Origin of the sequence: Tomitella biformata AHU 1821, from assembly GCF_000524475.1 — a bacterium.
Taxonomy (GTDB): domain Bacteria; phylum Actinomycetota; class Actinomycetes; order Mycobacteriales; family Mycobacteriaceae; genus Tomitella; species Tomitella biformata.
Map to the genome: position 1 here is coordinate 56,398 of NZ_BAVQ01000080.1, position 57,018 is coordinate 113,415.

The window sequence follows — 57,018 nt, forward strand, 5'->3', positions numbered from 1 at the left end:
GGCGAGTCGGAACTCGATCTGGCCCAGCGCGTCCTCGGCGGACAGGCCGGCTGCGACAAGATCGCGCACGTACTGCACACCGGCGGCGATCGCGGCGCCGAGCTCCTCGGCGTCGGCTGCGCCGCGCTCGTGGAAGGCGGTGCCATCGACTGTGATCGCGCGTACGGACTCAGTGCGCTGTGCTGCGGCCAAGGCCAGAGCGGCCAGCGCGGCGGCGTCCACGGCTGGGGTCTGGCCGCGGAAGGACTCGGTCAACGGCGCGGCGCCGAGGCCAATGCGGACTGCCGCGCGGTCGGCGACCACGGTGGCCTCGAGGATCGCGTACAGCGACTCGGCTGCCGCGGCGACCTCGGTGCCGGCGTCTAGCGTCACCGGCGCCAGATCGAGGAGGACCTCGCGGAGCACTGCCGGAAGATCTGCGGGGGTCAAAGCGCCGGGGCTCACGGTGCCGGGGGTGATCGCGAGCCACAGGGCGCTCACGCCGCTCGCGAGGGCATCGAGGATGGCCTCGTTGACCACGGCCGGGCTCGCGTCGCGCTGGCCGAACCTGGCCGTGACATGCCAGCCGACCGTCACGTCGCGGTTGCCATCGCGACCGCGGACGAAGGGGAAGCGGCCGGGCAGCGCGGACTCGGCCTGCTCATCGGCCGGGGTGTACAACGGCGCGATGGTGGCGCCGTCATAGGTGGTCTGTGCCAGGAGGGCGGCTGCGTCTGCGGGGATCTCGGAGATATCCACGCGGCGGCCCTTGGCGAGCACGCCTGCCACAGCCTTCTGCCAGGCCGCGTATTCCGCGTCCCAGGCCACATTCGGTGTCGGGTTGCTCGCGGCAACGCCGGTTGTCGACTCGGTCATTTGGCTGATGTTAGTCGGAAGGGCGACCTTCGCTTTCCCCTGGGTAACCGGCCACGACGCTACTCAAAAGGCTACTGGTCAGTAACCATCGTCTCGGCAGGCCGCTCGAGCGCGACCACCCACCCGGGCCGCCGCGTACTCTGTTGGTCCGTGACTGATCGCCGAGGTGCCCGAGCCGACTCGCGGCGAACCTACCGCCGCATGGTGCTGGCTTTCCGGGGCGGCTCCAGCACGCTACGTCGAGGCAAGCTGATCTCCGCACTGATCCTGCTTGGAGTGATCGCCGCCGCGGTGATCGTCTCGCCCGAGCTGAATCTGAGCCGGCTCTCGGACTGGTCCACGTCCATGGGATGGATGTTCCCTGTGGTGTTCGTGCTGTTGCACGCGGCCGTGACCGTGACACCGATCCCCCGCACTCTGTTCACCGTGGCCGCCGGCGTCCTCTTCGGCCCGGTGCTGGGCATCACCCTCGCGACAGTGGCCACCATGATCAGCGCGCTCGTGGCGTTCGTCGTGGTGCGCTCCATCGGCCGCGAGGTGGTCGAGCGCCAGCTGACCCATCCGATGGTCCGCGGGGTCGAGGCGCGCTTGGCCCGGCGCGGATGGCTGGCCGTGGGATCGCTGCGCATGATCGGTTTCGTGCCCTTCTTCGTGGTCAACTACTGCAGCGCGGTGTCCGCTGTGCGGCTGCTGCCCTATCTGGCGGCGACGCTTATCGGGATCCTGCCCGGCACAGTGAGCGTCGTGCTGCTCGGCGACGTGCTCAACACCGGGTACAACCCGGCGCTACTGGCCATCTCCGCCGCGGGCATCTGTGTGGGGCTGCTGGGCCTGGTGCTCGACGCGAAGCTGGGCGTCGATATCGACCTGCGCGAGCCTGAGAACACCGAAACCGCTTCGTCAAGCTCTTAGCCTTTACTTCAAACTGTCCAGCCTCTATCCTTGACTCAAGGTAGAAGACCTGCCGTCCCCGAGGCTTCGGAGCGCATGTGTACGTACTCACCGTCGACCAACGACGCAGCCGGCGTGATGTGGACCGCGTCGAGCAACTTCTCGCAGACCTCAACAAGGCGCCGCTGCTGCGGCCGTTCGAGCGGACCGCCGGCGACGAGGTCCAAGCGGTCACCGACAACGCCCGACTCGTCGTCACTATCGCCCTCGATCTCATCCGGCGCAAGCACTGGAGCGTCGGCATTGGTGTCGGCGCGGTGGAGGCCCCCCTGCCCGCCAGCACCCGGGCCGGCCGCGGCCCCGCCTTCGAGTCCGCGCGCCTGGCAGTGAACGCCGCCAAGACCGCACAGGTGCCAGTGGCCATCGTCGGCGAGTCCGGGGCTGGCGCCGCGGCGGAGTCCGCTCAGACCGCGCTGGTGCTCACCGGCCTGATCGTGGCCCGCAGATCGCCCCAGGGCCAGGTCGCCACTGGCCTGATGGACCGCGGCATGAGCCAAGCGGAGGTGGCCGACCTGCTCGGGATCACCAAGCAGGCCGTCTCCCAACGTCTCACCACGGCGGCCTGGCAGCCCGAGGTGGCCGGCCGAAGCCTCTGTGAGCGCCTGCTGAGAGAGGCCGACAAATGAGCGTCACCGCAATCGTCATCCTCGCACTGCTCGCCCTGGCCCAGCCGGTCCTGCGCGGCTGGGGACGCCATGCCCTGCTCGGCGCGAGCGTCCAGACCGTCGCCCTCGGCCTGGCCGCAATCCTCGCCGCCGCGGCCGACCCCGTCGCCGGCTTCTGGCGCAACGCCGCACTCGTGGTCGCGGTGGCGGCCGTCGCGCTCTCCGCAGACCCGGTGGTGCGGGCGGCATTCACCCTGGCCCGCCGCAGCACTGCGGCCACCGAGCCTCCCGCCGACCACGCCCCGGACGACGACGATGGCCAGCCCGGGCCCCTGCGGGGCGGACTGGCCATCGGAATCCTGGAACGCTCCGCAATCGCGGCCGCGGTACTCACGCACTGGCCGGAGGGCATCGCCGTCGTGCTCGCGGTCAAGGGCCTGGCACGCTATCCGGAACTGCGGCGCGCCGACGCATCCGAGCAGTTCATCATCGGCACCTTCACCAGCGTCCTGTGGGCGCTCGCGATCTGCGGCGTCGCGACGCTGCTGATCACGTAGCGGAGCCCTGCATACGGCGCTCGCCCCCGTTTATTGACCTCGCTGACGTTGCAACGGGAGTCAGGTCAAGCAACGGGGGCGAGGGCGCAGAGAAGCTAGCCGAGATCTGGCCGTGGTGTGCGCGGCACGAGGCCCGGGGTGGTCTCGACCGGCTTGCGCGCGACCGCCTCGGCGTCGGCGACAGCCTTAGCCACCGCGGGGTCCGATTTGGTCTCAAACCACTCCGCGACCTCCTCGGTGTCATCCGCTGGCAGGTGGTCGTCGGCCTCGGAGCTGGGCACATAGCGCAGCGCGCCGTCGCCGTCGGGCACCCCGAGCATCTTGCCGAAGCCCTGCAGTGCGGCGCCGAAGTCGCTGGGGATCACCCAAGTCTTGTTGGCGTCGCCCTTGGCCATCTCGGGCAGCACCTCCAGGTACTGGTATGCGAGCAGCTCCGGCGTGGGCCGGCCCTTCTTGATCGCGGCGAACCGCTTCTCGATGGCCTTCGCCTCGCCCTGCGCCCGCAGGTACATCGCGGCGCGCTCGCCCTGCGCGTGCAGGATCTGTGACTGCCGATTCGCCTCTGCCTCGAGGATCGCGGCCTGCTTGGAGCCCTCGGCTGCGAGGATCTGGGACTGCTTGCCGCCCTCGGCCATCTTGATCGCCGATTCGCGCTGGCCCTCGGCCGTGAGAATCGTGGCCCGCTTCTCACGGTCCGCCTTCATCTGCTTCTCCATCGACTCCTGGATGGAGGGCGGCGGGTCGATGCTCTTAAGCTCGACGCGTGCCACGCGCAGGCCCCAGCGGCCGGTCGCCTCGTCGAGGACGCCGCGCAGCTGGTCGTTGATCGAGTCGCGCGAGGTCAGCGTCTCCTCAAGGGACATGCCGCCGACGACGTTGCGCAGCGTGGTGATCGTCAACTGCTCGACGCCGGTGATGTAGTCGTTGATCTCGTAGACCACGGCCTGAGGGTTCGTCACCTGGAAGTACACGACGGTGTCGATGGCCAGGGTCAGGTTGTCCTCGGTGATGACGGCCTGAGGAGGGAAGGACACCACGCGCTCGCGCAGGTCCACCCGCGCCCGCACCCGGTCCACGAAGGGCACCAGGAAGGTCAGTTGGCCGGAGAGGGTCTTGTAGTACCGCCCCAGCCGCTCGATCACGGCCGCGTCCGCCTGCGGCACCAGCGTGACCGACTTAGCCACGACGATCACCACGAGCACAACGACGATGATCAGCACAATCAATGCCGGTCCCATCACAGCTCCTTATAGACGACGGCTGTTGCGCCGTCGATCTCGTAAACACGCACGGTTTCCCCCTCGATATATGTGTCGGACTTGTTCATGGCGCGCGCGGTCCACACCTCGCCGCTGAGCTTGATCCGGCCCAGGCCGCCGCTAATCTCCTGGAGTACTGTCGCGGTTTTCCCCTCGAGCGCCGGTGTGTTCGTCATGAGCTCCGGCGGGCGGCTGAACCGGCGCAACAGCGCCGGGCGGAGGCCGAGGATCAGCGTGAGGGACAGCAGCGCGAAGAAGATCGCGTCGATCCAGATCGGGAAGTCGGCCAGCGCGAAGCCGGCCGTGCCCAGTGCCCCGCCAGCGAGCATGAGTAGGAAGAAGTCTCCAGTGAGTGCCTCGGCACCTGCGAGCAAGACCGCACCCGCAAACCACAATAATGCTGCCACGACTCCATCTAACCAGAGGGTGGGCGCGCCCGCCGGGGCGAAAAGGCGCGGTCAGCCGGGGTCGGTGACGAAGTCGATTAAACGTTCAACCGCGCCGATCAGCGGCGTCTCCAGGTCGCGGTATGTTTCCACGGCCGAGTTGATCCGCCGCCAGCCCTCCTGCGGCGTGCCCCAGCCGAGCGCGTCGCAGATCCCGGTCTTCCAATCGATGCCGCGCGGAATCACCGGCCAGGCGTCGATGCCCATGACCTCGGGCCGAACCGCTTGCCACACATCGATATACGGGTGGCCGGTCACCAGCACGCTCTCCCCTAGGCCCACCGTCATGCGGGACTCCTTCGACCCCTCCACGAGGTGGTCGACCAGCACGCCCACGCGTCGGCCGGGTCCGGGCTGGAAGCGTTCGAGGTTCTCGTCCAGGTTGTCGAGGCCTTCGATGAATTCCACGACGATGCCCTCGACCCGGAGATCATGCCCCCACACCCGCTCCACGAGGGCCGCGTCGTGCACGCCCTCCACCCAAATGCGGCTGGCGCGGGCGGTGCGGGCGCGCAGGCCCTCGACTCGGACCGAACCCGACGCGGACGCAACCGGTTTCGCCGCTTTAGGCGTCGGCTTTATCAGGGTGACCGTCTCGCCGTCGATGAGGAAGGCGGCATGGCGCATCGCGAACAGCCTGGTCTGCCGCCGACCATTTTCTAGCCGGACGAACTCCCCGTCGTACGTCCGCTCGAAGCCGACCACCGCGCCGCAGAACCCGCTGTCGGCGTCCTCGACCACGAGGTCGCGCTCGGCCTCGACCTCGGGAATGACGCGGGGCTTCTTCCTGACATGGCCCGCGAAGATATCGCCGCCGTACATATCGCTCACGAGTGCTTAGGGTAGGTGGACCCCGCAGCAGCTTCCAACCGGCGCGCCGGGGTTTCCGCATTGGGCCTATCCTGGTCCGGTCATGATCAAAGGATTCGGCAACTCCGCACAGGGCTGTCCCAGCCTCAGCCTCGCCCTCTGGGCCGATGCGTGGCTGAGCGACGGCGCGTCCCCCGACGCCGTCATCGATGGCCTCTCCGGCTGGGCTGACCTGCATCTGGTCACCGCGGAGAGCGCTGAGGTGGCCGACGCCGCGGGACTCGATTGGCCTGGTGCGCAGGAACCGGGCGCCGTGGCACTGCTCGGCCTCTTCCGACGTCTCGCCGGGCCCGGGCAGATCCGTCTGTTGCTCCCCTCCGCCGGTGACACTCGCGGCCTCACACCCGGCACGGCCCACACGCGCGACGCCATCTCCGCCGGCGAGACTCTGCTGCTGAGCCCGGCCCAGCCGTTGGGCGCCTTTCGGGGGCTTGGACTGATCCCCGTGCGTGAGGGCCGCGATGTGATTCGCTGGGCCGTTTACGGTCTGTCCGCGGAGGATTCCGCGACGCTGCCTGGGCCCCACGCACTAGGCGAGGCGCGCCACCAGCTGCGGGAGGCCGTGCGCGACGCCGCCGAGATGTTCACCCGGATCCAGACGGTGGGCGCCTCCCCCGCCGCCGCCCGCGCCCGCATCACCGAGCTGACCGAGCAGGCGCACGATCATTCGCTGCCGCCGACCGTCTCGGCCCGCGTCGCCGACGTGCTGGACTCCGCGGCCATGGTGGCCGCGATCCTCACCGTCGCCGCGGAGTCCGCCGGCGGGAACGCCGCGACCACCTCTGCGGCGGCGCTGGCCGAGGAGACGCTGCGCCGGCTGTGGGGCGTGGTGCGCGAGGCCCGGTTAGCCGCCGTGCACGAGGCCGCGCGGGATCTGGCCGGTGGGACTCCTACTGCGGCGCCGCTGCCGTCGAGCGTGCAGGCGCGCCGCGGGGGCCAGGGGTCCTGAGCTGGGCCGTATCCGTCTACAACGCCTGTCCGGTGTCCCCCACATAACCGAAGTTAATCCGATTCGGGTCAGCGGGCTGGCGGGGAGGACGGGGCGGAGGATTCTGCCGCGCGAACCAGCCATCGGCCGGTATTTCCAAGTCTGGAATCGAATAGTCGTCCATGTCCACGAGCAAGGGCTTCCGTTCCTCCCCGGGCCACAGCGCGATGACGTCGGCCACGGCGTCGTGGATTGCCGTGGTGTCGACATCGAACCGGGTCTCCTCGATTCCGAAGTGCGGCCAGGCCACGTAGACCCCCATTGCGCCTCGTGCTGGGAGCGGGCTCAGGGAAAACCTCGCCGAGTTATTGCCATCGCTGCTTCCACCTCCTTCCAGCTGAAGTCCTGACCGAGTCCGTGGGAGGTTGGTGGCGATTGTGCCGGCGGAATCCTCGATCCCGAAGAGCAGTGGCGGGGTGGCGTGAGAAACTGGCCTGCCGAACCCCCCCATATCGAGGTGCTTGTCGCCATCGCGCTGACAGGCGTCGAGGGAGAAGGTCATACCGCCGGTGAAAACCCGGACATTCGTCATCCACAGTGCGACTGCGTCTGTGTGGGCCAGTACCAGGCGGAACGGCACTGACGCGCCAATCTCATTCGACGGATTGAACATCAATAATGCTCCCTCATGATCCTGATCGGATAAAATTATCGACCTTGTCACCAAAATAGCAACGCAGGCCACACTTTTCAGCGCGGCCCTATCTAAGCATCATCTAACGGTCGACCCGACGGAGCGCGATGGCATTGTCGGTCACGGTGGCCATCTGCCCGTTCGGTCCTGATGCGGCGCGCTGCCTTGCGCGCCGATCATCGCGGCCACCGTGCGCGACGGTGCCGGACTCCCGAATCTTGCCCGTAACTCGGCGCCACAGTTTGTTGAAAATGGTTTTATGATGATGCCTGGGCTAAAGTCGGAAATCCTGAGAAATCGTTATGCCCGCATGAATTTGACCGCACCGAAGGAATTGATAAATGGGTGGCAAGAAAGAGCCCTATCGGAAGAATGCACTTCAGTCGCATGGTGCGGGAATTATGTTGCCAATCTTCATCATCGCCGGTCTCACCGGATGTGGCGCAACCAACGAGAAGGACGGCAGCGCAAGTGCGGCTGTCACAACTTCGGTAGAGCGGGAATCAGCCACGTCAGCAACTCCGCGAACATCCTCTGCGATGCAGTCCACCGAGACGACGCAGCCGACGACCTCCACGCAGCCCACGGTCACGGTTACGACGAGACCCGACACCGCGCCGCTCGTGGAGACCGCCCAGCCCACCACTGCAGCGCCAGCGCCCGCTCTCCCCCGGGCGCAATCAAATGCGGTCCAGTCAGCCAAGGACTACCTCAACTACACAGCCTTCTCCCGCTCGGGACTTATCGAGCAGCTGGAATTCGAGGGGTATTCAACCGCAGACGCGACCTTCGCAGTAGACCAGGTATCGCCCGATTGGAATGAGCAGGCGGCGCTGGCCGCGGAAAACTACCTCGATTACACGTCGTTCTCACGGCAGGGGCTCATCGAGCAGCTCGAGTACGAGGGGTTCGATCGGGCACAGGCAACGTATGGAGTCAATCAAACAGGGCTCTGACTGGTGATGGCTAGCCAGCGAGATACCGCACGACCGCCATTACCCGGCGGTGATCGTTGGAGTCCATCTGGATGCCAAGCGCGTCGTAGATGTGCGACGTGTGTTGGACCACCGCCTTCTCCGAGATCACCAGGCGCGCGGCGATCCAGGCGTTGCTCCGGCCCTCGGCGACCAGCGCCAGCACCTCCCGCTGCCGCGGCGTCAGGCGCGCGACGTCGCCGACCACCGTGCGCAGGTCCGCCAGGAAGCCGTCCAGGTCGGCCCGAAGTACTATGCGGCCCTTGCATTCAGCGAGTTCGTTGGCGGCCAGATCCTGCCCACCACGGTCACCGGCGACGCGCACCTCTCCGCATTCGCGGTGCGGCTGCCCGACGGCACCGTGAAGGTCCTCGTAGACAACCTCGACCCGGCCTTCCGCGGCGACGCCTCGGTGGTCATCGATGGTGACAGGCACGATGGCGCCACGCAGTCCGCTCGTGTGCAGCGGCTTGATGGCGGGGCGCTAGACGCCAACAGCGACACCACCTTCGGCGGCGCGACGGTCTCCAGCGAAGGCACCTTCACGCCCAAGGCGCCGCTGCGGCTCAAGGCTGGGCCGAACGGCTACGCGCTGCCGATCGACTCCCCCAGCGCCGCGGTCCTGACTGTCGGCTAGCTCCCTGGTACAGATACCCGGAGCAGACCTCGTAGCCGAGAGCCATACCCGGTCTCCCGGCGAGGATGTTCGTGACCGTCGCCGAGTCCGGCACGCTGTCGGAAGTGTCGTTACCCGCGGTGAACCGGAAGCCGATAGACCCGCCGGAGCTGTCCGTGACCAGGATGACCTTCACCGAGTTGAGCCCCTCGTAGGATTCCGCCAGCGTCGCACCCCGATAGACATCTCGGACACGGGCCGCGGTGTCTCCAGTCCGGATCCCCTCCGCCGTGTGCGCCTCCCCGCCAGAGCCGCCTCCGCCATGCCAGCTTGGATCTGCGCGGTGCCGCCGAATGTCAGCGCGCCGGGGTCCACGCTGGCGGCGGGGCTGACCAGAGTGGGACTTGCCGGACAGGGACTGCTTGTTGGCGCGGTATTGCGGGGCAGGCACTGGCAGAGCACTATCCGGGTGATGGCACCGTCGTCTCCGAGGCGATCCGTAGTCATCTTGTACGCGGTCGTAGCATTCTTGTTCGCGACCGGCGGGCCATAGAGGCCTGTGGCGGCGCGCAGTGGGGAGCCGACCACCTCCCCGCCTGATCAAGCAGCGGATCGCCGACGTGCGCACGTTCACGAGCGACATCCGACGCGTTGCCGAGCGCGGCACCGCGCTCGATCCCGAGGTGGTTTCGGTGCTGGTCACACGGGTGAGTCGAGGTACCTCGGCAGTATGGATGCCGACGATCACCGTCGCGTGCTCGCCGTCGTCCGCCACCTGCAAGCGCCAGTTCCGCACGCACACTGAGGCCCCGCACGCCTCGGTGGAGGGGTGCGGGGCCTCAGCGTCGCAACTACTTACATGCCGTACATCGTCTCGATCAAGAGCCGAGCGAGATCCGCCGCGGGCGGCCGGCCATCTGCGCCCGGCGCGAGGTTCGTCCACACGACCACGGTGATGTCGGTCTCGGGGTCGTACCCCATGAAGGAGTTGTAGCCCGGCAGCGAGCCAATGTGCCCAAAGAAAGAACCCATCTCCGCGATTGCCCACCCGTAAGCACCACCGTCGTTCGGCTGGAAGCTCTCCATCCGTTTCTGCTGCATTTCATTGCTCAGCAGTCCTCCGCCGCCGAGGGCTTCAACCCAGGTCGCCAGGTCTGATGCGGTGGAGATGCCCATGCCGGCCGCCGACGTCCACGATGCGTTGTCGTTGGTATGGTCGGTCGGCAGCAGCTCACCCGCCGCCGCCGCAGCGAGGTCGTCCTCGGAGAGTGACGGCTGCGTCATCGTGTCCACGTTGTTCGAGAACATGTATCCGTGCGAATACGGCTTCGGGATCGAGGTGTCGGTCACAGCCGGGTACGACGTCTCGGTGAGCCCGAGTGGTGCGAATAGCCTCTGTTCGAAGATCTCGTTCAGTGGCTTGCCATCGAGATCCTCGGCGATGAGTCCAAGCAGCACCGTATTGGTGTTCGAGTACTCGTAACCCGCTCCTGGCGCGAAATACGGCGGCTCGGCGAGACCCATGCGCACGAGCTCCTCCGGATCCCAGACACGCTCCGGCGTCACATCCAGCGCGGTGTTCAACTCGAGAGTCGTCGTGTAATTGAACAGCCCGCTGCGCATATTCAGCAACTGTTCGATCGTGATGTTGTCGCCGTTTGGCACATCCGGGCGATACATCGACACCGGATCTTCGAGGGCGATCGCACCCTCCTCGACGAGCTGCAGGATGACGGTTCCCGTCCATGTCTTCGTGTTGGAGCCGATCCGAATGTGATCCTCCATCGTGACGGGCGTTGACCCAGCCCATTCGGTGACCCCGTATGCGCTCTCGACATCACCGTCGGGCGTGCGGATGAGCATGACGGCACCCGGAACGAGCATCTCAGCGGCGGATTTCTCGAATGCTGCGGTGAGTTCATCCGCATTGAACGTGAAGGCGGAGTCTGTGGAGGGTGCCTCAGTTGGGCTGGCCGTGCCCGGCGAGGCACTACCGCCGGCGCAACCCGCGAGCACGAGCGCCGCGGCGACGAAGACTGCCGCGGCGCTTCGTGCCGGGAAACCGTCTCGGAGGACTACGCGTCGTATGTTCTTCATGCCGTCCACATCACTCGAATAGCGTCGTCGGCCCACGCCTTGGCGATGACCTTTGCGTATGAGTCTTCTTCAGACATGAGAACCTCGTGTTCTGTCGAGTAGTTCGAGCGAGGCGGCTCCACACTCGATGACTTCAACAATCCCAGTTCTGCGCCGGGGCAACCATGGACCTAAATCCCCTCTCTCGAGGAACCCGGTCGCCTGCTTGCACTTGCCAAACCGACAGGGTGGCAGCGTCGCACCTTCGGCGCCGGCGGACCATGGACGCAGAATCCGCGACATCCCGCACGGATCCTGGCGAAAGGATTGAACGGAGCGCGACGATGAGGCATAACGGTGCAGGACAGTGACGAAACGGCTTCGGCACACCGGATCTAGGTCTATGGACGTGGCGGCGCGGGGTCGGCATCATCGGAATTGAAACAACCGGCCCACCCAATTGCGGATGGTAGGAGAAGGACATGACGAACACATGCGGTCGTTCACGCCGAGCTCCTACGCTCGCAACGGCAGTGGCGCTTGTCGCGGCGAGCGGTCTGCTGCTCGGCGGATGCTCCTCGCCCTCCTCCGATAGTGGCGCGATCGACGCTGGTAACACCGTGGCGCCGATCACAATCGAAGTCTCTCGCCCTGCTGCTCCTGAGGGCGAACTCCCTGAGGCGCTCCAAACCGAGCTCCAAGCCGCACTCGAGACGGTCATGGCCACCTACGACGTGCCCGGAGCAGCCGCTGGCGTTTGGGTGCCCGGCGAAGGTTCGTGGACAACGGCCGCCGGCCTCGCCGACATCGACGGAGGTATCCCCGCAACGACCGACATGGTGTGGCCCATTCGCAGCATCACGAAGTCATACACGGTCAGCCTGATCCTTCAGCTCGCCGACGAGGGCGAACTGAGACTCGACGACACCATCGATAAGTACGTTGACGGCGTCACCAATGGCGACCAGATTACCTTGCTCGAACTGGCGAACATGTCTAGCGGCAATGCCGACTACGTCAATGAGGCTTTCCTCGCCGAGTGGCAGGCCGACCCCACGAAGATCTTCACACTTGACGAACTGAACAGTGGGGCTCTCGACCAACCGGCTGAGTTTGCACCCGGCACGCAGTACGTCTACACCAACTCCAACATCAACCTGCTCGGTGCCGTGATCGAGAAGGTGACCGGTGAACCGTATGCCGATGTGCTGCAGGAGCGCATCCTCGATCCTCTCGAACAAACCGGCACGAGCTACATGCTCGATGCCTCCAAATGGACCGAACCTCACCCAGTGGGGTATGTCATCGAAAATGGTGTTGCCGAGGCGCGGGAGGAGAACTCCTCGATCCTCGGCCCGGCCGGGTCGATGTTCTCAACACTCGACGACGGCCGCGTGTGGGCAGAGACTCTTGGGTCTGGTGCGCTGCTGAAGCCAGAGACACAGAAACTGCGCGAGATCGGCCACAAGATCGCCAAACCGCCCTACGACCTCTACGCGGTGGGGATGGGAACGACCAACGGATGGTGGGGTCACAACGGGGAAGGCGTGGGATTCACCGCCGCGACCTTCTATGACAGTGAAACAGGGGCGAGCATCGTGGTGTACATGAACGAGTCGGACACCGCAGACCAATCGCACCCTGCCGACGAGGCCTTCCGAGCCCTCGCCGCCGTACTCGAGAACGGAGCGGGCAAGTGAACGATCACATCACCGCAGTGCGTCCAACCCGAAGCGGGCTAGTCTGCGGCGCCGGAATTGTTGCCATAGTCGCGGCTGTTTCTCTCACCGCCGGATGCGGCGGCGCCGCCCCCGGTGCCACGCCCATTCCGGGCACCGCCATCGCCTCCGTTCCCGGGCTTCCGGATGCGGCGCTCGACGTGATGAACCAACCGCAGTTCGCGAGTGGTCGCTGGTCGATCTCAGTCGAAGATCTCGACACTGGGGAGACCCTGATCGACCTCGACGGCGACAAACTCGCCGAGCCTGGCTCTTTCGTGAAGACCTACAGTGCGGGCGCCGCCTGGGTGAAATGGGGGCCGGATCACACGATCATCACCCCGGTGAAACAATCGGGCACCGTCGCCGGCAGCACTCTCACGGGCGATCTCATTCTCGTGGGCCAGGGGGACCTCACGATGGGCGGGCGCACGAAGGCCGATGGCACCGTCGACTTCACCAACCTCGACCACAATGACGCCAACCCGCTGCCCGGCGCGACGCTCACCCCTGAGGACCCGCTCACCGGCCTCAACGATCTCGCCGAGCAGGTGAAGGCCTCGGGAATCACCGCGGTGAACGGCGACGTCATCGTCGATAACCGCCTCTTCACCGGTTCGCTCGAAGGCAAACCCGTCACGCCGATCATCATCAACCAGAACCTGCTCGACATCCAGATCACTCCGGGCGCCGAGGGCCAGCCGGCGACGACGGCGCTCACACCCGCGGTCGCCCCCTGGAAGCTGGTCAGCGACGTGCGGACCGTGGCTGCCGGCGAGGACGCAGTACTCAAGGACCCCACAGTCTCGCCCGACGACCCGAACACGATCCGGATCTCCGGCACCATTGCCGCCGACAGTAATCCCGCACTCAAGGTCTATGAGCTCGAAGACCCCGCGACTTTCGCCCGCGCCGCCTTCATCGAGGCGCTGCAGCGCGCCGGCGTGTCGGTTTCGGCGAATCCGACGGCCACGAATCCCGAGCAATCCCTGCCCGACCAAGCCACTGTCACCGCGCTGGCCTCCGCAGCGGAGCTCGTGTCCCTGCCGCTCGGTGAAGAGGTGAAGTACGTGATGAAGATCAGCTACAACCGCGGCGCCCAGGCGCTTGTCTGCCGTCTCGCCGCCGATGCCGGAGAGACCGCATGCAACGCGGGCATGGCGGTGATGCAATCCATCTGGGCTGATGCGGGGTTGGACACCCTGGGCGCCTCGCTTGTGGATGGGTCCGGGCTCGACGGCAACTTCATCACCCCGCGGAACGCCGTCGACATCCAGGCGATCATGGCCGCGCGTCCGGATGCGGAGCGGTGGCAAGGCACCCTGCCGATCCTCGGCGTCGACGGCTCGCTAGCCGACGTGCAGGCTGGCAGCGAAGCGGCGGGCAAGGTATTCGCGAAGACCGGCACCCTGATCGGCGGCGATGCTCTCAACAACCGCCTCCGCCTGGTCACAAAGACGCTCGGTGGAGTGATGGACACCGAGAAGGGTCGTCATCTCGCGTTCACCATCATGGTGAACCAGGGCTTCTACGACGAGATCGCGGGGGTCTTCGAGGCGAACAACGACGTCGGCAAAGTAGCCGCGCTGATCCAGCAGGCCTACTAGTCCAAGGGTCCACACACTAGACATGCCCCGGTCATTGGCCGGGGCATGTCTGCATATAGGCACGGACCGCGCGCAGCGGCACGGCCTGGAGTCCCCTCTCCCGGGTCCAACCCCACATCCCAGACGAACCTCAACGCGCGAGATACCGCAGGACGGCCAACACCCGGCGATGGTCGTTGGTGTCGACCTGGATGTCGAGCGCGTCGTAGATGTGCGAGGTGTGCTGGACCACGGCCTTCTCCGAGATGACCAGGCGCTCGGCGATCCACGCGTTGCTGCGGCCCTCCGCGATCAGGGGGAGCACCTCTCGCTGCCGGGGCGTGAGCCGGGCGAACTCGCCGTCGACCAGGCTCGCCCGATTGACCATCACCTCGATCACCTCGGGGTCGATGGCGGTGCCGCCGGCCACCACGGCGCGCAAGTCGGCGAGGAATCCGTCGAGATCGGAGATGCGCTGTTTGAGCAGGTAACCGACCCGTGACGGGGCCCCCGCCAACAGTTCGGCGGCGTATCGGCGCTGCACGTACTGGGACAGCACCACCACCGCGGTCTCGGGCAGCTCGGCGCGGATGCGCAGCGCGGCGGCAAGTCCGTCGTCCGCGTTGCGCGGCGGCATCCGGATATCGGTCACCACCAGGTCGGGGCGATGCCGCGCGACGGCGTCGAGCAACGCGTCCGCGTCTCCCACCGCCTCGACCACCCGGAAGCCGCCCTGCTCGAGCACCGTCGCCAGGCCCTGCCTCAGCAGCACCTCGTCATCTCCGATCACCGCCGTGCCGGTCATCGGACGCATGGCAGCTCCGCCCGCAGATGCGTGCCATAGGTGGAGTCGCTGTCGATCCGCAGCACGCCGCCGAGCGCGTCGATCCGGTCGGAAAGGCCCCGCAGCCCCCTGCCGGCATGCAGGGCGGCGCCCCCGACGCCGTCGTCGTGCACCTCGACGGACAGGCGCGCGCCGTCGCCGTCGATGCGCACCGACACGCCCTGGGCGCTCGCATGCTTGAGTGCGTTGGCGAGCCCCTCCGCGATGAGGAAGTACGCGGCGGACTCCACCCCCGCCGGCAGGTCGCCGTCGGCCAGGTCGGCGTGCAGCGTGGTTGGCAGGGGCATCCGGTCCACCAGGTCTTCCGTCGCGGCGCACAGTCCGCGCTCGATCAGCGCCGCTGGCATGAGCCGGTGGACGAACGTCCGCAGCTCCGTGGCCGCGTCGTCGATGCCCTCCCGCACGGCGACCGCCTGCATCCGCGCCCCCTCGAGGCTCTCCGTCCCCGCGATCTGCTGCGCATCCATGGCCAGCAGCACCAGCCGCACCTGGATGCCGTCGTGCAGGTCGCGGGCGATCCGGCGCCGCTCACGATCCGCCGCGGCCACGATGCGCCCGCGGGAGGAGAGCAGCTCGCCCCGCTGAGCCATCAGCTGGGCGAGCAGCCGCTCCCGCTCGAGGGCGAGTGCGATCACCCGGCCGGCCTCGCGCACCGACTCCGGGTCGTCGATGAGGTCGCCGTCGTAGACGATCGCGCCAATCCGCTCGCCGGCGAGTTCCACGTCGACGCTGGCACGGCCCGCGCGCGCCGGGATCTCGGCGGGGCTGCCCCAGGTGTCCACCCAGCCGACCCGATCGGGCATCCACAGCAGCAACTCGATCGATCCATCGCCCAGCGCCCGGCCGAGCATCCGGGGCAGGTCCTCGCGTGCGGTCTCGTCGCGGCCCAGCCACACCGCGAGCTCCTCGAGCCGTCCCGTGCGGGCGAACCCGCCGCGGAGCATAGCCAGCAGAAAGGCGATCGGGACGCCCGCCATCAGCAGATACTGGATCACCGCGGCCGCGGTCGCCCCGAACAGCGGGTCCATGACAACGCCACGCACGGGGACGGCAAGCAGCGTCACCATGCCGTAGATGAACAGCGGGGCCAGCACACGACGCTGCGCGGGTTCCGCGCGTGCCAGCCGTCGCATCAGGATTATCGCGGCCGCCACAACGACCACCACGCCCGCCGTCCGCTGTCCCCACACGCCCGCGGCAAGCAGGTCGGGGCGGTCGGCGATAGTCAGTGTGGGCACCGCGGGATCGAACAGATACAGGGGCGCCTGCAAGAGGATCGAGACTCCATAGCCCGCCGCCACCACCGCGGCGGCCGCCCCGTGGACCCGGCCCGATGGGAAGGCCAGCAGCAGATGCACGGCGACCGCCAGGACCACGGTCGCGGACACCGTCCCCACCTCCACCAGCCCCGGCACGCCGGTGTTCCCGAGGCTCCCGGCGAACACCGCCAGCGCGCCCAGCACCAGGATCATGCCCATGTTGTTGGCGGGCCGTCGATGCCAGGCCAGCAGCCCAGAGACCGCGTACACGGAGTACACCAGCGTCACCAACACCAGAGTCCACCACATTGGCCCCGAGCCCGGCAGCGACAGGACCAGCTCCACAACGCCCAGCGCCGCCAACGCGCCGCCAAGCATCAGGAGGGCCCGGTCCAGCGACCGCGGCAGAGCAGACTTCGGCACTCTCACCTGCTCAGACTAAGCCGACTAGGGTCCCTCACTAACCCATTACACGAATACTGCCGATCGATCCACCTCGCTTGTTGGTGAACCACAATGCGGATGCGTCGGGTCCGGGCTTGATGTCGAACGGGCCCGCCACCCCCGGGGCGGTGAATCCGAGCCAGTCCCCCACCGAGGGGTCGAACCGCACGATCGCGTTGGCCGCGGTGTCGGCCAGCCACACCGCGTCGTCGCCGGCGACCCACACCCCGTCGGGGGTCCGCAGCCTCTCGTCCGTGCGCCAGGAGACCTCGCCGGCGCCATCCATCGTCATGAGCCCCGGCGGCTCCCGGGTGGTCAGCCACAGCGCGCCCGCGCGATCCATCGCCCACGCGCGCGGCACGCCGTATTCGGGCCACGGCCCGAACCGCGCGACGGCGCGGGCGGGATCCCCTGACGAGGGATCTAGTCGACCGACAGTGCCGCTGCCCGCGTTGACCCACCACACCAGGCCCCGGGCGTCGACGAATAGCGCCGACGGATCGGCGATCAGCTCCGAGCGGATCAGCCTGAGCGACGCCGTGGGGCTGTGGGCGCGCGGGTCGAGCGAGCCGACGGCCTGGGACCCGCGCGCGGTGAACCACAGAAGCCCGGTTGCCGCGGCCTTGATCGCGACCGGGCCGCGTAGATCGGGGTGGGTGTGGAGGGTTATGGTGCCCGCTGGGTCGGCCGCGTCCGGGTCGATGGCAGCGAGGGCGTCGGAGCCGAGGCAGGTGAACCAGAGGCGGCCGTCGGCCCCGGGGAAGATGTTGGCGGGCAGTCGCACTCGGCCGTGCGGATCGGCGAACGTCTCCACGCGCCAATCCGCAGCCCGCACCCGGCCGACGCGCCCGTTCGCGATGCTCGTGAACCACACATCTCCCCCCGCGGCGATGATTCCGCAGGGTGAGTCGACTTCGCCGGCCCGTGGGTAGAACACGTCGATGGCACCGACGGCCTCACCCATCTCGCGCTCCCTTCCCCGACGCTGTCGGCAGCGTCTCGTCGCACCTATCCTCTGGGTCGCAGGCGGGTCCAGACGATAGACCTAAGTCGCCGAACCGTCGTATTGGCGACCTAGGTCTATCGCGGCCGCCCACCCTTCTCGCGGAACCTGGATGTATGACCAACCGAAGTCTGACGGGTGCCCTGACGATCACGGCGGCGGTGACGCTTCTTCTCGCCGCCGGCTGCTCGAGTTCGAGCTCCCCCGAAGCCAGCACCTCGAGCGCCGACGCATCGAGCGCCAACGCATCCTCGGCAGCCGAACAGAGCTCCAACACGGCCAACGTCTCGGTCGCCTACACCGCCCTGACGGTAACCAACCTCGGGAATCCGACGTTTCCGTTTCGCGGCTCCGACGGCCAGGACCACGTCGCCTACGCGCTGCAACTGACCAACGCAGGGCTGGCCCCGGCCACCCTCGAGCGCGTCGACGTGGTCGACGCCGCCGATCCCACTCGCACGCTCGCGTCGTTCTCCGGCCCCGATCTGGTCGACCCGTCATGTGGGTACGGCGCGTGCAACCGGCTGCGCACCCTGCCCTCGAGCCCGGCGCCGAATGCCGATATCGAATCCGGGCAATCGCGTGCCCTGCTCGTCGACTTCACCCTCGCCCCCGGCACCACCGCACCAAAATCGGTCCTGCACAAGGTGACCGCGCTCGCCTCCGCGACACCCGGGCCCGGCGCGCCCACCCAGGTGGAATACCTGGTGACGCCGAAGGACGTCGCCGCCCGCACCGCGCTGGTGATCTCTCCACCGCTGCGCGGCGACAACTGGGTGGCACAGAACGGCTGCTGCGAAATCGGCTTCCCCCACGTGATGTCGCTGCTCCCGCTCTCCGGGCAGCTCGCGGACAGCCAGCGGTTCGCCATCGACTGGATGCGGCTGGACGATCAAGGCCGCTTCTACGACGGTGACAGAACGAAGAACGAGAGCTACCAGAACTATGGGCAGGAGATCCACGCGGTCGCCGACGGAACCATCTCCGCGACCCTCGACGAGGTGGAGGCCAACGCCCCCGGGATCCTGCCCGCGACGGTGCCGGCCCTAGCCGCGAAACTCACCGTCAACAATGTCGACGGCAACCACATCGTCCAGGACCTCGGCGACGGCACCTGGGCCATGTACGCCCACCTGCAGAAGGGCTCCCTGTTGGTCAAGCCCGGCGACAAGGTGACCAAGGGGCAGGTGATCGCGAAGCTCGGCAACACCGGCAACTCGAACGCCCCACACCTGCACTTCCAGCTGATGGACGGGCCCAACCTGATCGGCAGCGACGGCATCCCGTACGTGTTCGACAGCTTCGACTACGCCGGCTATATCGACCCCGCGGCCATCATCGCGGCCGACGACTACCTCACCGGCGAGTTCTTCGCGCACCACGCCGCGCCCGAGGCGCGCACGAAGCAGTTGCCGCTCAATGACAGCATCGTGAACTTCGGCGGGTAAGGCTTGCAGCCCGAGCCGCGGTGGCTTTGCCCCTAGTTTTGGGCACCGGTCCGGCGGGCGGGCGCGCAGCAGTCGACGGCGCACAGGCTGCCATTAACGCCAGCACCGTAGAGCGGCTCGCTCCCCAGCCGCGCGGGCGCGGCGCCATCCAACTGCTCGCGCACGAGGGCCACCACCATCTCGGCGAATCGGGAATCTGTGCCCGGCGTCAGCGCCCGGGCGTAACCGAGGCCGAGGTTCTGGGCCTTCTCCCGCGCCTCGGTGTCGAGGTCCCACACCACCTCCAGGTGGTCGGAGACGAAGCCGATGGGGCACACGATCACGGCCTGCTCCCCCGCCGCGGCCAGCGCGTCGAGGTGGTCGCAGATGTCGGGCTCGAGCCACGGCACCTGGGGCGGGCCGGAGCGGGACTGCCACACGACGTCGTGCTCGTCGAAACCCGTTGCGGCGGCGCATAACCGGGCGGTCTCCGCGACCTGGCGGCTGTAGAGGTGGCCGCCGTCGGCGGGCGGGCCGGCGTTCGCGTCGGCGGACAGCGGCACCGAGTGCGCGGTGAACACCAGGCGGACGCCAGCCCGCCTGGCCTCGGGCAACGTCGCGCGGGACGCCTCGATGGCGTCCGCGAACGCCGCGATCATGAGCGGGTGATCGAAGTACTGCCGCAGCTTCACGAGCGCAGGAGCGTGAGGACCAGCAGCCTCGCGGGCCCGGGAGATGTCCTCGTGATACTGCCGGCAGCCGGAATAGCCGCCCCACGCAGATGTCGGAAAGACCAGCGCGCGCTCGACGCCGTCGGCCATCATCTGCGCGACGGCGTCCTCCGCCATCGGATGCCAGTTGCGGTTACCGAAGTACACCGGCAGATCGATGCCATCGGCCAGTAGGCGTTCCTGGACCGCGTCGATGATGTCGAGGTTGAGCGCGTTGATCGGCGAGACACCCCCGAAGTGCAGGTAGTGCACCGCAACCTCCTCAAGACGTTCTGTCGGCACCCCTCGGCCGCGGGTCACGTTCTCCAGGAACGGGATCACATCCTCCGGCCGCTCGGGACCACCGAAGGAGAGGAGCAGGACGGCGTCGTACTCGGGCATGAAGGTGCTAGCCCACCATCGCGTGGAAACCGCCGTCGACATAGATGATCGACGCGGTGGTGGCCGGCAGCCAGTCAGACAGCACGGTGCACACGCTCTTGGCGACGGCCGTCGGGTCGTTGACATTCCAGCCGATGGGCGACGCGGCATCCCACGCGGTGTTCAGCTTGTCGAGCTCCGCGCCGGGGCCGGTGCTCGCACCGGCGATGGCCTTCGCGGCCAGGGTCTTGATGGGGCCGGCGGAGACCAGGTTGGATCGGATACCGCGGCCGCCGACCTCCTTGGCCACATAGCGGTTCACAGCCTCAAGGGTGGCCTTGGAGACGCCCATCCAGTTATAGAACGGCATCGCGCGCGAGGGGTCGAAGTCCATGCCGACGATAGACGCGTTGTCGTTGAGCACCGGCAGCAGAGCCTTGGCGAGGGAGGCGTAGGAGTAGGCGGAGATCTCCATCGCCTTCGACACGTCAGCCCACGGCGCATCCAGGAACGGGGCGCCGAGACCGGAGCGCGGGGAGAACGCGATGGAGTGCACGACGCCATCGAGGCCCTCGGGCGCGAGCTCCCGGACGCGGTCGGCCAGAGTCGCGAGGTGCTCGTCGTCCTGCACGTTCAGCTCGACGGCGGGCGGCACGGGCTGCGGCAGGCGCTGGGCGATGCGGTCGATCAGCCGGATCCGGTCGAAGCCGGTGATGATCACCTTCGCGCCCTGCTCCTGCGCGACCTTCGCCACGTGGAATGCGATGGACGAGTCCGTGATGATGCCGGTGACCAGGATGGTCTTGCCTTCGAGCAGTCCGCCCATGATGTGTTCCTCCTGTGAGAAGTGAGATGAAGTGCCGGTGTGGGGCTGGGCTAGTGGCCTCTAGCTAGTGGCCCATGCCCATGCCGCCGTCGACCGGAATCACGGCGCCGGACACGTAGGCCGAGTCCTCGGAGGCGAGGAAGCTGACCACCGCGGCGACGTCCTCGGCCTTGCCGAGACGCTTGAGCGGGATGAATTCCTTGGCCTGCTTGTGCAGGTCCTCGGACAGGCCCGCAGTCATATCTGTCTCGATGAATCCGGGCGCGACCACGTTGGCGGTGATCGAGCGCGAGCCCAGCTCACGGGTGATCGAGCGGGCCATGCCTATCACGCCGGCCTTGGACGCCGCGTAGTTGATCTGGCCGGGACCGCCGGCGAGTCCGACGACGGAGCCGAGGAAGATCATCCGGCCCCAGCGGCCGCGCAACATGGCCCGGTTGGCGCGCTTGGCGACACGGAAGGCACCGGTGAGGTTAGCGTCGAGCACGCTCGAGAACTGGTCCTCGGTCATCCGCATCAGCAGAGTGTCGTCGGTGATGCCCGCGTTCGCGACGAGGACCTCGACGGGCCCCTGGTGCTCCTCGACCTCGGTGAACGCACGGTCCACGGACTCGGAGTCGGTGACATCGCACTGCACGCCGAACAGACCTTCAGGGATGCCGGAGCCGCGATGGGTGACGGCGACCCTGTGGCCGTCCGCGGCGAGCCGCTGGGCGATGGCGAGGCCGATGCCCCGGTTGCCGCCAGTGACCAGCACCGAGCGGCTGACTTTGGACATGGGCTCGGAGTTGGACGGGGTGTCAGAGTTGGACATGGTCGCTCACCTTACTTTGCGAATGGAGCAATCGGGAATTACGTCAGAGCAGGACAGCACAGGCCGTCAGGGCAGACGACGCCCGACGACCAGCGCGCCCGCCGCCGACAGCGCCAGCAGCACCGCGCCTGCGATCAACCACGGGCGGCTCGCGTCGCCGCGCACCTCCTCGTAGCCGAGTTGGCTCTGCAGCGTGTCGTAGACGCCCTCGAGCTCGCCCAAGCTGGAGGCTGAGAAGAAGTTGCCACCGGAGAGGTTCGCGATCTCCTGCAGGGAGACGTCGTCCACGGGCACGTTGATGCGCTGGCCCTCGATCTCGACGTAGCCGTGCGACGTGCCAAATGAGATCGTGGAGACCGGGATGCCCTTCTCCTTCGCAAGTCGGGCTGCGGTGAAGGCGCCGCGGGGGTCGTCGAGGTTCTTGGGCACGGTCTGGGTGCCGTCGGACTCCAGCACGATGCGGGCGGGCGGGGTGTCCTCGCCACCGCCAATGCCGGCGTCGAAGTTCTCGAGCGCCTGCAGTGACGTGAAGATCGCCTCACCGGTGGCGGTGCGCTCGGCCAACTGCAGATTGTCGATGGCACTAGTGATGGACTTGCGGTTGGTCGTCGGCGTCACCAGCACCGATGCGGTCCCGGAGAAGGCGACTAGCCCGAGGTTGATGCCTTTGGGCAGCTCGTCGGCGAAGGTCTTCGCCGCCTGTTGGGCCGCTTCCAGGCGGCTCGGATCGACGTCCGTGGCCTCCATGGACAATGACACGTCGATCGCCAGCATGACCGTCGCGCGGTTCCGCGGGACCTTCTGGTCGGCGGTGGGTCCGGCGAGGGCGACGGTGAGAGAAAGCAGGCTCAACACCAGGAGGACTGCCGGCAGATGGGTGAACCAGTCGCGGCGAGCCGGCGCCACGGACTCGAGCAACTCGTAATTGGCGAACTTGAGGACCTGGCGCTTGCGATAGAACTGCACCAGCACATAGGCGACCGCCACCGCCAGCACGATCACCAGGCCTAGCAGCCACCAGGCGTTGGCGAATCCCGACAGGCTCACTTGCCTCCCCCTATCACTGACTGCCTCCCGAACCGGCCCGCCTCGGCGCCGGCGTGCCGGCCAGCCCGCGGCGGTTGACGCTGACAAACCGGGCGACATCCGCGATCCAATCGCGGTCCGTGCGCAGTCCCATGACCAGGCCGCCGCACCGGCGGACGCTCTGCCGCACGGCCTCGCTGTGTAGGCGGGCGGCTGCGGTGAAGTCCGCCCGGATGCGCTCGGTGAGCACGAACTCGCGGCTCTGCCCGCTCTCCGGGTCCCGCAGCATTACCCGCCCGATCCCCGGCAGCTCTTGATCGCGCGGATCGAGGACCTCGATGCCGAGCACGTCGTGGTTGGCCGCGACGCCGCGGAGTGCGCGGTCCCAATCAATCGGCCCCAGGAAGTCGCTGATCACCACGACGAGGCCGCGTCGGGCCCGGCGTCGGCGCAAGGTCTCGATGGCGCCGGCTAGGTCCCCCCGAACCCCCTGTTCCGCGCGTGGGGTGGTCGCGATCTTGCGCAGGATCGTCCGCGCGTGCAGGTCCCCGGCCCGGGCCGGGAGCCTGGTGATGGTGGAGCCGGTGGAGATGACGGCACCCACCCGGTTTCCGCCTCGCATGCTCAGGTACGTGATGGCCGCGGCCGCGGCGACGGCCAGATCGCGCTTCTCACACGCCGCGGTGCCGAAGTCGAGGCTCGCCGACAGGTCCACCACCAGCCAGGTCTCGAGCTCGCGATCGGCCACCGGCATGCGCACATGGGGATGGGTGGTGCGGGCGGTGACGGACCAGTCCATCAGGCGCACGTCGTCGCCCGGCTGATACTCGCGGGCATCGCCCGGCTCGGTGCCCGGACCGGGGATAAGCCCCTGGTAGTCACCGTGCAGGAGGCCGTCGAGGCGGCGCCGGACCGTCAGCTCCAGGGTGTGCAGCGCGGCGGCCAGCTTCGGATCGCGAAGCTCGCCGCCACTAAAGGACGGCGGCGTATGCGCTGGCGCTGGGGTTGGGGTCGTCACCGTGCGTGCGTGGCCGCGGGCGCAGGGATGCCGGCCGCGGCCGGCATCGCGCTGACCTGGGGCAGGGGCACCGCAGCCATCACCCGGCGGATGATCTCCTCGGGCGAGACCTCATCGGCGAGCGCGTCGTAGGTCAGCACCAGCCGGTGCCGGAGCACATCGGGCACCACCTCGACGACATCCTGGGGCACCACATAGTCGCGTCCACGGACGAGCGCGAGCGCGCGAGCGGCAGCGATGATGCCGAGCGTGGCGCGGGGGGACGCGCCGTAGGCGATCCAGCTCTCCACCTCGACCAGGTCGTAGACCTTCGGGGTCCGCGTCGCACCGATCAGGCGCACCACGTAATCCACCAGGGAGTGGTGCACGAAGACGTTGCTCGCGACTCCTTGGAGGCGGATGATGTCCTCCGGCGTGAACACCGCGTTGGGCGTCGGCACCGACTGGCCCATGCGGTAGACGATCTCCCGCTCCTCGTCGATCGTGGGGTAGTCGACCTCCACCTTGAACAGGAAGCGGTCCCGCTGAGCCTCGGGCAACTGGTAGACGCCCTCGCTCTCGATGGGGTTCTGTGTTGCCATCACGAGGAAGGGGCTGGGCATGGGGAAGGTGGTGCCACCGATGGTGACTTGGCGCTCGGCCATGACTTCGAGGAGCGCTGCCTGCACCTTCGCGGGCGCGCGGTTGATCTCATCGGCCAGCACGAAGTTCGCGACCACCGGGCCAAGCTCGGTGTCAAAGCTCTCCCGGCCCTGCCGGTAGATGCGCGTGCCGATGAGGTCGGCGGGGACCAGGTCCGGGGTGAACTGGATGCGGGAGAAGCTGCCACCCATCACCTTGGCGAAGGTCTCCACCGCCAGGGTCTTCGCGATGCCCGGGACGCCCTCCAAGAGCACGTGGCCCTTGGCCAGCACGCCGACCAGCATGCGTTCCACCAGATGGTCTTGGCCGACGATGACCCGCTTGATCTCGTATACGGCCTTCTCCAGCAGCAGCGCGTCGTTCCGCGTCGCCCCCGCAGTCGCCCCTGAATCGATCTGGTCCGTCATCATCGCCCCACCGTTCGGAATCAACGCTCACCGCTTTCGTCAGATCTGGTGCTGCCGCTGCCGCCAACTATTCCAGCAACGGCCACCCGGCGCTAACGCTAGCCGATCATCCGAACGGCGTAGGGGGTCATGTCGTTATAGCGCACCGAGGTGACCCGCACGACGTTTCCGGAGAACGGCGCCTCGATCATCTGGCCGTCTCCGAGGTAGAGCGCCACGTGATGCACGCCGCCATTACCCCAGAACAGCATGTCGCCGCGCTTGGCCTGGCTCGAGGGCACCTGCTTGCCTGCGGTGTACTGGTAGCCGGAGTACTTCGGGATGGAGATCCCGGCGCCGGCGAACGCGTACTGCATCAATCCGGAGCAGTCGAAGCCAACGCTCTTATAGTCGCCGTAGGAGTCGGCGACGCCGCCGTCGCGCACACCCATCGTGGGCCCGTTGGGGTTGCCACCGCCCCACGAGTAGCGCACGCCCAGCTGGGACATCGCACGGTCGATCACGATCTCGATCTTCTCGTTGCCGCTGGCGCTGGTAATCGGACCGGTGACGTTGCCGGTGACATTGCCGCTCTGCTGCTGGCTCTGCACCTTGTTGGCCGCGTCCTGCGAGGCCTTGTTCTCGGCCGCCCTTCGGGCCGCCGCCGCTGCCGCCTCCTTGGCCGCAGCCTCCGCAGCCCTGGCAGCCGCCTCTTCGGCAAGCCGTTGGCGATCCCAATTGTCGAATACCTCGCGCTGAGACTGCAGGCCGTCGACGTTGTTCCGCGCGGCCTCCAGCTGCGCCTCGGCACCGGCCTTCTCGGCCTCGATCTGCGCCTTGGCTGCGGCCTGTTGGTCCTGCTCCGAGACCGCGGCGGAGATCGCCTGCTGGGACTCCGCCTCCGCGGCGGACGCGTTGGCCTCGGCGGTGTCCGCCTCCTGCTTGGCCGCGCGGGCCGCCGAGTCCTTATTGGCCTGCTCGGTGCGAGCGAGCTGGAGCTTGTCCATGGACGCGGAGTGCGCATCGGCGACGATCTTCATCAGCCGGGCGCGGGTCAACGCGTCATCGGGACCGCCGGTGCTGACAAACGCTGAAAGGGTGCCCACGCGGCTGCCCTGCTGATAGCTGGCAGAGACGAACTTATTGAACTGGCTCTGGGCGGTGTTGATGACCTCACCCGCATCGGCCAGCTGCTGCTTGGCGGTGCCGACGGCCTGGGCCGCCCGCTCTGCCGCGCCACGGGCCACCTGCAGGTCCACGAGTGCCTTATTGGCCTCCTCGCGCTTGAACGCCACCTGCATCAGCAGGTCCTGCAAACGCTGGTCCGCACTCGAGACCTGGTTGATCAGCGCGCTGACCTCGCCAATCTGGCTGCCTACGACATCGGTGGCCCGCTGGATATCGGAGTCGGTCGGGTTCGGCGGCGGTGGCGGCACTGCGGCAACAACTCCGGGCGTCCCGATGATCATGGCCGCGGCCATGATCCCGCCAAGGAAAATGCTGCTGGAGCGACGTCCTGCGAAATTCGGCGCATTGCGGCGTGAACCGCGACGGTCAGTACGTCCCACGAAGATCTCCCTAGGTATCGCTTCGGCCGGCGCTGGACCAAGCCGCCCGCGGTCAAAGCGTCAGTGCGCGGAACGCTTCCCTTCGCTCCGCACAGCAGAGATGTCACCACGTGCGACCGTCCGCCGGGCCGACCACACGTGGCGAAAGCCCGCGCGTCGAACCTCGGAATCGAGTCACTCCTGCAACATTCGTGCCAGTAGCACCGTACGACAAATCCTGCACCACTGTGAACTTCCGTCACAAAACACAACGATGTAATCCACCAAACAGCAGGTCAGAACGTTTTGGCAATGCCTCGGTTAATGTGACGTAAGTCTCAATCACGGCCAAATCGGCCCAGATTCGACGAATCCGTCCTGAAATCAGCCGTCGAATGAGCTAGGAGTCCGGCCCTGCCTGGCTCCCCACGTCCACGCCGATGCCGCCCGCGCCAGCGCTGCGTGCAGCACCTGCCTGACGACGGCTCGCACGCACATTGAGTGCGGTGCCCAGCACCACGAGGACGAGCACCGCCAACGTGATGATGGACGCGATCGCGGTCCATGGCAGCGACGGTTCGGCGATCTGGTCCACAAAGGCCTGCACATCCGCAGAGCTGTCACCTGTCCGGGGCGCCGTCTCCGCCTCCTCCAAAACGAACCGGCTGATGCTGTCGCTGTTGGTCCCGATCATGTGCGGGCTCATCGCGACGACGGTGCCGCCCTCGGCATTGCCCACCGAGGTCGCAAGATCGCGGAGTTGCTCCGGCAGGAACGGGTCCTGCTCGATGACGACCACCCGCAGCGGCACGCCTTGTTCAGCGGCATTGGCCACCACGACCCGCAGCCCGTCCACCTGCGCCGCAGGGGCCGCCACGCCGTCGTCGGCGAGGTCTGCGAGGACTGCGTCCACATCAACGCCGGCGACGATATCCGTGGCGAACGGGACGAAGTTCATGGTGACGGCGACCTTCCATAGATTGTGGCGCGCGACCGGTAGGGCGCCCCGGTCGTCATCCTAGGCACGTCCTGACCGTTCATTCCCAGCTGTCGGGGGCGTGTCCGCTTTCGGGTTGGACGGCGGCCGGCCCATGCCCCCGCAATACCCCTCGCGACCTCCTAGTACGTGCGTACTGTTAGGCTTTCAGCGAGCCGAGGCGCCGTCTGTCCAGTTAGACGCGCCCCGCGACTCGCGGAGCCGTCGGCGCAGTCCCGTCGATGGTGAGCCTCAATGACGAGTGGAGCTGACGTGACCACCAGTATTAATTCATTTGGCGCCCGCGGCACCCTTGAGGTCGGAGACAACTCTTATGAGGTTTTCCGGCTTTCAGCGGTTCCCGGCACCGAGAAGCTGCCCTATTCGCTGAAGGTTCTCGCTGAGAACCTGCTGCGTACCGAAGACGGTAAGAACATCACGGCGGACCACATCCGCCAGATCGCCAGCTGGGATCCCTCGGCCGAGCCGAGCATCGAGATCCAGTTCACCCCCGCCCGCGTGATCATGCAGGACTTCACGGGCGTCCCCTGCATCGTCGACCTCGCCACCATGCGCGAGGCCGTCACGGCCCTCGGCGGCGATCCGACCAAGGTCAACCCGCTCTCCCCCGCCGACATGGTCATCGACCACTCGGTCATCCTCGATGTCTTCGGCCAGTCCGACGCCCTCGAGCGCAACGTCGACCTCGAGTACCAGCGCAACGGCGAGCGTTACCAGTTCCTGCGCTGGGGCCAGGGCGCCTTCGACGACTTCAAGGTCGTCCCCCCGGGCATGGGCATCGTGCACCAGGTCAACATCGAGTACCTGGCGCCGACGGTCATGTCCCGCAACGGCCAGGCGTACCCGGACACCTGCGTCGGCACCGACTCGCACACCACCATGGTCAACGGCCTGGGTGTGCTGGGCTGGGGCGTCGGCGGCATCGAGGCAGAGGCGGCCATGCTCGGCCAGCCGGTCTCCATGCTGATCCCGCGCGTCGTCGGCTTCAAGCTCTCCGGCGAGATCAAGCCCGGCGTGACCGCAACCGACGTCGTGCTCACCGCCACCCAGATGCTGCGCAAGCACGGCGTCGTCGGCAAGTTCGTCGAGTTCTACGGCAAGGGCGTCGCCGAGGTCCCCCTCGCGAACCGCGCGACCCTGGGCAACATGAGCCCCGAGTTCGGCTCCACCGCCGCAATCTTCCCGATTGACGGCGAGACCATCGAATACCTGCGCCTCACCGGCCGCAGCGACGAGCAGCTCGCGCTCGTCGAGGCGTACGCCAAGGAGCAGGGCCTGTGGCACAACCCTGACGTTGAGCCCATCTTCTCCGAGTACATCGAGCTGGACCTGAGCACCGTCGTCCCGTCGATCGCCGGCCCGAAGCGCCCGCAGGACCGCATCCTGCTCTCGGCGTCGAAGGAAGCCTTCGCCAGCGACATCGTCAACTACACCGACGACAAGGACGCGCAGGGCCGCTCGAGCAAGCCGGTCAAGGTCCGCACCGCCGAGGGCGAGTTCGAGCTGGACCACGGCGCCGTCGTCGTCGCGGGCATCACGTCCTGCACCAACACGTCGAACCCGTCCGTCATGCTCGGCGCCGCGATCCTCGCGCGCAACGCGGTGGAGAAGGGCCTGACCACCAAGCCCTGGGTCAAGACCAACATGGCCCCCGGCTCGCAGGTCGTCACCGACTACTACGAGAAGGCCGGCCTGTGGCCGTACCTCGAGAAGCTCGGCTACTACCTCGGCGGCTACGGCTGCACCACGTGCATCGGCAACACCGGGCCGCTGCCCCTGCCGATCTCGAAGGCGATCAACGATAACGACCTCTCGGTCACCGCCGTGCTCTCGGGCAACCGCAACTTCGAGGGTCGCATCTCCCCCGACGTCAAGATGAACTACCTGGCCTCCCCGCCGCTGGTCATCGCGTACGGCATCGCCGGCACGATGGACTTCGACTTCGAGACCGACTCGCTTGGCGACGACACCGAGGGCAACCCGGTCTTCCTGAAGGACATCTGGCCGTCCACCCAGGAGATCGAGGACACCATCAAGTCCTCGATCAGCCAGGACATGTTCCGCAAGTCCTACGAGACCATCTTCGCGGGCGACCACCGCTGGCAGGGCCTGTCCACCCCCGAGGGCGACACCTTCGAGTGGGACGAGAAGTCCACCTACGTCCGCAAGGCGCCGTACTTCGACGGCATGACGATGGACCCGGCCCCGGTCGAGAACATCACGGGCGCACGCGTTCTCGCGCTGCTCGGCGACTCGGTCACCACCGACCACATCAGCCCGGCTGGCCCGATTAAGCCCGGCACCCCCGCCGCGCAGTACCTGGATGCCAACGGCGTCGAGGCCAAGGACTACAACTCCCTGGGCTCGCGTCGCGGCAACCACGAGGTCATGATCCGCGGCACGTTCGCGAACATCCGGCTGCGCAACCAGCTGCTGGACGCGATCGTGGAGGGCGGCGTCGCTGGCGGCTACACGCGTGACTTCACGCAGGCCGACGGCCCGCAGGCGTTCATCTACGACGCCTCGGAGAACTACCAGGCCGCGGGTATCCCGCTCGTCGTGCTCGGCGGCAAGGAGTACGGCTCCGGCAGCTCACGCGACTGGGCCGCCAAGGGCACCGCACTGCTCGGCGTCAAGGCCGTCATCACGGAGTCCTTCGAGCGCATCCACCGCTCGAACCTGATCGGCATGGGCGTCGTCCCGCTGCAGTACCCGGCCGGCCAGTCGGCCGCGTCGCTGGGCCTGGACGGCACCGAGACCTTCGACATCGAGGGCATCACCACCCTCAACGAGGGCACCACGCCCAAGACGATGAAGGTCACCGCCACCAAGCTCGACGGCTCCGTCGTCGTGTTCGACGGGGACGTCCGCATCGACACCCCCGGCGAGGCGGACTACTACCGCCACGGCGGCATCCTGCAGTACGTCCTGCGGAACATGGTCAACGCCGGATAGCCAGCTAGACCAAGAAAAGGACTGCCGGTGTGCGGGAGGAAAAATCCTCCCGCACACCGGCAGTCCCTATTTTCAGCGTTCAGGCTTCAGCCTCGACGTAGATGGCTCCAGATCGCGATCGCGGCGGCGATCGCCAGCATCGACACCGTCGCATACAGACCCGCGCCGAAGGACCAGCCCAGGGGCATCGCCTCGGTGGAGTCGACACTCATGCCATCCATGACGCCACTGAGGCTGTTCATCGGTCGGATCGCCAAGAACACCACAAGCAGCAGCGCGACAACGCTGGACAGGCCCGAGAGCGCCACCAGAGACTTGGACGAATAGCCGGCCAGGAGAGCGCCGCCCGCGAACAGCGCGAGGATCAGCGCGAGTGGGATCGCCGCGGAGATCAACAACGAGGACGACAGGAAGTCGTAATATCCGAAGTCGATGGCTGCCGTGCCATTTCCGATGAGCTCCAGTTCGCTACTGCTGAAGTCGTCGCCGAAGTTCTCGATCAGCGCGTCGCTCTCCAGCGTGAAGGTGACCAACGGTAGCAGCGTGCAGCCCAGTCCGATAATGGCGGCACCCGCGAGCATCGAGCCCAGCAGCGTGTCATTGACCGATCCAGCAGATGGCCTGGCCGCCGCGGGCGGGTAGCCGGGCACATACCTCAGCTGGCCACTCACCAGTTCTGCCCTGCCTGAGGCTGCCACCCGGGTGGAGGGCTCCCCTGCGGCGGCGCCATCGGGGCCGGGCCGGGCTGGGGCACCCCATACCCGCCCGGTGGCTGGCTGCCGACGGGCGGCATCGACTGGCGCGCGGCGCCCGGGTTGCGATTGCCCCGCTCGGCCAGAATATAGATGTAGAGGGCGGCGGCAGCGCCCAGGATTCCGAAGACGAGAGCGAGGATCAGGCCGACACCCGGTGAAATCGGCACCACCGTATCGATCAGCCTGTTGAGATCGGAGGTTCCAGCCTCATCCTTCAACTCGCGGGCAAGCTCCCCGGTCACGTTGATGCCCGGCATTGGCCCGGCGAACATCAGAACGATGGCGACCACAGTCGCGGCGAGTGTGAAGAATGCGGGCAGGACCGGCTTCTGGTTCTGCCCGCGAAAGAGCATCGGCAGCGCCGTCAATCCGGCGATCAGCATGAACATGGGGATGGCCACCGCGATGATCGGCGCCTGGAACGGCACACTGTCATAGAACCCCAGGCCGATCGACAGGGTCCCGCTGGGCGCGTCGCTGCCGGAGAAATCCCAACTGGTCGGCGTGACCTTGGCCGAGTACAGGCTGAACAGGGATGCGATCAACGTCCCCAGTCCGGCAAGCACAATGACCAGGGCGGCGATGCGTGGTGGTGGCCAGGAGCTGGGTATCGAGGGGTAGCTCTGTTGCTGGAACTGCTGTTGGAACTGCTGCGGCAGCGGCTGCCCCATCGGCGGGCCATACTGCATTTGCGGACCGCCGTGGACCGGCTGGTGCGGGATAGGTCCGGGACCCTGCTGGTACTGCGGGGCTCCGGTGGGCTGATTGGGGCCCCCGGGTAATCCCACCGTCTCATCGTTCATTGATCGCTTCCATCCCCATCTGTAAAATGCCGTCGGCGACGACAGCCCGCCCGGCATCGTCAGGTTGATAGATACGGGCCCCCGAGAACACTGGGCCGTGCCCCACGAGGACGGCCCAGATGGAGTCCGAAGCTAGCATGCGGGAACTGGCTGGTCCACCCACGCCATCCCGTAACGTACGTACGGCTTGGAAGACTATGATCAAGTGGTGCCCCGGGTAAGCGAGAAACACCGCAATGTGCGACGGACCCAGATCCTGGATGGCGCGCGCCTGTGCTTCGGCGAGTATGGGTACGAGGGCGCGACCGTCCGACGCCTCGAGGAGGCCACCCAGCTCTCCCGCGGCGCGATCTTCCACCACTTCCGCGACAAAGAGGCGCTATTCCTCGAACTCGCGCAGGATGACGCCCACAAGATGGCCGACACCGTCGCCGAGCAGGGCCTAGTGCAGGTGATGCGCGATGTCCTCACCCACCCCGAGCGCTTCGACTGGCTAGGCACTCGGCTGGAGATGGCACGGCGGCTACGCACTGACCCGGACTTCCGGGAGCGGTGGTTCGAACGCTCCCAGGACCTGACAACCGCCACGAACGAGCGGTTGCGGCAGCAGAAGGCCGCTGGTCGCCTGCGCGACGACGTCCCCCACGAGGTGCTCCAGGACTACCTGGAGCTGGTGCTCGACGGGCTGATCAGCAGGCTAGCCGCCGGATACGGGACCGAAAACCTGTCCGCGGTGCTCGACATGGTCGAGAAGTCCGTCCGCAAGCGCGACTAGGGTCTGATCGGCGGCAGCGTCCCAGGTCAGTTGAATAGACTGTCGCCATGTCATCGAACAAAGTCAGCCGTCGCACTTTCCTCGTGGGCGCTGCGGTCACTGCCGCGACCGCCCTGGCGGCGACGAAGGCCACAGGGTCCGTGCCGTCCGGCCTGGGGGCGCCGGCCACCTCGGACCCGACAATCACCGCGCGCCAGCGGTTCTTCGGCGTGGAGAACGTTGACGCCAGCACCGGCGCGGTCGACCCGGGCAAGGCAATTCTCTCGTGGTTTGGAGTCTCCAACTTCGCGATGGCCATCGGCGGCAACATCGTGCTTCTCGACGCCTGGGTCCCCCGCGGCGGATTCTCGAACTACGTGCCCACCAGCCCCCGCTGAACTGGCCACGCTGGCCCCGAGCCACATCCTCATCGGGCACGGCGACTTCGACCACGCGGCGGACGCCGCGGATATCGCCACGCAATGCGGCGCAACCGTCGTCGGTACCACCGAGCACTGCCAGCAGATATCTCAGCAGGCGGGGCGGGAGCTTCGGACCCACTCGCTCGACGGCGATCGCATCGACTTCTCTCTGCCGGGGGGCGTCGTCGTGCGCGCCGTGCGGCACCTGCACTCGGCGCTGCGGCCCCCAACCGGCGCACAGCCCCCGCTCGTCCTCACGCCCGATTTCACGCCGAGCCTCGAACATCCGCCGACGCAGCAGGACATCGAGCACCTCGCGGCGCATCTGGGCGACGACCAGGGCGGATCGCTGCTGTATCAGTTCCAGCTCGGTGACTTCGTGCTCACCTGGCATGACACCTCTGGCCCTATCGCCAGCGACGCGCCGGACGCCCTCGAGCGACTGCGCGCGCTGCCCGCGTCGACCGTGCAGATTGGCTCCATCCAGGGCTTTGGCCAGTACACCAATGGCCTCAGCGATCCCCTCGACTACGTCGAGGCCCTGCGGCCCGGGATCTTTGTGCCCGCCCACCACGACAATTGGCTCGCGCCGCTGTCCGCACCGGCGCTCGCATACGAGCCTCGATTGCGGCAGGCCCTCGCGGGGCTGCCGAATCCGCCCGAGTTGCGGATGATCACCGACCCCGCGGACTATGTGCGACCCGCCGCGTTGACATTCGATATCGCGCGGAGGTAGCTAGCGAGGAGGTGGCCAATCGGTTAGGCCAACTGGATGAGCTCGAGGTACTCCTCGGACCAGTGGTCCTCGGTGCCGTCCGGCAGCAGGATGACGCGCTCCGGGTTGAGCGCCTCGGCCGCGCCGGCATCGTGGGTCACGAGCACCACGGCACCCTCATAACTGCGGAGCGCCTCCAGCACCTGCTCGCGAGAGACCGGGTCGAGGTTGTTTGTCGGCTCGTCGAGGAGCAGGACGTTCGCCGCCGAGGAGACTAGCCCCGCCAGCGCAAGACGCGTCTTCTCGCCACCGGACAGGGTGCCAGCCGGCTGCTCGAGCTGCGGACCGGTGAACATGAACGCCCCGAGCAGCCCGCGCAGGTCCTGCTCGCCGGCGTCGGGCGCGGCGTGCCGGATATTCTCCCACACCGAGGTGCTGTCGTCGATCGTGTCGTGCTCCTGGGCGAAGTAGCCGATCTTCAGGCCGCGGCCCGGCTCGATGGTGCCGCCGTCGGACTGCTGCGCGCCGGCGAGAATGCGCAGGAGCGTCGTCTTGCCCGCGCCATTGAGCCCGAGGATGACGACGCGGCTGCCCTTGTCGATCGCGAGGTCCACGCCAGTGAAGATCTCCAGCGAGCCGTAGACCTTGGTCAGGCCCTTCGCCATGAGTGGGGTCTTGCCGCAGGGCGCAGGGCTGGGGAACTTGATCCGCGCCACCTTGTCGGACACCCGCTCAGCGTCGAGGTTCTCGATCATCCGATCAGCGCGCTTGAGCATGTTCTGCGAGGCGACGGCCTTGGTGGCCTTGGCGCCCATCTTCGCGGCCTGGATGCGCAGGGCCCCGGCCTTCTTCTCTGCGTTGGCCCGCTCGCGCCGGCGACGCTGCTCGTCGGTGGCCCGCGCGTCGAGATACTTCTTCCAGGTCATGTTGTAGATGTCGGCCTCGCCGCGCACCGCGTCGAGGAACCAGACGCGGTTGACGACGTCGTTGAGCAGGTCCACGTCGTGGCTAATAATGATCAGCCCGCCATCGTGGCCCATCAGGAACGCACGCAGCCACACGATGGAGTCGGCGTCGAGGTGGTTCGTCGGCTCGTCGAGCAGCAAGGTGGTGCCGGACTTGCCCCCGCTACCGTCGGAGGAGGCGAACAGGATCCGTGCGAGCTCGACCCGTCGGCGCTGTCCACCGGAGAGCGTGTTCAGCTCCTGGTCCAGCACCCGGTCCGGCAGACCCAGGTTGTTGCAGATGCGGGCAGCCTCGGCCTCTGCCTGGTAGCCGCCGAGGGAGGAGAAGCGGTCCTCGAGCTGGCCGAACCTGTTGATCGCCTTGGTCAGATCATCGTCGTCGACGGCCTCCGCCATGGCGATCTGGGCCTTCTCCATCGAGTTCATGATCTCGTCCAGCCCGCGCGCGGACAGGACCCGGTTCTTCGCGGACATGTCCAGGTGGCCCTCGCGGGGGTCCTGGGGCAGGTAGCCCATCTCGCCACTGCGGGTGATGGTGCCGGCGTACGGCTCGCCCTCCCCCGCCAGGATGCGCAGCGTCGTGGTCTTGCCGGCGCCGTTGCGCCCCACCAGGCCGATGCGATCGCCCGCCTGCACCCGGAGCGCCGAGCCCGGCGCCGTCAACAGGGTCCGGACCCCGGCGCGTACCTCGAGGTCGGTTGCGGTGATCACTGAATGTCTCCTGACGGTGGTACTGCGGGGCGAAGTGCGTTGCGTGCGGGCCGGCGGCGTCTGGACGCGTGGGCACACACCAAGTTGCCAGTTTACCGGCTATTTCTGCCGTCGATCACCACTTGTCTGTGGCATTGGCCGCTTTACGGGTGAACGGCGGCGGCCCTCGCCTAGGGACGAGCGCTGGCCCGCATATCGTCAATCTGACTAGTGGCCCGGTCGATTCAGGGGCTACAACGGTCTGAGCTGGGTCGATATGGATTCACGCGGCCTCTCCGGCGATCGGCGGATCTCCATGTACGACATCGACGGCCATATCGACGGCCATTACGCCTCCGTCAGGACCGCGCGCAGATTCCACCTGCGCGCCGAGGTTCCCTCTTGCACCGCCCGGAGCGCCGATGGCGGCATCGAGGTGAGGCTCGGCAGACTGCGCTGGCGCGTCGGCCACCAGGATCTGTAACCGGACCTCACCTGTTGACGAAACCCACGGCCCGTCGGGCTCACAGAGATGGCGGATCACGTCGGAGTCCTACAGTCCGTCTACGATTCCCAGTGGGTTCTGAACTCCCACCGACTCACGGGCCGCCTATCAATAGGATGAAGTCAGTCTTCATTGTTCGGAATGTGTGGAAAGCATCTTAAGGCTTCCTAGCGAATTCCTTACTGAGCGCGTGATGCCAGCCGCGGTCGGAATTGCCCACCTCCGGTTCAACCACACATAATCAGGATTGGGACGGGCCGTCCGCCCTAGTACCCGATTCAGGCCCGGGGACACCATCAAACGACCATTGACTATTTCGACCTGACGCATCAGCCAGCCGCGGATTGGATGGGCCGAAATTTGGTAGGCCCCAATATAGTCCACTATCTCGTCGCTGAACGCAGTCTTGAACTGACCAACCCCCTGCCTCGGATGCGCGGGATTCAAGGCATGTTCCGTCGACGGGGTCCCGTCCAAATCGTAGCGCACGCACCCTTGCTCGCGCGCCCACCGCATGATTTCCCATTGCATAATATATGCGGCCCCGGTGGAGCCAAGCCCACATTCTCCAGCTTCGCCGGGCTCCTTCCTGAGTGATCCCGCGCCCAAATACAATGCATTGGGGCCGAAAGTCGCCACAAAAGCAGTCGCTACAATCTCACCCTCATGAAGGGCGAAGAACAATTGGCCATTATTTGATGCCTCAAATCTCTGAAATAGCGATATTGATGCGCTCCGATTAGGAATCGAAAACCTGCCCCCACTTGTCGCATTTAACATATCGAACATTATTTCGCAGTTCGCAACAGTAGCGTCAACTTGCTCAATAGTCACCCCCGCACGGCCAGCTCTCCGTATCGACTTCCTAGCTCGCTTTTTGAATCTCGCAAATACTTCGTCCTCAGTCCCCGAAAGATCAACGATCACTGTATGGTCGTCCAGCCACGCAGGCACCCGACGCAGACCGCTGTCAAAGAGCAGGTCCTCGCCAACCGCATCCGATCTAATCTGGGTACGCACCCTGACCGCTGAGATACCATTTTTCCTAGCAAAAAGTGCCAGTGGACGCTTGAGGTCTAATAGCTCAATGGTCGTCGAGACCGGAGGACCAAAAAGCACCCACATCGATCCAAATGCCGAGACATTCACACGGAATCCCGTGACAGCAAAATTATCTACGATCAAATAAACTGGCAAATAGCCCTGCAGCACCATGCCGTCAATATTGGCCGCACTGCGGTATACCGTTCCCTCATCGGGGTTCTGAAGTACCAAATCGTCCCATTGATCAACCTCAGCGGAACTTGCGAATCTAACCCTCGACGTCTCGCCGGCGGACAGACCCGAATATTTTCCATATCTATGCTGCAATGTTGGCCCCTTCAATGCAAAACCCCCTATAGCTCGCACGATCAACTGCCCTCCGGTTGGGCGGCCAGGTCACATTGGTACACCTCTGCAATAGGCTCTAACACCACCGTACAGGGGAAATCCTCTTAAACTCTGGAGTGCGTCTTCCCAACTACAATGGGCATGATGTCAACGCAGATCGCCAGGCACTACACTTTCCCCGCCATCAAGCTTCGCCAATTCATCGGTCAATCGGCGGAGCTACCGCGACCATCATCAGGATCAAGGCTTGCGGACAACGGGCCATATTTGCGCACTATTTTGTCACGCCTAGACGGTTGAATATTGATCTTGGTTAGATCGCCATCATAGTGCGCGAGAACTCTCGGATCCATTACCCGTCGCCACAACGGCGGTGCCAATGAGAGAAGCACCATCAACGCATACCCAACTGGCAACTGTGGCGCATCATCCAATGAACGAAGTACCTGGTACCGGCGTCGTGGATATGTATGGTGGTCCGAATGCCGCTGCAAGTTAAACAAGAATAGATTGCTACACAGATGGTCCCCGTTCCAACTATGCTGACTGGATATCTGTGTCCGCCGGCCGTTGGCTGAGAGTGGACGAAGCAGTCCATAGTGCTCGATATAGTTGACCGCCTCAAGGACGAGAACCGCGAGAACCGCCTGTAGAGCTATCCAGGGCAGCATTCTCCAACCGAACACCCCGAGGATGACCCCGTATATGACCAGGCTCGTCAGCCATGAGTGTAAAATATTATTGTGTGGACCCCAAAACCGCTCACCTTGACGCTGGAGTCTTGCCGATTCCAGACGTATTCCGGATGCAAGACCACCGAATACGGCCCGCGGGAAGAATGCCCACACTGACTCTCCAAAGCGCGCAGACGCCGGGTCGTCCGGTGTCGCGACATTCACATGATGGCCAACATTATGTTCGATTAAGAAATGCCCATAGAAGGACTGCGCCAACGCAAGTTTGGCCAGCGATCTCTCAATTCGTGACTTTTTATGCCCCAGCTCGTGTGCCACGTTAATGGCCACTGCCCCGCTAACGCCGAGGGTGATGGAGAGCCCTGCACGTTCCCCAGTCGTCATTTGATCATATGCGAGGCACCAAAATCCGAAGAATAGCCCGAAATACTGCACGGGCACATAAATGTAGGTGCACCAGCGGTAGTATTTGTCGTTCGACACCTCGCCCATCCTGGACTCAGGCGGCGCTGTCGTATTCGTCCCTGTCGCCAGGTCCGCGAGTGGGATCATCACCACGAATAGGTATCCACCGAACCCCCACAGCACCCCGCTAACGCTGTGCGCGAGCGCCCACGCGATAATCGGCCCGGCTGCGGCAACGATCCCTAGCGGCCATAGGTACCGAATAGGGTCTCTCCAGCGAGTTCGGGCATCAGCAACCTGTTTCGCGTTCTTCTGCGGCCGATTGGCCGCTGGCTGATACCGTTGCATAAGCTCTCCTCAGCCAAGAGTGCTTGGAACCTTCTACCCTCATGAGGGCCCCAAGCAGTCCCGACCTTTGTCCGCACCGAGTCCACAACTCGCCGCCGGTCAATGGCTACCATATCAACCCGGCAGCGTTCTGGCCTCTCAGCGACCGCCGATCCTCCACCATTTCGGGCATGGGTCATCAAGTCGCCGGAAATTTACGAAATTACAGAAGCCCCCCTCGGACTTAGCCCACGATATCCAGTTAGTGGGCTCCCCCTGGGCGTGCGGAAGCCACCACGACATGGCCGTTCAGCGACCAAGTGATTGCCGATGCGTTCACTTCGGCCCCTGCTGGCTCGTCCATATGCTGAGAGCGCGGACAAATCGCCACCGTGAACTGGGATCGATCATACGCAAGCCAGTATGAATGGCCTCGACGTGCCTCCCCTGCTCCAGTTAGTGCAGAGCTAATATGTCCGGTATGACGTCTACCACTCCCCGAACCCAGGACCTCGCCGGCCGCACTGCCCTCGTCACCGGCGGCAGCAGGGGCATCGGCCTCGCCATCGCGACGGAATTCCTCTCCCGCGGCGCCGCCGTCACCATCACTGGCCGCAAGCAGGACGCGCTCGACGTCGCCGCCGCCGATCTGGGCGCCCACGCCGACCCAAGCCGTGTGCTGGCGATCGCCGGGAACACCGGCGACGAGTCCGCCCGCGCGAGCGCGGTGACCAGAACCATCGAGCAGTTCGGGTCGCTGGACATCCTCATCAACAACACCGGAGTGAATCCCGTGTTCGGCCCGCTGATGGACGCGGATCTGGGCGGGGTGAAGAAGATCTTCGACACGAATGTGGTGGCGGCACTTGGCTATGTGCAGCAGGCCTATCACGGCTGGATGGCAGAGCATGGCGGGTCGGTGATTAACATCGCGAGTGTCGCCGGGCTGCGGTCGAGCGGGGTCATCTCCGCCTATGGCGCGTCCAAGGCCGCGCTGATCCGCCTCACCGAGGAGCTCGCCTGGCAGCTGGGGCCCAAGATCAGAGTGAACGCCGTGGCGCCGGGCATCGTGAAGACCGCTTTCGCCTCGATGCTGGTCGACGGCCGCGAGGAGCAGGCATCCGCCGCCTACCCGATGGGCCGGCTGGGCACGCCCGAGGACATTGCCAAGATGGTGGGCTTCCTCGTCTCCGACGACGCCTCGTGGGTGACCGGCGAGACCATCCGCGTCGACGGCGGACTCCTCGCGACCGGCGTGATCTAACGGTGGCCGCCCCGGAGGCCGAGCCCGATGTCGTGATTGTCGGACTCGGTCCCGCCGGGCGCGCGCTGGCGCATCGTTGCGCGGTGGCCGGGCTGACGGTCGTTGCCGTCGATCCGCACCCTGAGCAGCCGTGGCGGTCCACCTACGGCGCGTGGGCCGACGAGTTGCCCGAGTGGGTGGCCCCCGAGGCGATCGGTGCGGTCGCCGACGCGCCGGCAGTACAGACCGGCGAGGCCCGCCTCCTGCCTCGGCCGTATGTGGTGTTCGACTCCCCCGCCCTGCAGCGCTCGCTCTCCCTAAGCGGAGTCCACGTGATCGCGCAGCGGGCCGCGGTTCTCGCCCAACATCGGGTGCTGTTGCGGGATGGATCCGAGATTTCCGCGCCGGTGGTCGTCGACGCCCGCGGGCTCCTCGGGCAGGCGGGCGTGCCGGAGCAGACCGCGTACGGGATTGTCGTCGCCACCGCGACTGCAGCCCCCGCGCTGCAGGGACAGCAGGCCTGGTTCATGGACTGGCGGCAGGACTACCGAGACTCCACCACCACCAGCTTCTCCGATGGCGCACCCAGCTTCCTGTACGCCGTGCCGTTGTCCGCCGACCGCGTGCTGCTGGAAGAGACCTGCTTGGCTGGCCAGCCCGCGACCGCGGTAGGCGAGCTCAAGAGCCGACTGTATGCCCGCTTACAGAGTCGGGGCGTGCAGTTATCCGGGGACGAAGTCGTGGAGATCGTACGTTTCCCCCTGCACCCCCGCGGCAAGCCGTCCCCAGACGCCTATGGCGCGTGCTCTGGCATGGCGCACCCCGCCACCGGGTACAGCGTCGCCGCCGCACTGACGTGGGCAGACGCCACCGCGGCCGCGGTCGCCCGAGGTGAGCGGGTCTGTGTCGCGCTGTGGCCGCGCGGATCCAAGACCGTGCGGGCGATGCGTCTACGGGGTCTCGCCGCGCTCCTCGCGCTGCCGCCCGCGGACTTGCCGAGGTTCTTCCACGCTTTCTTCGCGCTGCCGGTCCATCGCCAGCGGGACTTCCTGTCCAACCGCACATCCATCGCCGCCACCGCCGCCGCGATGGCCGGGGTATTCGCCCGGCTGCCGGGCCGGACTCGGGTCCGGGTCGCGGCGGCCACCGTGGGGCTGGCCGGGCGCACAATTCGATAGTGTGGACGGGCTCAGACCGCTAGCCCGTAGGAGGCGCGTACCCGCCATGGAGCCGATCACCGATCTCGACATCAGGCCGTCGTTCATCAATTGTTCGAAGGGCGCCGCCAAACGGCTCCACACGCCACGAGACCTCGCGGACCAGCCGTGGGCGGACCTCGACTTCCTCGGCTGGACTGACCCGGCCTCCCCCGGCCGCAGTTACCTCGTCTATCCGGGCAGCAGCGGACTGGTCGGCCTTGCCCTGCGCTATGAGAAGGGCGCCACCAGGCGTGCCCAGATGTGCTCGGTCTGTCTGACCACCCATCCCAATGGCGCCGTCCGACTGATGGCCGCGCAGAAGGCGGGCGAGGCGGGTCGGCGCGGGGACACTGTCGGCATCTACATGTGCGCCGACCTCGACTGCTCCCTGTACGCCCGCCGCAAGAAGAGTCCGTCGATGGGTCGGCTGTTCCGTGAGGACTTCGACTCGGACGAGCGGGTGCAGCAGATCCGCGCAAAGGTCGAGGGGTTCATCGCCCGGATCGAAGGCTGACTGCTCGGGCCGACCATGTTCGGGGCCGGGGCCCCGCGGCCCCGGCCCCGCGCAGACTCGCCCCCGCTAATGAGTTCGCTGCTGTGTGACGCTTCTAGATCGTGAAGCCGAGGGCGCGCAGCTGCTCATGGCACCCTCGATCAGCGTCGGCACCGTGCGGTATCGACTGGAGGCGGACAGTCCCCGCGCAGCACAGTGAGATTATCCGCGGACAACGATGTCCTCTGTCATGCGTCGTAGTCGACGGTGATCGACGGCGTAGTCGGGTGCGATTGGCAGGTGAGCACGTAGCCGCCTTCCACGACAGCCTGCGATAGAGCGAAGTTCTGTTCCATCGCGACCGACCCCAGCAGTACCTTCGCCGTGCAGGTGCCGCAGGCTCCGCCGAGGCAGGCATACGGCGCCTCCAATCCAGCCTTCAGCGCGGACTCGAGGACGGTGTCGCCGGCTGCCAGCAAAACTTCGTGCTGGCGACCGCGCAGTTTGACCGCGATGGTCGCCGGGGAGAAGTCGTCGGCCACCCTGGACGTCTCGTAGCCGTGGAAGAGTTCCACGTGGACGCAGTTCGGCTCGGCGCCGCGCTCGATGAGCCTTCCGCGCAAGTCGGTCACCATTTCGACCGGTCCACACAGGAACCAGTCGTCCACCGAGGCCGCGGCCAGGTCAGAGTCAAGCCATTGTTCGAGTCTCGCGTGGTCGACGCGACCACGGAGATGGGCCGGATGTCGCGGATCGCGGGAGCGCACGTGGATGATCCGGAGCCGGTCGGCGTATTGCGCCTCGAGGTCGTCCAGTTCGTCGCGGAACATGGTGCTGTCGGCATCCCGGTTGCCGTAGATCAAGGTGAAGCGAGATTCGGTCTCGACGGCGAGCGTCGCCTGCAGGATCGATAGTGCGGGGGTGATGCCGCTGCCGGCGACGATCGCCACGTAGTTCTTCTTGGCGAGTGGGTGCAGCGGTGTGCCGAACGAACCGGTCGGTGTCATCAGCTCAAGGGTGTCGCCGGCCCGGAGTTGCGTCATCGCGAAGGTGGAGAAGGCCCCACCTGGAATGAGTTTGACGGCAATCGCCAGCGTGTCGGAGGTGGCCGAGGAGCAGATGGAGTAGTTGCGTCGTACACCCTCGCCGCCGAGGTCGGTACGGACGGTGATGTGCTGACCGGGTTCGAAGGAGAACTCCTCGCGCAGTTCGTCGGGCACGGCGAAGCGGATCAGCACGCTGTCCTCGGTCAACCGGTCGACGCTGGCGACCGGGACCGAGTGGAACTCTGCGGCCCGGGCGGAGGATCGCCTCGGCATCCGCACCGGGAGGAGTCGGGCCAGTTTGCCGTTCAGCCTCTTCCACTCGCGGTACTGATGTGGGTCGAGCTGCTGGCCGAGGACGGTGCCGATCGCGGCGTCACGCGCGAGGTAGGCATCCTCGTTGCGTCGCCAGGTTGCGACGTAGCGGTGGAACGGGATCGAGGGGTGCAAGTGGTGGACAAGGTGGTAGTTCTGCGAGAGAAGCAGTGGCGTGAAGATCCATTCGGCGCCGACGCGGTTGCGGGTGGCGCGGTAGCGGTTCTCCTGCTGAGTGTCCTCAAGATCGTGGTGCGGCAACCAGTCGAACCACCAGGCCAGCACGAACATGGCTACGCGGCCGGGGATCAGGTAGAGCACCGCAAGCGTCCACAGGTGTCCGGTGAACGCAGACGTCACGATCACGGCAACGCTAGCCACCATGAGGAACGACGTCTCCAGCACCTCAGCCCGGGGACGGCGCTTCACGTTGCGCACCAGGCAGGTCAGGTACGGCACATCCATCAGCGGGAACCGAACGGGCGCCTGCCACCACGCAGCGCCACTGATGAAGTGGTCCGGGTCGTTCGCATCGTCATTGGTGTTGCGGTGGTGCTCGATATGGATGAACGCGAACGACTTGAACGAGATCAGTGACGAGACGAAGAGCATCGACACCCGGCCGAAGGCCACGTTGACCCAGCGGTGGGTGCTCACCGAGTAATGTGACGCGTCGTGCAGCACGGTGAACAGCATGAAGATCGCGAACGCGCTGATCAAGATCGTCACCGGAACCGGAAGCCTGTCGGTCACCGCCGCCCACGTGGAGAATGCGAAGATCGCGATGGCGCCGGTGAATATGCCGACAATGGGCCACGAGATGGTCGGCACCCCCTCGCCGGGGTCAGGAAACGCGTGACGCGAGGCTGCGGGCGCGGATTGCACTGTGGTCGCTGACATGTCCCTCAACCTACGAACCGCGAGCTGGCACCACCAGTGATTCCGAGCACATGACGGTGTGCGCGCAGCACATAGTGGTCAGGTTCAGCCGGGTTCTGAGGTGAGTACCACTGGGCCGAGTATCTGGACCAGCCGCAGCGCCGCGTGCAGCTCGACAATACGGTCCGTAGCGGGCCGCCCTCGACGTTCCTCTGCGCGGCGCAGCCGCTGCAGCACGGTGTTGCGATGTACCCCCAACTCCTCGGCCGCAGCTGCCAGCCCTCCCTGTGCGTCAAGCACTGCCAGCAGCGTTCGGCGTTCCTCGTCCTCTCGGCGTCCCTTGACTGCCAGGGCTCCGAGCTCGATCGCGACGAAGCCATGGGCCAGGTCCAGGTCGCCGCTCATCGTGTCCACGAGCGCCAGCTCGGTGTACGAAGTCACCGGAGCTCCCCGGCCGGAGAGCTCCACCACTCGACGACCGCGCTGCGCCTGGACGTGCGAGTCCCGGAAGCCGCCCGGGCCCTGGGCCGGAGTGCCGATGCAGATCTGGACCTCCTTCGGGAGCTCGTCGGCCAATGCCGCGAGGCCCTCCGCCACCACATCGGGCGCCCGCGTGGTGGCGACCCAGCCCCACAGCGCCTGGGCGCCGTCCGGGACGAGCAGCGGATGATGCGAACCGAAGTGCGCACCGACCGCGGCGCCGACGCGCGCGAGGTCGGCGTCATCGCGATCGGTCCAGCAGACAAATGCGGTCTGCCATCCGGTGAGCCGGTGGGCCAAGGTCCGCTCGGCGCGGCCGAAGTCGATCCGGTCGCCGGCGATCAACCCGCGGACCGCATCAGTCCGGGCCGCGCGGACCCGGTTCTGTATGCGGTTGAGCTCGGCGATGTACTCGGCCGCGACCTCGCTGGAGATGCGGTCGACGTAGGCGAACGCGTAGCTCTGCAGGTCGGCCACCACCGCAAGGACCAGCGCCGGATCCGACACGAAATCTGTGATCCGGGCCAAGATGCGCTCGCTGAAGTATGCGTGACCCATCCGGTAGAAGCGCAGCATCACATCGACGCTGTAGCCGCGGGCCGCCATGGCCCGCGCATGCTCGAGCGCGGTGACCGGTGCCGTCGCGGCACTGACGTCGATACCGTGCCGGACCATCGACAGCGCTGCCTCGAGGTTCGACGAGCACGACCCGAGCGTCAGGCCGCGAAGATCGTCATCGGCGCCAGCCTCCGGGATACGCTCAAGTAGGTAGTTGAGCATGTCATCCGCGTACGACGACACGTTCTCCAACAATTCGGCGGCAGTGCGGCGCAGCTCGATCGCAACCGACTCGGGAAGGTTTGCCGACTCACCCGCTTTCACACTCATGCCTGAATAATATCGGTGGCCACACCCAACTGACGTCCTGCAACTTTGCTAGGGCGTGTCCCCCTCGCCCCCGCAAATGAGTTCGCTCCCGTTATTCGAGTCGGCTGCCCTGGCAAGGGCGGCCAACTCGAATAACGGGAGCGAATTGCGGTGCTGCTGTGTGACGCCTCTAGATCGTGAAGCCGAGGGCGCGCAGCTGCTCGCGGCCGTCCTCGGTGATCTTGTCCGGGCCCCACGGCGGCATCCAGACCCAGTTGACCTCGAGGTCGGTGCACAGCCCACTGCGCACGACGGACGTCACGGCCTGGTCCTCGATGATGTCGCTGAGCGGGCACGCAGCCGACGTCAACGTCATGTCGATCCGCGCGACGCCGGTCTCGTCGACCTTGATGTCGTAGACCAGCCCAAGGTCGACGACGTTCACGCCGAGCTCGGGGTCCACGACGTCGCGCATCGCCTCTTCGATGTCGTCAAGTGACGGCACCGAGCTGGCTGACGTTTCTGATACTTGGCTTTCCGTCATGTCCTTGTCCTCCAGTTCAGGCCGAGAAATCTCGGCGTTCATACGACCGCCGGGCGGTCAACAGCTTCTTGAGCAGCGGTAGTCTGCGCAACAGCGTCCTTGAACGCCATCCACCCGAGCAGCGCGCATTTGACGCGTGCCGGGTACTTGGACACCCCGGCGAAGGCGATGCCATCACCGAGCACGTCCTCGTCGCCCTCCACGGTACCGCGACTGCTCACCATCTCCTGGAAAGCGGCCACGGTGACCATCGCGTCCGCAAGCTTCTCGCCGACCAGCATCTCGGCCAGCACCGACGTTGCGGCCTGGCTGATCGAGCAGCCTTGCCCGTCGTAGGACACATCGTCGACGGTGACGGCGCCGGCATCGTCGCGGCCCAGCTGCACCCGCAGCGTCAGCTCGTCCCCGCACGTGGGGTTCACGTGGTGGACCTCCGCGCCGTACGGCTCCCGCAACCCCCGGCGGACCGGGTTCTTGTAATGGTCCAGGATGACCTCCTGGTACATCTGTTCCATTCTCATGTCAGGCCACTCCGAAGAACTCGCGGGCCCGGCGGATCGCCGCGATCAGGGCGTCCACCTCTGCCTCGGTGTTGTAGATCGCGAAGGATGCGCGCGCCGTTGCGGCGACTCCGAATTTCCGGTGCAGTGGCCACGCGCAATGGTGCCCGACGCGTACGGCGACGCCCTCATCGTCCAGGATCTGGCCGAGGTCGTGTGCGTGGATGCCGTCCACCACAAAGGAGACCGCCCCGCCGCGCTCCACACCGTCGGCCGGTCCAACGACGCGCACGCCCTCGATGCCCGCCAGCCCGGCCAGGGTCCGCTCCACCAGCTCATGCTCGTGCGCGGCGACCCGCTCCATACCGATGCCCTCGAGGTATTCGACCGCCGCACCCAGCCCCACAACCTGCGAGGTCATCGGCACACCGGCCTCGAACCGCTGCGGCGGAGCGGCGAACGTGCTGCCCTCCATCGTCACGGTCTCAATCATCGAGCCACCGGTGAGGAACGGTGGCAGCGCGGCGAGGAGCTCCGCGCGGCCGTACAGGACGCCCACCCCGGACGGGCCGAGCATCTTGTGGCCGGAGAACGCGGCGAAGTCGACGTCGAGCGCGCGGAAGTCCACTGCCATATGCGGCACGGACTGGCAGGCATCGAGCACGACGAGCGCGCCGACGGCCCGGGCCCGCCGCACCAGCTCCGTCACCGGCGCGACGGCGCCCGTGACGTTGGACTGGTGGGTGAAGGCGACGACGCGGGTGCGCTCGGTCAGCTCCAGCGAGTCGAGGTCGATGCGGCCGTCATCCGTGACGCCGTACCACTTGAGCACCGCGCCCGTGCGCCGACACAACTCCTGCCACGGCAGGATGTTCGCGTGGTGCTCGAGCTCGGTGATGACGATCTCGTCGCCGGCCTTGATGGCCAGCTCGCCCGCGCGGTCATCGCCCAGGGTGAAGGCCACCAGGTTCAGCGACTCGGTCGCGTTCTTGGTGAACACCAACTCGTCCGGCGTGGCGCCGACGAAGCCGGCGATCCGCGCGCGGGCGCCCTCGTAGGCATCCGTCGCCTCCTCGGCGAGCTGATGCGCCCCACGGTGCACGGCGGCGTTGCAGGTGAGCAGGAAGTCCCGCTCGGCGTCAAGCACCTGCAGCGGCCGCTGCGACGTGGCACCGGAGTCGAGGTAGACGAGGGCTTTCCCGTCGCGCACGGTCCTGTCCAGGATCGGGAAGTCCGCCCGGATCCTGGACAGCTCCGCGGCGTCGATCGAGGCCACGTGGCGGGCGCTGGGCTCCACCGAGATCGGCGCGATAGTCACGGGACTAGGCCCCCGCGGCGGTACTGGTGAAGCGCTCGTAGCCGTGCTCCTCGAGCTCGTCGGCCAACTCGGCGCCGCCGGACTCGACGATCTGGCCATTGGAGAACACGTGCACGAAGTCGGGCTTGATGTAGCGCAGGATCCGCGTGTAGTGCGTGATCAGCAGGACGCCGCCGTTCTCGTTCTCGCGGTAACGGTTGACACCCTCGGAGACGACGCGCAGCGCGTCGACGTCCAGGCCGGAGTCAGTCTCGTCGAGGATCGCGATCTTCGGCTTGAGCATCCCCAGCTGCAGCACCTCGTGGCGCTTCTTCTCGCCGCCCGAGAAGCCCTCGTTGACGCTGCGCTCAGCGAACTTGGGATCAATCTCCAGCTCGGAGTAGGCGACCTTGATCTCCTTGACCCAGTGGCGCAGCTTGGGCGCCTCGCCGCGCACAGCGGTGACGGCGGTGCGCAGGAAGTTGGTCATCGAGACCCCGGGCACCTCGATCGGGTACTGCATCGCGAGGAAGATCCCGGCGCGGGCCCGCTCGTCGACGCTCAGCGCGAGGAGGTCCTCGCCATTGAGGGTCACGGTGCCCGAGACAATCTCATACTTGGGGTGCCCGGCGATCGCGTAGGACAGCGTGGACTTGCCGGAGCCGTTGGGGCCCATGATGGCGTGGGTCTCGCCCGACCGCACGGTCAGGTTGACACCCTTGAGGATCTCGATCGGGGCCGCGTTCTCGTCCGACTGCGCGACGTTGACGTGCAGGTCTTTAATCTCGAGCGTGAACTTCTCGGAAGACATGTGGTGACTCTCTCCTATCTGGTCGCGGGACCCCTGGTCGCCGCGGGCAATGTTGCTGAGTGCCGTGGTGCTAGGACCCGGCGGCCGTGAGCTCTTCCTCGATGGTCGCCGCCAGGCGGTCGCGGATCGCGGGCACGGGGATCCGCTCGATGATCTCGTGGAAGAAACCGCGCACCACCAGGCGGCGGGCGTCCTCCTCCGGAATCCCGCGCGAGCACAGGTAGAACAGCTGCTCGTCGTCGAAGCGGCCCGTGGTGCTCGCGTGGCCAGCCCTGGCGATCTCGCCGGTCTCGATCTCGAGGTTCGGGACCGAGTCGGCCCGCGCACCGTCGGTGAGGATCAGGTTCCGGTTCAGCTCGTAGGTGTTGGTGCCCTCGGCCGCCGCGCGGATGAGCACGTCGCCAATCCACACGGTGTGCGCGTCGGGCTTCTTCGACGTCGGATCGCCCTGCAACGCACCCTTGTAGACAACATTGGAGCGGCAGTGCGGCTCTGAGTGGTCGATGAGCAGTCGCTGCTCGAAGTGCTGGCCGTCGTCCGCGAAGTAGACGCCCCACATGTCGACCGCGCCGCCGGGACCCTTGTAGGTGACCGTCGGCGTGATCCGCACCAGGTCGCCGCCCAAGGTCACCACGAAGTGGGTGAGGCGGGCATCGCGAGCGAGGCTGACGTGGTGGCCGGCGACATGAACGACGTCGCTGTCCCAGTCCTGGATCGTGATGACGGTCAAATGCGCGCCGTCGGCGACGAGGAACTCGACGTTCTCCGCATAGGTGCCGCTGCCGCGCTGATCAAGCACTAGCACCGACTGCGAGAAAGCCTCCGCGCGGAACTGCGTGTGACCGAAGGCGACATTGCCCTCGCCGGGGCCTGCTACCGCGACCATAACGGGCTCGGCGATCTCCCGCTCCTTGGCGACCGTGATGATCGTCGCCTCGGTGAACGAGGTGTAGGCCTGTGCCGTGACCCGGTCCGCCGGAACGCCGGCGGTGCCCAGACGGGCGTCGTCGCGGCCGACAGTCTCGACCTGGACCCCGTCGACCTTGTCAACGGTGGTGATTGCCTGGGCGTTGGCCACTGCGCTGCCGTCGTGCAGACCGCGGAGGCGGCGCATCGGCGTGAATCGCCAGGCCTCATCCCGGCCCGCGGGCACCTCGAACGCGCTGACGTCGAACGAGGTGAAGACCTCGCCCTTGTTTAGAACAGGTGCCGACTTCTTGCCCTCCGGAGTGTTGCCCACAAAGGCTTCCCCGACCAACGCCGCTTGCGCGCTAGCGACATCTCCTGCTGATTGGCTTGCGGTTGTCACTAGCCCACTGACCCTTCCATTTGCAGTTCGATTAGGCGGTTGAGCTCGAGGGCGTACTCCATGGGGAGTTCCTTGGCGATGGGCTCGACGAAGCCGCGCACCACCATGGCCATGGCCTCTTCCTCGGTCATGCCGCGACTCATGAGGTAGAACAGCTGGTCATCGCTGACCTTCGAGACGGTGGCCTCGTGGCCCATCGTCACGTCGTCCTCGCGGATGTCCACGTAGGGATACGTGTCCGAGCGGCTGATCTGGTCGACCAGCAGCGCGTCGCACTCGACATTGGACTTGGAGCCGTGCGCGCCCTTATTGATCTGGACGAGGCCTCGGTAGGAGGACCGGCCGCCGCCGCGGGCGACGGACTTGCTGACGATGTTCGACGTCGTGTTCGGCGCCAGGTGCAGCATCTTCGCGCCGGTGTCCTGGTGCTGGCCCGGGCCGGCGAACGCGACGGAGAGGACCTCGCCGTGCGCGTGCTCGCCCGTCATCCAGACCGCCGGGTACTTCATGGTGACCTTGGAGCCAATGTTGCCGTCGACCCACTCCATGGTCGCGCCCTCCTCGGCGCGGGTCCGCTTCGTCACCAAGTTGTAGACGTTGTTCGACCAGTTCTGGATGGTCGTGTAGCGGCAGCGGCCGCCCTTCTTCACGATGATCTCGACCACCGCGGAGTGCAGCGAGTCCGAGGAGTAGGTCGGCGCAGTGCAACCCTCGACGTAGTGCACATACGCGCCCTCGTCGACGATGATCAGCGTGCGCTCGAACTGGCCCATGTTCTCCGTGTTGATGCGGAAGTAGGCCTGCAGCGGGATGTCGACGTGCACGCCCGGCGGGACGTAGACGAACGAGCCGCCCGACCACACCGCGGTGTTCAGCGCGGAGAACTTGTTGTCGCCGGCCGGGATGATCGAGCCGAAGTACTGCTGGAATACCTCCGGGTGCTCGCGCAGGCCGGTGTCGGTGTCCATGAAGATGACACCCTTCTCCTCCAGGTCGCTGCGGATCTGGTGGTACACCACCTCGGACTCGTACTGCGCCGCGACGCCGGAGACCATGGCCTGCTTCTCGGCCTCGGGGATGCCCAGCCGGTCATAGGTGTTGCGGATGTCCTCCGGCAGCTCGTCCCACGACGTCGCCTGCTTCTCGGTGGACCGCACGAAATACTTGATGTTGTCGAAGTCGATGCCGGAGACATCCGCGCCCCAGTTCGGCATGGGCTTGCGCTCGAAGATCTTGAGGGCCTTGAGCCGGATGTCGAGCATCCACTCGGGCTCGCTCTTCTTCGCGGAGATATCGCGCACGACAGCCTCGGACAGGCCGCGCTTGGCCGTGGCGCCGGCGTCGTCTGAGTCCGACCAGCCATAGGCGTAGTGGCCGAGCGAGTCGATCGTCTCTTCTTGGCTGAGCGCTTCGGGCGCGCCTGGGGCACCTGTTGTTGCCTGATCCGAGATGACGGTCATGCGAGCTCCTTCCGGAGGCTTGTACGTCCCGAAGCGTTGTGGCGCCTGGGGTGCTTGCGATATAGGTGAAAGCGAACGTGTGTTGTCAAAACTACGGCGGTGTCGCGCTGGGTGATCGCACCCTGGGATATCTCAACTTGGCATCCCCAATGGCACGTGGGTGGTGCACACGGAATCCCCGTTGGCGATTGTCGCCAACTGCTGAATGTGGGTGCCCAGTAGTCGCTGGAACGCCTCTCGCTCCGCCTCGCACAACTCGGGGAACTCCGCCGCCACATGGGAGACGGGGCAGTGGTGCTGGCAGATCTGCACGCCGCTGCCGACCTTGCGGGTCGAGGCGGCATATCCGGCGCCGGTGAGAGCGTCGGCGATGTTCTGGGCGATCGACTCGAGCCGCTCGTCCTCCGAGAGGTCCCCCGGCACCTCGCCGGCCATATCTACGATGTCGGCGATGCGCCGACGTGCCAATTCCGCCACTGCCTCATCGCCGCCGATGTCGCGGAGTTGGCGCATCGCCGCACCAGCCAGATCGTCATAGGCGTGGGTGAGCTGGGCACGGCCAGCCGGAGACAGTTGGAACAGCTTCGCCGGCCGGCCGGGGCCACGCTGCCGCCAGCTGGACGGACTTGCGACCGCGGCCTCGCCCTGGTCGATGAGCGCGTCGATGTGACGTCGGACACCCGCGGCACTCAGCCCAAGCCGCGCGCCGATCTCCGAGGCGGAGATGGGCCCGTCCTCGAGCAACAGCGTGACCACCGAGGTGCGGGTATTGCTTTCGGGCGGGTTTCCGAGTCCTCGCGCAACAAGGGGATCCGCTAGGCTGCCTGCGCCTATGGACCGTCCGATACCGCTCTGCCTGGATTCCACAACACCAGTGTGACCGAATTGCGCGGCGAGGTCCACTAAGGGTGTCCTATATAACCGGCGGAAGACGTCCGTCCACGGGTTCGGCGGGGTTTGGATCCCGGATATCTGCCCACCGCCCGAGGGCGCCCTAGGCTCACGCTGTGACTTCGACCGATCCCGAACCCTCCCGGGCCTCCATCAGCGCAGCCCGAGGGTCTTTTCGGCGCCTCCTGGGTCTGCATATGGAGGGCGGTCTCCACGACGCCGGAGCCGGCGTCGCCGCCCTGCACACCCGCGAGCCGGACGCCCCGCCCCTGAACGCCGTCGAGACCGGCCGACTGCGCGCGGTGCGGCGTGTCGGCGCCACCGGCGCGGTCATGATGGCAATCGGCGCGCTCGGCGCCGGCGCACAGCCTGTGATGCAGAACCCGGTCTATGGGCAGCGGGTCCTCGGCCTAATGGCGCGCATGCCGTCGGTGGCGCTCACCGTCGCCTTCACCGGCACAGTGCTGCTGGTCCTGGCATGGCTGCTCCTTGGCCGGCTGGCGGTCGGCTCGCTGCGGCGGGGGAACACGCCCCGGCAGCTGAGCCGGTCCCAGATGGATCGCACCCTCTTCCTATGGATGGCCCCGCTGCTCGTCGCCCCGCCGATGTACAGCAAGGACGTCTACTCTTACCTGGCACAGAGCGAGATCGCCGCCCGGGGCATGGACCCCTATAAATTGGGGCCGGCGCAGGCGCTCGGCGTGGACAACATTCTCACCCGCACCGTGCCCAATATTTGGCGGGAGACCCCGGCTCCCTACGAGCCGCTGTTCTTGTGGCTTGGCAAGTTGATCGGCAGCGTCACCGGGAACAACATCGTCGCCGGGATCCTCGCGCATCGGCTCCTCGAAGTGCTCGGCGTGGCCCTCATGATCTGGGCGGTCCCCCGACTCGCCCGCCGCTGCGGCGTCGCCCCCGTCGCCGCGCTGTGGTTGGGCGTTGCCAATCCCCTGGTCTACCTCCACCTGATCGCGGGCGTTCACAACGAGGCGCTGATGATCGGCCTCATGGTCGCCGGCGTGGAATTGTGCATGCGGGCGATCGAGGGGACCGAGCGGCTCACTCGCGGCCGGTGGGCCCTGTTCTACTTCGGCGCGTTCGTGATTGTCCTATCCTCGGCGATCAAGATTCCCACCCTGTTGGCGCTGGGCTTCGTCGGCCTGGCCCTGGCCCGGCGTCTCGGCCCGCAATTCCGCCATGTGTTCACCGTCGCCGCCGCCCTGAGCGCGCTGACGATCTTCGGGCTGGCCTTCCTCGCCTGGAGCACTGGCTTGGGCTTCGGCTGGCTGCACACCCTCAACACTGCGAGCGAGGTCCGCAGTTGGATGTCGCTGCCCACCCTGCTGGGGATCGGCACAGGCGGGGTGGGGATCCTGCTCGGTCTGGGCGACCACACCGCAGCCATCCTCAGCATCACGCAACCGCTGGCCCTGGTGGTCGTGGGCATCGCGACCGCGCGCATGCTCATCGCGACCTATACGGGCCGCGTGCATCCGGTGGGCGCTCTGGGCGTGTCCCTCGCGGTCCTCGTCCTGCTGTTCCCAGTGGTGCAGCCGTGGTATCTGCTCTGGGCGCTGGTGCCACTCGCGGCCTGGGCCACAAAGCCGATGTTCCGGGTGCCGGCGGTGGCGATCTCCGCGTTCGTCTGCATCGTCGGGCCCATGCCCAACGGCGGGGAGTATCCCCCCCTGGTGATCGTCCAGGCGGCGGTCGCGGTCATCGGCACCCTCTGCGTGATCGTGTTCTTCACCCGCAAGCGGATCCCGTGGCTCCGGGACACGGACCCGGACGAGCCCCCAGCCGAACCCCCAGGTGTGGCAGAGGCCACTGTGGCCGAGACCGTGGGCCGCCGGGCGCCCGGAGACACCTACGCTGGTGAACCGTGACCCCCGCCGACCGTGACCCCGTAGTTGAGCTCATCGACACCAGGAAGACCTTCGGCGACAAGACTGCCGTCGCCGGCCTGAGCCTGTCGATGCCGCGCGGGAGCATCCTGGCGTTGCTCGGACCCAACGGCGCCGGCAAGACCACGACGGTCGAGATGTGCGAGGGGTTCACCGCGCCCGACGCCGGCACCGTCCGCGTGCTGGGCCTGGATCCGATCCGCGAGGCGGCCGCGCTCAAGCCTCGTATCGGCGTGATGCTGCAGGGCGGCGGCGCCTACCCCGGAGCTCAGGCTGGCGAGATGCTGCGCCTAGTCGCCTCGTACTCCGCGAATCCACACGATTCAGAGTGGCTCCTGTCCACCCTCGGCCTCGCCGGCTCCGCGAACACCCCCTACCGCCGCCTGTCCGGCGGGCAGCAGCAGCGGCTGGGTCTGGCCTGCGCCATTGTGGGCCGGCCCGAGCTGGTGTTCCTCGACGAGCCGACCGCAGGGCTCGACGCGCAGGCGCGGAACCTCGTGTGGGATCTCGTGAACGCCCTCCGCCGCGACGGCGTGAGCGTGCTCCTCACGACGCATCTCATGGACGAGGCTGAGCAGCTGGCCGACCACGTCGCGATCATCGACAACGGCGCGTTGGTCGCGTCGGGCACCCCCGAGGAGCTCACCACCGAGCGCTCCGCAGGAAAACTCACGTTCGCCGGCCCCGCGCTGCTCGACACCGCCGGGCTCACCGAGCACCTGGCCGCCAGCCTGCGCGAGGATCATCCGCCCCGGCACGTCGAGACCACCGCTGCGGGCCGCTATCGGGTCTCCGGCGCCGCCACCGCGCAGGTCCTCGCCGAGGTCGCCTCCTGGTGCGCCGCGCAGGGGATCCTGCTCTCCGAGCTGAGCACCGACAGACGCAGCCTCGAGGACGTCTTCCTCGACTTGACCGGCAGGGAGCTTCGGGGATGACCACGGGCACACACACGGCGGGGACTCAAGCGGATGGGACTGCCCCGGCCGCGGCACACACTGACGGGAGCACGACCATCTTCCCCACGGGCACCTTCACACCGGCGCCACGGGCGAGCAACCCGGCGGCGATGTTGCGCTCGCAGACCACGCTGGAGCTGAAGCTAATCCTGCGCCACGGCGAGCAACTGCTGCTCACCCTGCTCATCCCGGTGACGATGCTGGTCGGCTTGACCTTGCTCCCCCTCGGTGACTTCGCCGAGCCGCGGATCAACCATGTGCTGCCGCTGGTGCTCGCCGTCGCCATCATGTCCACCGCGTTCACCGGGCAGGCGATCGCGGTGGGCTTCGACAGGCGTTATGGCGCGCTGAAAAGGCTGGGGGCGACGGCGCTGCCCAAGTGGGCGATCATCGGCGGCAAGAGTGGTGCGGTGGGGATCGTGATCCTCGGCCAGATGGCAATCCTGTGCACCATCGCGCTGTTCCTGGATTGGCGGCCAACCCTCGCGGGGCTTGCGGCCGGCGCGGTGCCGGTGATTGTCGGCGCATTGACCTTCGCGGCGATGGGTCTGCTCGTCGGCGGCCGGCTCAAGGCGGAGATCGTGTTGGCGCTGGCCAACATCCTCTGGTTCGCGATGCTCGGCATCGCCGGGCTGGCGTTGCTAGACCACACTCTGCCCGCCGCCCTGGATGTGCTCGTGACCGTGATCCCGTCCGGCGCGCTCACTCAGGCCCTAGCTCAGGCGCAGAGCGGCACGGTGGCCCTCGCCCAGGTCGCGGTGCTCGCGGCCTGGGCGGTCGTCTGCGGATTCCTCGCGGTCCGCACCTTCCGCTTCGAGTAGCGGGCGGGGGCCCGCCACAAGAGCGGCTAGCCGCGGCCCATCAGGCCGGCCATCCGGCGGGCGTGCGCCGGCTCCGGAGTCGCGACGCTGACGAGCTCGCGGTCCCACTCCGACCGCGTCACGCTCGGGTTCGCGGCGATCGCCGCCTCCGCCTCGGCCATTGTCTCGACCATCTGGTCGCCCAAGATGCCGTCGGACCCCACAAGGGTGATGCGGATGCCGCGCCGGCCCACCGGCTGCAGCACCGCGCGGGCGGAGCCGCCGTGCTCCGCGACGAACTTGCTGATGACCTTGGAAACGTGATCGCTCATGGCTGCCAGACTACTGGGCAAGCGTCGCCGAACGGCACACCCCCGCCGACGACAAGCAATCCGGTAGAACTTAAGCCATGCGTGTAATCGAAGTCAGGCAGTACGGCGGTCCCGAGGTTCTGCAATTGCGGCAGCGGACCGCGCCACGCCCGGGGCCCGGCGAGCTCCTGGTCGAGCTGGACGCGATCGGCGTCAACTTCATCGACACATACCTGCGCTCCGGCGCCTACCCCTCCGCCCTGCCCTTCGTCCCGGGCTCCGAGGGCAGCGGCACCGTCACCGCGGTGGGCGAGGGCGTGGACGGGTTCCGCCCCGGCGCCCGCGTCGCGTTCGCCAACGGTGCGGGCGCATACGCGGAACAAGCGCTGGTCTCGGCCAGCAGCGCGATCACGGTGCCCCCGGGTGTTGACGCCGCCGTGGCGGCCTCCGCGCTGCTACAGGGCATGACCGCGCACTACCTGATCACCAGCACCTATGCCGCACAGGCGGGCGACACCATCCTGGTGCACGCGGGCGCCGGCGGCGTGGGCCTGCTCCTCACCCAGCTCGCGACCGCCCGCGGGGTCCGTGTGCTCACCACCGTGTCCTCCGAGGAGAAGGCGGCGCTTTCCGCGGCGGCCGGCGCGGCCGAGGTGCTCCGCTATGGCCCCGATCTGGTGGCGCGGGTCCGCGAGCTCACGGGAGGCGCCGGCGTCGCGGCGGTATACGACGGCGTGGGCGCCGCGACGTTCGACCAGAGCCTGGAGTGCGTGCGCATGCGCGGGACCCTTGCGCTGTTCGGCGCGGCCAGCGGACCAGTGCCGGCGGTGGACCCGCAGCGGCTCAACGCCGCCGGATCGATCTTCCTGACTCG

The 57,018-nt window shown here is 66.8% G+C and carries 55 protein-coding genes (2 of these 55 cut by a window edge); 22 read left to right on the plus strand and 33 right to left on the minus strand.

Annotated features, from left to right (window positions below):
• A protein-coding gene (gene mutA / locus TBIF_RS19285) for a methylmalonyl-CoA mutase small subunit (RefSeq protein ID WP_084611799.1) crosses the window boundary here: on the minus strand, positions 1-855 show its 5' end (the start). The gene continues 1,062 nt to the left of window position 1, outside the view; the window shows 855 of its 1,917 coding nt (coding positions 1-855); it begins with the start codon at positions 853-855; its stop codon lies beyond the left edge, outside the window.
• Between the two features lie 150 nt (positions 856-1,005).
• Here mutA and TBIF_RS19290 point away from each other — a divergent pair, with 150 nt between their 5' ends.
• The 3 genes from TBIF_RS19290 (at position 1,006) to TBIF_RS19300 (ending at position 2,968) form a co-directional block, all read left to right on the plus strand.
• Complete coding sequence (locus tag TBIF_RS19290) at positions 1,006-1,767, plus strand: TVP38/TMEM64 family protein (RefSeq protein ID WP_235174884.1); 762 nt, start codon at positions 1,006-1,008, stop codon at positions 1,765-1,767.
• A 77-nt stretch (positions 1,768-1,844) separates the two neighbouring features.
• Complete coding sequence (locus tag TBIF_RS19295) at positions 1,845-2,432, plus strand: transcriptional regulator (protein WP_024796383.1); 588 nt, start codon at positions 1,845-1,847, stop codon at positions 2,430-2,432.
• Positions 2,429-2,968 carry a hypothetical protein gene (locus TBIF_RS19300; RefSeq protein ID WP_024796384.1) on the plus strand — a complete coding sequence of 180 codons (540 nt, stop codon included), beginning with the start codon at positions 2,429-2,431 and terminating at the stop codon, positions 2,966-2,968. Before TBIF_RS19295 ends, TBIF_RS19300 begins: the two co-directional genes overlap by 4 nt.
• 95 nt (positions 2,969-3,063) lie before the next feature.
• On the opposite strand, the gene TBIF_RS19305 is transcribed toward TBIF_RS19300, so the two are convergent.
• From TBIF_RS19305 to TBIF_RS19315, 3 genes are read right to left on the minus strand one after another with little or no spacing between them, the layout of a single operon-like run.
• The gene (locus TBIF_RS19305) at positions 3,064-4,206 is read right to left on the minus strand and encodes an SPFH domain-containing protein (protein ID WP_024796385.1); all 1,143 of its coding nucleotides are present in this window, start codon (positions 4,204-4,206) and stop codon (positions 3,064-3,066) included.
• Positions 4,206-4,634, minus strand: coding sequence for an NfeD family protein (locus TBIF_RS19310; RefSeq protein ID WP_024796386.1), 429 nt, complete (start codon positions 4,632-4,634; stop codon positions 4,206-4,208). Before TBIF_RS19310 ends, TBIF_RS19305 begins: the two co-directional genes overlap by 1 nt.
• Before the next feature lie 51 nt (positions 4,635-4,685).
• The gene (locus TBIF_RS19315) at positions 4,686-5,495 is read right to left on the minus strand and encodes a DUF3097 domain-containing protein (protein WP_024796387.1); all 810 of its coding nucleotides are present in this window, start codon (positions 5,493-5,495) and stop codon (positions 4,686-4,688) included.
• Between the two features lie 91 nt (positions 5,496-5,586).
• Between TBIF_RS19315 and TBIF_RS19320 the strand changes: the two genes are divergently transcribed.
• Entirely contained in the window at positions 5,587-6,492 is a 906-nt protein-coding gene (locus TBIF_RS19320; protein ID WP_024796388.1) for an Rv1486c family protein, read from the plus strand.
• Positions 6,493-6,508: 16 nt separating this feature from the next.
• On the opposite strand, the gene TBIF_RS19325 is transcribed toward TBIF_RS19320, so the two are convergent.
• On the minus strand, positions 6,509-7,147 hold the full coding sequence (locus tag TBIF_RS19325; protein ID WP_158506373.1) for a hypothetical protein: 639 nt from the start codon (positions 7,145-7,147) through the stop codon (positions 6,509-6,511).
• Between the two features lie 359 nt (positions 7,148-7,506).
• Here TBIF_RS19325 and TBIF_RS25075 point away from each other — a divergent pair, with 359 nt between their 5' ends.
• Complete coding sequence (locus TBIF_RS25075; RefSeq protein WP_162472303.1) at positions 7,507-8,121, plus strand: Ltp family lipoprotein; 615 nt, start codon at positions 7,507-7,509, stop codon at positions 8,119-8,121.
• 10 nt (positions 8,122-8,131) lie between these two features.
• Here the strand turns inward: TBIF_RS25075 and TBIF_RS19335 are convergent, their stop codons facing one another.
• Entirely contained in the window at positions 8,132-8,464 is a 333-nt protein-coding gene (locus TBIF_RS19335) for a helix-turn-helix domain-containing protein (protein ID WP_024796391.1), read from the minus strand.
• A 15-nt stretch (positions 8,465-8,479) separates the two neighbouring features.
• Here TBIF_RS19335 and TBIF_RS26345 point away from each other — a divergent pair, with 15 nt between their 5' ends.
• Positions 8,480-8,776, plus strand: coding sequence for a hypothetical protein (locus TBIF_RS26345; protein ID WP_024796392.1), 297 nt, complete (start codon positions 8,480-8,482; stop codon positions 8,774-8,776).
• Between the two features lie 71 nt (positions 8,777-8,847).
• Complete coding sequence (locus TBIF_RS26515) at positions 8,848-8,970, plus strand: hypothetical protein (protein ID WP_268746925.1); 123 nt, start codon at positions 8,848-8,850, stop codon at positions 8,968-8,970.
• Between the two features lie 640 nt (positions 8,971-9,610).
• Here the strand turns inward: TBIF_RS26515 and TBIF_RS19350 are convergent.
• A complete protein-coding gene (locus TBIF_RS19350; RefSeq protein ID WP_084611807.1) occupies positions 9,611-10,852 on the minus strand; it encodes a serine hydrolase domain-containing protein in 1,242 nt (413 codons plus the stop codon).
• A 512-nt stretch (positions 10,853-11,364) separates the two neighbouring features.
• On the opposite strand from TBIF_RS19350, the gene TBIF_RS24030 reads away from it, so the two are divergent.
• The gene (locus TBIF_RS24030) at positions 11,365-12,531 is read left to right on the plus strand and encodes a serine hydrolase domain-containing protein (protein WP_158506374.1); all 1,167 of its coding nucleotides are present in this window, start codon (positions 11,365-11,367) and stop codon (positions 12,529-12,531) included.
• Positions 12,528-14,156 carry a D-alanyl-D-alanine carboxypeptidase/D-alanyl-D-alanine endopeptidase gene (gene dacB, locus TBIF_RS19360; protein ID WP_200182778.1) on the plus strand — a complete coding sequence of 543 codons (1,629 nt, stop codon included), beginning with the start codon at positions 12,528-12,530 and terminating at the stop codon, positions 14,154-14,156. Before TBIF_RS24030 ends, dacB begins: the two co-directional genes overlap by 4 nt.
• A gap of 130 nt (positions 14,157-14,286) precedes the next feature.
• On the opposite strand, the gene TBIF_RS19365 is transcribed toward dacB, so the two are convergent.
• From TBIF_RS19365 to TBIF_RS19375, 3 genes are read right to left on the minus strand one after another with little or no spacing between them, the layout of a single operon-like run.
• Positions 14,287-14,940, minus strand: coding sequence for a response regulator (locus TBIF_RS19365; RefSeq protein WP_038172060.1), 654 nt, complete (start codon positions 14,938-14,940; stop codon positions 14,287-14,289).
• Positions 14,937-16,667, minus strand: a complete 1,731-nt coding sequence (locus tag TBIF_RS19370; protein WP_148302338.1) for a sensor histidine kinase — start codon at positions 16,665-16,667, stop codon at positions 14,937-14,939. The genes TBIF_RS19365 and TBIF_RS19370 overlap by 4 nt, the downstream gene beginning before the upstream one ends.
• 31 nt (positions 16,668-16,698) lie before the next feature.
• Complete coding sequence (locus TBIF_RS19375) at positions 16,699-17,646, minus strand: Vgb family protein (RefSeq protein WP_024796398.1); 948 nt, start codon at positions 17,644-17,646, stop codon at positions 16,699-16,701.
• Between the two features lie 155 nt (positions 17,647-17,801).
• Between TBIF_RS19375 and TBIF_RS19380 the strand changes: the two genes are divergently transcribed.
• Positions 17,802-19,133 carry a M23 family metallopeptidase gene (locus tag TBIF_RS19380; RefSeq protein WP_024796399.1) on the plus strand — a complete coding sequence of 444 codons (1,332 nt, stop codon included), beginning with the start codon at positions 17,802-17,804 and terminating at the stop codon, positions 19,131-19,133.
• A 32-nt stretch (positions 19,134-19,165) separates the two neighbouring features.
• Here TBIF_RS19380 and TBIF_RS19385 read toward each other — a convergent pair whose 3' ends face one another.
• From TBIF_RS19385 to TBIF_RS19420, 8 genes are all read right to left on the minus strand, one after another.
• Positions 19,166-20,224 (minus strand): ferrochelatase, encoded by a 1,059-nt coding sequence (locus TBIF_RS19385; RefSeq protein ID WP_024796400.1) that lies wholly within the window; start codon positions 20,222-20,224, stop codon positions 19,166-19,168.
• A 7-nt stretch (positions 20,225-20,231) separates the two neighbouring features.
• Entirely contained in the window at positions 20,232-21,029 is a 798-nt protein-coding gene (inhA, locus tag TBIF_RS19390; RefSeq protein WP_024796401.1) for an NADH-dependent enoyl-ACP reductase InhA, read from the minus strand.
• Between the two features lie 64 nt (positions 21,030-21,093).
• On the minus strand, positions 21,094-21,843 hold the full coding sequence (fabG1, locus tag TBIF_RS19395; RefSeq protein ID WP_024796402.1) for a 3-oxoacyl-ACP reductase FabG1: 750 nt from the start codon (positions 21,841-21,843) through the stop codon (positions 21,094-21,096).
• A 66-nt stretch (positions 21,844-21,909) separates the two neighbouring features.
• Positions 21,910-22,890 (minus strand): VWA domain-containing protein, encoded by a 981-nt coding sequence (locus TBIF_RS19400; RefSeq protein WP_024796403.1) that lies wholly within the window; start codon positions 22,888-22,890, stop codon positions 21,910-21,912.
• Positions 22,891-22,903: 13 nt separating this feature from the next.
• Entirely contained in the window at positions 22,904-23,887 is a 984-nt protein-coding gene (locus tag TBIF_RS19405; RefSeq protein ID WP_024796404.1) for a DUF58 domain-containing protein, read from the minus strand.
• Positions 23,884-24,939: an AAA family ATPase gene (locus TBIF_RS19410; RefSeq protein WP_024796405.1), complete on the minus strand. Its 1,056-nt coding sequence runs from the start codon at positions 24,937-24,939 to the stop codon at positions 23,884-23,886. Before TBIF_RS19410 ends, TBIF_RS19405 begins: the two co-directional genes overlap by 4 nt.
• Positions 24,940-25,034: 95 nt before the next feature.
• Complete coding sequence (locus tag TBIF_RS26520; protein WP_024796406.1) at positions 25,035-26,396, minus strand: NlpC/P60 family protein; 1,362 nt, start codon at positions 26,394-26,396, stop codon at positions 25,035-25,037.
• A 466-nt stretch (positions 26,397-26,862) separates the two neighbouring features.
• A complete protein-coding gene (locus TBIF_RS19420; protein ID WP_024796407.1) occupies positions 26,863-27,420 on the minus strand; it encodes an Rv1476 family membrane protein in 558 nt (185 codons plus the stop codon).
• 291 nt (positions 27,421-27,711) lie between these two features.
• Here TBIF_RS19420 and acnA point away from each other — a divergent pair, with 291 nt between their 5' ends.
• Complete coding sequence (gene acnA / locus TBIF_RS19425) at positions 27,712-30,414, plus strand: aconitate hydratase AcnA (protein WP_024796408.1); 2,703 nt, start codon at positions 27,712-27,714, stop codon at positions 30,412-30,414.
• Between the two features lie 86 nt (positions 30,415-30,500).
• On the opposite strand, the gene TBIF_RS19430 is transcribed toward acnA, so the two are convergent.
• The gene (locus tag TBIF_RS19430) at positions 30,501-31,085 is read right to left on the minus strand and encodes a hypothetical protein (protein WP_148302339.1); all 585 of its coding nucleotides are present in this window, start codon (positions 31,083-31,085) and stop codon (positions 30,501-30,503) included.
• Positions 31,082-31,840 (minus strand): hypothetical protein, encoded by a 759-nt coding sequence (locus tag TBIF_RS19435; RefSeq protein WP_024796410.1) that lies wholly within the window; start codon positions 31,838-31,840, stop codon positions 31,082-31,084. The genes TBIF_RS19430 and TBIF_RS19435 overlap by 4 nt, the downstream gene beginning before the upstream one ends.
• Positions 31,841-32,180: 340 nt before the next feature.
• Between TBIF_RS19435 and TBIF_RS19445 the strand changes: the two genes are divergently transcribed.
• The 3 genes from TBIF_RS19445 (at position 32,181) to TBIF_RS24640 (ending at position 33,884) form a co-directional block, all read left to right on the plus strand.
• The gene (locus TBIF_RS19445) at positions 32,181-32,747 is read left to right on the plus strand and encodes a TetR/AcrR family transcriptional regulator (protein WP_024796411.1); all 567 of its coding nucleotides are present in this window, start codon (positions 32,181-32,183) and stop codon (positions 32,745-32,747) included.
• Positions 32,748-32,794: 47 nt separating this feature from the next.
• Positions 32,795-33,124: a hypothetical protein gene (locus TBIF_RS24635; RefSeq protein ID WP_051461659.1), complete on the plus strand. Its 330-nt coding sequence runs from the start codon at positions 32,795-32,797 to the stop codon at positions 33,122-33,124.
• Positions 33,125-33,335: 211 nt separating this feature from the next.
• A complete protein-coding gene (locus TBIF_RS24640; RefSeq protein WP_051461660.1) occupies positions 33,336-33,884 on the plus strand; it encodes a hypothetical protein in 549 nt (182 codons plus the stop codon).
• 23 nt (positions 33,885-33,907) lie between these two features.
• On the opposite strand, the gene TBIF_RS19455 is transcribed toward TBIF_RS24640, so the two are convergent.
• Positions 33,908-35,539: an ABC-F family ATP-binding cassette domain-containing protein gene (locus TBIF_RS19455; protein WP_024796412.1), complete on the minus strand. Its 1,632-nt coding sequence runs from the start codon at positions 35,537-35,539 to the stop codon at positions 33,908-33,910.
• 256 nt (positions 35,540-35,795) lie between these two features.
• On the opposite strand from TBIF_RS19455, the gene TBIF_RS19460 reads away from it, so the two are divergent.
• Positions 35,796-36,002 (plus strand): hypothetical protein, encoded by a 207-nt coding sequence (locus TBIF_RS19460; RefSeq protein ID WP_024796413.1) that lies wholly within the window; start codon positions 35,796-35,798, stop codon positions 36,000-36,002.
• Between the two features lie 150 nt (positions 36,003-36,152).
• Here the strand turns inward: TBIF_RS19460 and TBIF_RS25080 are convergent, their stop codons facing one another.
• Positions 36,153-37,238: a lipid II:glycine glycyltransferase FemX gene (locus tag TBIF_RS25080; RefSeq protein WP_084611802.1), complete on the minus strand. Its 1,086-nt coding sequence runs from the start codon at positions 37,236-37,238 to the stop codon at positions 36,153-36,155.
• A 383-nt stretch (positions 37,239-37,621) separates the two neighbouring features.
• Positions 37,622-38,602 (minus strand): alkane 1-monooxygenase, encoded by a 981-nt coding sequence (locus tag TBIF_RS25085; protein WP_307810584.1) that lies wholly within the window; start codon positions 38,600-38,602, stop codon positions 37,622-37,624.
• 712 nt (positions 38,603-39,314) lie between these two features.
• Here TBIF_RS25085 and TBIF_RS19465 point away from each other — a divergent pair.
• Genes TBIF_RS19465 through TBIF_RS19475 form a run of 3 tightly spaced genes read left to right on the plus strand, consistent with a single transcriptional unit; the run spans position 39,315 to position 41,798 of the window.
• Complete coding sequence (locus tag TBIF_RS19465) at positions 39,315-40,106, plus strand: SDR family oxidoreductase (RefSeq protein ID WP_024796414.1); 792 nt, start codon at positions 39,315-39,317, stop codon at positions 40,104-40,106.
• A 2-nt stretch (positions 40,107-40,108) separates the two neighbouring features.
• Entirely contained in the window at positions 40,109-41,263 is a 1,155-nt protein-coding gene (locus TBIF_RS19470) for a lycopene cyclase family protein (protein ID WP_024796415.1), read from the plus strand.
• 46 nt (positions 41,264-41,309) lie between these two features.
• Positions 41,310-41,798 carry an FBP domain-containing protein gene (locus tag TBIF_RS19475; RefSeq protein WP_024796416.1) on the plus strand — a complete coding sequence of 163 codons (489 nt, stop codon included), beginning with the start codon at positions 41,310-41,312 and terminating at the stop codon, positions 41,796-41,798.
• Between the two features lie 227 nt (positions 41,799-42,025).
• Here the strand turns inward: TBIF_RS19475 and TBIF_RS19480 are convergent, their stop codons facing one another.
• The 9 genes from TBIF_RS19480 to TBIF_RS24040 all read right to left on the minus strand — a co-directional run bounded on the left by TBIF_RS19480 (position 42,026) and on the right by TBIF_RS24040 (position 52,185).
• The gene (locus TBIF_RS19480; RefSeq protein ID WP_024796417.1) at positions 42,026-44,035 is read right to left on the minus strand and encodes a fatty acid desaturase; all 2,010 of its coding nucleotides are present in this window, start codon (positions 44,033-44,035) and stop codon (positions 42,026-42,028) included.
• Between the two features lie 84 nt (positions 44,036-44,119).
• On the minus strand, positions 44,120-45,382 hold the full coding sequence (locus TBIF_RS19485; RefSeq protein ID WP_148302341.1) for a PucR family transcriptional regulator: 1,263 nt from the start codon (positions 45,380-45,382) through the stop codon (positions 44,120-44,122).
• A 169-nt stretch (positions 45,383-45,551) separates the two neighbouring features.
• Positions 45,552-45,905, minus strand: a complete 354-nt coding sequence (locus TBIF_RS19490; RefSeq protein WP_024796419.1) for a metal-sulfur cluster assembly factor — start codon at positions 45,903-45,905, stop codon at positions 45,552-45,554.
• A 38-nt stretch (positions 45,906-45,943) separates the two neighbouring features.
• Positions 45,944-46,426, minus strand: a complete 483-nt coding sequence (sufU, locus tag TBIF_RS19495; RefSeq protein WP_024796420.1) for a Fe-S cluster assembly sulfur transfer protein SufU — start codon at positions 46,424-46,426, stop codon at positions 45,944-45,946.
• Between the two features lies 1 nt (position 46,427).
• The gene (locus TBIF_RS19500; protein ID WP_024796421.1) at positions 46,428-47,681 is read right to left on the minus strand and encodes a cysteine desulfurase; all 1,254 of its coding nucleotides are present in this window, start codon (positions 47,679-47,681) and stop codon (positions 46,428-46,430) included.
• A 46-nt stretch (positions 47,682-47,727) separates the two neighbouring features.
• Positions 47,728-48,513, minus strand: a complete 786-nt coding sequence (gene sufC / locus TBIF_RS19505) for a Fe-S cluster assembly ATPase SufC (RefSeq protein WP_024796422.1) — start codon at positions 48,511-48,513, stop codon at positions 47,728-47,730.
• A gap of 70 nt (positions 48,514-48,583) precedes the next feature.
• On the minus strand, positions 48,584-49,753 hold the full coding sequence (gene sufD / locus TBIF_RS19510) for a Fe-S cluster assembly protein SufD (protein ID WP_038172071.1): 1,170 nt from the start codon (positions 49,751-49,753) through the stop codon (positions 48,584-48,586).
• 68 nt (positions 49,754-49,821) lie between these two features.
• The gene (sufB, locus tag TBIF_RS19515; RefSeq protein ID WP_024796504.1) at positions 49,822-51,282 is read right to left on the minus strand and encodes a Fe-S cluster assembly protein SufB; all 1,461 of its coding nucleotides are present in this window, start codon (positions 51,280-51,282) and stop codon (positions 49,822-49,824) included.
• 132 nt (positions 51,283-51,414) lie between these two features.
• Complete coding sequence (locus TBIF_RS24040) at positions 51,415-52,185, minus strand: helix-turn-helix transcriptional regulator (protein WP_038171991.1); 771 nt, start codon at positions 52,183-52,185, stop codon at positions 51,415-51,417.
• Positions 52,186-52,370: 185 nt separating this feature from the next.
• On the opposite strand from TBIF_RS24040, the gene mptB reads away from it, so the two are divergent.
• The 3 genes from mptB to TBIF_RS19535 are packed head-to-tail and all read left to right on the plus strand — an operon-like array spanning position 52,371 to position 55,854.
• Positions 52,371-54,059: a polyprenol phosphomannose-dependent alpha 1,6 mannosyltransferase MptB gene (gene mptB, locus TBIF_RS19525; protein WP_024796424.1), complete on the plus strand. Its 1,689-nt coding sequence runs from the start codon at positions 52,371-52,373 to the stop codon at positions 54,057-54,059.
• Positions 54,056-55,012 carry an ABC transporter ATP-binding protein gene (locus tag TBIF_RS19530; RefSeq protein ID WP_024796425.1) on the plus strand — a complete coding sequence of 319 codons (957 nt, stop codon included), beginning with the start codon at positions 54,056-54,058 and terminating at the stop codon, positions 55,010-55,012. The genes mptB and TBIF_RS19530 overlap by 4 nt, the downstream gene beginning before the upstream one ends.
• A complete protein-coding gene (locus tag TBIF_RS19535) occupies positions 55,009-55,854 on the plus strand; it encodes an ABC transporter permease (protein WP_024796426.1) in 846 nt (281 codons plus the stop codon). The genes TBIF_RS19530 and TBIF_RS19535 overlap by 4 nt, the downstream gene beginning before the upstream one ends.
• A gap of 26 nt (positions 55,855-55,880) precedes the next feature.
• On the opposite strand, the gene TBIF_RS19540 is transcribed toward TBIF_RS19535, so the two are convergent.
• A complete protein-coding gene (locus tag TBIF_RS19540; RefSeq protein WP_024796427.1) occupies positions 55,881-56,165 on the minus strand; it encodes a hypothetical protein in 285 nt (94 codons plus the stop codon).
• A 77-nt stretch (positions 56,166-56,242) separates the two neighbouring features.
• On the opposite strand from TBIF_RS19540, the gene TBIF_RS19545 reads away from it, so the two are divergent.
• Positions 56,243-57,018, plus strand: the 5' portion of a protein-coding gene (locus tag TBIF_RS19545; RefSeq protein WP_024796428.1) for a quinone oxidoreductase family protein. It continues 193 nt past the right edge of the window; 776 of the gene's 969 nt are visible here — the first part of the coding sequence; its start codon is at positions 56,243-56,245; its stop codon lies beyond the right edge, outside the window.

Excerpts from the sequence above, each read along its gene's own strand:
- TBIF_RS19300 (WP_024796384.1), top strand. The coding sequence starts at position 2,429 with ATGAGCGTCACCGCAATCGTCATCCTCGCACTGCTCGCCCTGGCCCAG.
- TBIF_RS19305 (WP_024796385.1), bottom strand. The coding sequence starts at position 4,206 with ATGGGACCGGCATTGATTGTGCTGATCATCGTCGTTGTGCTCGTGGTG.
- TBIF_RS19315 (WP_024796387.1), bottom strand. The coding sequence starts at position 5,495 with ATGTACGGCGGCGATATCTTCGCGGGCCATGTCAGGAAGAAGCCCCGC.
- TBIF_RS19320 (WP_024796388.1), top strand. The coding sequence starts at position 5,587 with ATGATCAAAGGATTCGGCAACTCCGCACAGGGCTGTCCCAGCCTCAGC.
- TBIF_RS25075 (WP_162472303.1), top strand. The coding sequence starts at position 7,507 with ATGGGTGGCAAGAAAGAGCCCTATCGGAAGAATGCACTTCAGTCGCAT.
- TBIF_RS19350 (WP_084611807.1), bottom strand. The coding sequence starts at position 10,852 with ATGAAGAACATACGACGCGTAGTCCTCCGAGACGGTTTCCCGGCACGA.
- TBIF_RS19365 (WP_038172060.1), bottom strand. The coding sequence starts at position 14,940 with ATGACCGGCACGGCGGTGATCGGAGATGACGAGGTGCTGCTGAGGCAG.
- TBIF_RS19375 (WP_024796398.1), bottom strand. The coding sequence starts at position 17,646 with ATGGGTGAGGCCGTCGGTGCCATCGACGTGTTCTACCCACGGGCCGGC.
- TBIF_RS19380 (WP_024796399.1), top strand. The coding sequence starts at position 17,802 with ATGACCAACCGAAGTCTGACGGGTGCCCTGACGATCACGGCGGCGGTG.
- TBIF_RS19385 (WP_024796400.1), bottom strand. The coding sequence starts at position 20,224 with ATGCCCGAGTACGACGCCGTCCTGCTCCTCTCCTTCGGTGGTCCCGAG.
- inhA (WP_024796401.1), bottom strand. The coding sequence starts at position 21,029 with ATGGGCGGACTGCTCGAAGGCAAGACCATCCTGGTCACCGGCATCATC.
- fabG1 (WP_024796402.1), bottom strand. The coding sequence starts at position 21,843 with ATGTCCAACTCTGACACCCCGTCCAACTCCGAGCCCATGTCCAAAGTC.
- TBIF_RS19410 (WP_024796405.1), bottom strand. The coding sequence starts at position 24,939 with ATGATGACGGACCAGATCGATTCAGGGGCGACTGCGGGGGCGACGCGG.
- TBIF_RS26520 (WP_024796406.1), bottom strand. The coding sequence starts at position 26,396 with ATGGCCGCGGCCATGATCATCGGGACGCCCGGAGTTGTTGCCGCAGTG.
- TBIF_RS19420 (WP_024796407.1), bottom strand. The coding sequence starts at position 27,420 with ATGAACTTCGTCCCGTTCGCCACGGATATCGTCGCCGGCGTTGATGTG.
- TBIF_RS19435 (WP_024796410.1), bottom strand. The coding sequence starts at position 31,840 with ATGGGGCAGCCGCTGCCGCAGCAGTTCCAACAGCAGTTCCAGCAACAG.
- TBIF_RS24635 (WP_051461659.1), top strand. The coding sequence starts at position 32,795 with ATGTCATCGAACAAAGTCAGCCGTCGCACTTTCCTCGTGGGCGCTGCG.
- TBIF_RS19460 (WP_024796413.1), top strand. The coding sequence starts at position 35,796 with ATGGATTCACGCGGCCTCTCCGGCGATCGGCGGATCTCCATGTACGAC.
- TBIF_RS25080 (WP_084611802.1), bottom strand. The coding sequence starts at position 37,238 with ATGGTGCTGCAGGGCTATTTGCCAGTTTATTTGATCGTAGATAATTTT.
- TBIF_RS25085 (WP_307810584.1), bottom strand. The coding sequence starts at position 38,602 with ATGGGCGAGGTGTCGAACGACAAATACTACCGCTGGTGCACCTACATT.
- TBIF_RS19465 (WP_024796414.1), top strand. The coding sequence starts at position 39,315 with ATGTCCGGTATGACGTCTACCACTCCCCGAACCCAGGACCTCGCCGGC.
- TBIF_RS19475 (WP_024796416.1), top strand. The coding sequence starts at position 41,310 with ATGGAGCCGATCACCGATCTCGACATCAGGCCGTCGTTCATCAATTGT.
- TBIF_RS19480 (WP_024796417.1), bottom strand. The coding sequence starts at position 44,035 with ATGTCAGCGACCACAGTGCAATCCGCGCCCGCAGCCTCGCGTCACGCG.
- TBIF_RS19485 (WP_148302341.1), bottom strand. The coding sequence starts at position 45,382 with ATGAGTGTGAAAGCGGGTGAGTCGGCAAACCTTCCCGAGTCGGTTGCG.
- TBIF_RS19490 (WP_024796419.1), bottom strand. The coding sequence starts at position 45,905 with ATGACGGAAAGCCAAGTATCAGAAACGTCAGCCAGCTCGGTGCCGTCA.
- sufU (WP_024796420.1), bottom strand. The coding sequence starts at position 46,426 with ATGAGAATGGAACAGATGTACCAGGAGGTCATCCTGGACCATTACAAG.
- sufC (WP_024796422.1), bottom strand. The coding sequence starts at position 48,513 with ATGTCTTCCGAGAAGTTCACGCTCGAGATTAAAGACCTGCACGTCAAC.
- sufB (WP_024796504.1), bottom strand. The coding sequence starts at position 51,282 with ATGACCGTCATCTCGGATCAGGCAACAACAGGTGCCCCAGGCGCGCCC.
- mptB (WP_024796424.1), top strand. The coding sequence starts at position 52,371 with ATGGAGGGCGGTCTCCACGACGCCGGAGCCGGCGTCGCCGCCCTGCAC.
- TBIF_RS19535 (WP_024796426.1), top strand. The coding sequence starts at position 55,009 with ATGACCACGGGCACACACACGGCGGGGACTCAAGCGGATGGGACTGCC.
- TBIF_RS19540 (WP_024796427.1), bottom strand. The coding sequence starts at position 56,165 with ATGAGCGATCACGTTTCCAAGGTCATCAGCAAGTTCGTCGCGGAGCAC.